We start from the raw sequence: 44380 nt of genomic DNA, 5'->3' as shown, positions 1-44380 counted from the left end.
TCCGGCGCTTGCAGGCCGAACACGCCTATCACCTCATCGTTGATCATCAACGGCAGGCTGGCGAGCGAGTGGATCCCCCGCTGCAGGTGAGCGCCCTTATCCAGGATCCGCACGTCGCTTGCGACATCGTTGACCAGGATCGCCTTACGTTCGCGCACCGCCATCGCGGAGGGGCCGTACCCGCCCGGCGCGTCGTCCTGAAGCATCATGCAGGATTTCGCATCGGCGAGAATATCATCGGTACCTGCCGAGGCGGCCGGCACGAGCTTCATCGAAGTGGGGTCGGTGAGGCCAATCCACGCCATGCGGAAACCACCGGCCTCGACGGCGATGCGGCAGGCTTCCTCGAACAACTCGTCGCGGGTGCGCACGCGCACGATCAGGCCGTTGATCCGGCTCAGCATCGCGTTCACCCGGTTCAGGCGCTGGATGCTGAGCTCGGCGCGCTTGCGCACGGTGATGTCGGTGGAGACCCCGGCGAGACGCACGATGGTGCCGGCGGTATCGCGCACCGGGAAGCCGCGGGATTCGATCCAGCGGACCGAGCCGTCGGGGCGCACGATGCGGTATTCGATCTCTATCTTGCCCTCCATCAGCTCACTGCGCATTTTCTTCAGCGTCGCCGCACGGTCATCGGGGTGGATCGCATCGCGCCACGAGTCCGGGTCGACGTACAGGCTCTCGCAGCTGCGGCCCCAGATCTCCGCGTAGGCCGGGCTCACATACAACATCCCGCCCACCTTGTCGCGCAGGAAGAAGACGTCGCGGATGCTCTCGGCCATCTCGCGCAAGCGCGTCTCGCTCACGCGCAGGTCCTCTTCGGCCTGCCTTCTCTCCGAGATATCGATGTGCATGACGATAGCACCGTTCCCGCCGTCCTCAGTGAGCGGGGTCGCGCTCATCAGGAACCAGCGCTTCTCGGTCGGTGAGTGGCAGGGATACTCGAGCGAGAAGCGCTTTGTCTTGCCCGCGAGCACCGCGCGGATGCCGGCGGCGGCCTGGCTCGCCTCGGCGGAGCCTTCTCCTTGCGCCTGGTCGCAGACCCGGAGGTAGTCGACGCCGACGCCATAACCCGGGCACTGTGCAGCATTGGCATCGCCGAAATGCCGCCACGCTTCGTTCACGGAGACGATGACACCCTGGGCGTCGAGCAGGACAATATGTGCGGGAAGGGCGTTGAGCACGGCAGCCTGCTTCGTGGCCTCGATATGGCGCAGCCGCTCCTGGGCGCTCAGTAGCAGGAAGGGCCTGCCCTCGGCGTCGCTCACCGAGTCCACTTCGCCCGCGGTGAGCAACTCCAGGCGCTGCCCGGTCTCGTGCAGTGTGGCGATCAGCGCGGAAATCTCCTCTTGCGCGCCCTCTGTGGGAGACGGCTTCATTCCGGCACGCCCTGCAGTCCCAAAGCCTGCATCAGTGGCAACCTCTGGCTGAGGGAGCCCACCACCTGCACGGGGGCGGGGAGAGGTGCGAGCTTGATCAGTGTCGGCGTCATGAAGATGCCATCGGCAAGCGCGCGCTGTGGCTCGCGGAACACGTCCACCACCTCGATCGTATGACGACCTGCCAGGTGCTCCCGGCACACCGCGCCAAGGTTGGACACCGCCTGGGCCGAGTTCCAGGCATCGCCGGCCACATAGAGCCGGAAGCTGAACTTCTCGCACCCAGTCATCACTGGCCATCCTTGTCTTTGTCTTCCGCGACATCGGCGCCGCGCAGCACTTCCATGCGCGTGCGTTTGCGCGAGGTTTCGCCCCGGCGCGTGGCGGTGGCGCGCATGAGCAGCGCCTTCTCGGTCTTCTTCGCCTTGAGCTCCACGCCCAGCGCCCGCAGCCGCACCTCGAGTTCCGCCTCCTCGGCGTCAAGCCTCACGCGCTTGACCTTTCTGGCGACCTCGGCCGTCTCGGCGGCTGCACGCTCTGCGCCTTCCTTCTGCCAGCGCAAGGTGCCCATGAGTACCTCACCGCCTGCGCTGTAGGTGTCGGCAAGGGTCACGCCCTTGTTGCTGAGGATCAGTTCGCGCACCTGGTTCGAGTGCGCCGTGCCGCGCGACTTGATGATCGAAAGGGCACGGTTGCGCTCCCCCGACTGCACCAGGTAGCTCAAGTGGATCCAGGTATCGGCAAGCGTGGAGATCTGGCGGAACGTGCTGTCTTCTGATGGAACGGTCCGCTCATCGACCAGGCAGCTGCACAACAGCGTGATGCCCTCGACCTTCGACCAGTTGATGAGCCGCTCCGAGATTCTGTGTGCGCTCAGGTGGGTGCCGGACTGTGACGACCAGGTTGACACCGGGTCAATCACCAGACAGCGGGCCTTGTGCTCCTTCGCCAGGGACATGATGTGCGCCAGGTAGAGCTCCGCACTTCCGGATATGGCGCGCGCGGAGACCATGCGCAGGTGCCCGTTCTTGACGTAACGCGCCAGACGAATCCCCACTGACGCGAGGTCGCGGATGACCTCGTTGGGGTCGGAACTGAAGCTCACGAACAGGGTGCGTTCGCCGCGCTGGCATGCGGCTTGCGCGAAGAGGCCAACCAGCGTGGTCTTGGCCGTACCGGGAGAGCCCGTAATCAGCGCACACACACCGCGGTAGTAGCCGCCGCCGAGCATGGTATCGAGCCGCTCAAGGCCGCTCGAAACGCGCTCTTTGCTCACCGTGAGCGAGCCGCGCTCCAGCGGGTGTGCCACCGAGACCTCGAACCCGTCTTTGCCGATGAGGAACGGCAACTCGTTCTCGTCGAAGTTGGTACCGCGATACTTCTGAACCCTCAGGTTGCGCTGTGACACGCCCAGCACCACCTTGTGGTTGAGGATGACCGCGCAGTCCACCATGAACTGCATGAAGCCGAAGGACTCCTGGCCCATAAGGAAAACATCGTCACCAAAGGCCTTGGCGGTGATGACTGCGGTCAGCTCGTGCGCCAGCAGCCAGCCATGCAGGCGATAGGTTTCCGCGCGTCTGGCGGCGGGGTCGGGGAGCAGCGCGAGCACGATGTCGAGGGCGTCAAAGACGATGCGCCGCGCGCCAGTCGACTCGATCATCGCCTGCAACGCGGCCAGCATGCCGTTGAGATCAAAGCTACCCGACTGCACCAGATCGGGCACGGGCTGCGCGTCGACGAACGAGAGCCTTTCGCGCTGCAGCTCAGGGAGGTTCCAGCCGAAGCTATGGGCGTTCGCGAGGATGCGCGTCGAGCGCTCTTCGAAGGCGACAAAGATGCCCGGTTCCTCGAGGCTGCGCGCGCCGTGCACCAGGAATTCCAGTGCAAAGACGGTCTTGCCCGAGCCGGGCCCGCCCAGGAGCAGCGTGGTGCGCCCGCGAGGCAGCCCGCCCCCGGTGATTTGGTCGAAGCCGGAGATGCCGGTCGGCGCCTTTTCGGGCGCCCCGGGAACGGCGTTGTCGGTATTTGATGGGTGGGAGGCGTTCAAGTGGCTGTATCCTCCCCAGGTGCATCCATCCCCGGATGATCCCCGCTATGCACTGCATCGTATGTGCGGTAGGCCACCGAGTGCGAAATTCTGCCCCTGCCAGTCGAAAAACCCCATCAATCTCCGGCTGGACAAACGCACATCGGGGCGGTTACGGTGCCCGGCATGCGAAAGCAGAATCAGATCACGCTCCATATTCACTACCAAGCCCCCTGAAAACCCGCGCAAAATGATGAAACTGCTGGCCATTGAAACCGCCACCGAGGCCTGTTCCGCCGCCCTGCTCCTGGACCGGGATGTCTGGGTCCGCTTCGAGGTGGAACCCCGCGCCCATGCCCGCCTGATCCTGCCCATGATGGAAGGACTGCTGGCGGAGGCCGGATTATCCCTGGGGCAGCTCGATGCCCTGGCCTTCGGGCGGGGGCCGGGAGCCTTCACCGGCGTCAGGATCGCCACCGGGGTAATCCAGGGGGCCGCCTTTGCCGCCGATCTGCCGGTGGTGCCCGTCTCCACCCTGGCGGCCCTGGCTCAGCAGGGCCTGGATGAAGGGGCGAATCAGGTCCTGGCCGCCCTGGATGCCCGCATGGGGGAAGTCTACTGGGGTGCCTTCCGGGGGGATGAGGATGGCCTGGCCATCCCTGCAGGAGAAGAGCAGGTCTGCGCCCCGAGCGATGCCCCCTTGCCGGAATGGCAGGGCTGGCTCGGGGTGGGGCATGGCTGGTCGGCCCATGGGGACGTGCTGACCAACCGCTTCCGGGACTGCCTGAGCGGGGCGCCGCTGGCGGACTGCCTGCCCAGCGCCGCCGAGGTTGCCCGGCTCGCCGCCCGGGATTTTACCCAAGGCATGGCCGTCCCGGCGGAAGCGGTGCTGCCGGTGTACCTGCGCAACCGGGTGGCGGAAAAACCCGGGCGCCGGACCCTCTGACGGCACGGCGCCTGTCCCGGACTCCCCCCTCATCCCCGGCCCTCCTCCCTCAGGGGGAGAAGGGAGTATCCGTGGCCAAACCCGGGGCCTTCCAGGTTAACCCTCTCCACCGCCGGCACCGGTGTCGGCAAAGACCTCCACCAGGGTGGTGGCGAAGGCCCCGGCGGGCAGGGTGAAACCCAGCTGCAGGGTCTGTTCGTCCTCCCAGGTCCAGGTCAGGGCCTGGGGGCGGATGCGCAGGGCGCGCCGTTCCTGGGTCAGGCCCGCCGCTTCCAGCCCCTGGGCCAATACCGGCATCGTCGCCGCGATACCGGACTCCAGTGCCGCCACCGCACCCGTCGTCGGCAATTCGCCCCGCCCCCACAGGGGACCGGTCACATGCAGGGCCTGCTCTGCAACCCGGTCGGGCACCGTCGGGTCATCCTCCTGGTAAATGAAGAAACTGCCCCGGCCATCCAGTTGCAGAGCATCGCCGGGCAGCGCCTGGTCCCAGGTTTCGTCTTCGAGCCGGGCCGCCAGCACCTGGTTGAAGATTTCCGAGCGGGCCGCGGACAGGTAGATCCCCCGCAGTTTCTGGTCGCGCACCTGCAGACTGCCCTGGAACAGGGCCTGCGCCTTGGCGATATTACCGCCGTCACGGCCAAAGCGCTGGGCACCGAAAAAGTTGGGCACCCCCCGGCGTTGCATCACCGTCAGCCGCTCTTGTGCGATGTCTCGATCCCCCTCACACTGACGCAACACCAGCACGAACCGGTTGCCCTGTAGGTGGCCGGTCTGGAGCTTGCGGCGATGCCGCCGCGACTCCAGGATCTCCACTTCCGGCGGCAGGTGTTCGGACCAGGCGGGGGCTTCCCGTCCCGGTAGATGGACGCTGAACCACTGGGTGGTCACCGCATGACGGTCCTTGCGGCCCGCATAGCCCACGGCACGGCGCGGCACATCGGCGATGCGCCCCAGCAAACCGGCGACGGTATCGGTATTCATGCCCCGCTTGCGGATGCTCAGCCAGACATGCTCGCCCTCCCCCTCCGGTAGGGTTGCGGGGATCTCTTCCACCAGGAAATCTTCGGGGCGGCGGCGCAGGACGGCCGTCAGGGGACGGGGAAGGCTATGGAAGGCGGTCATCAGGGAACTCGATCGGGTTGTAAAAGTTCAGGCGTGCGGACAGGACGGCTCACCCAGGCCCTGCAGAAAACCCCGGGCCTCCGCAAGGTCCTTGACCCGTCCCACCGGCGGCAGGCTTTTCAGGAAGATCCGGCCATAGGACTTGGTCTGCAGACGGGGATCACACAGCACCAGCAGGCCCTTGTCCTCCGGATCACGGATCAGGCGTCCCACCCCCTGCTTGAGGGCGATCACCGCCTGGGGGATCTGCAGCACGGTAAAGGGACTGCCGCCATCCCGGCGGACGGCTTCCAGGCGGGCCTCCAGTACCGGGTCACCCGGCGAGGCGAAGGGCAGACGGTCGATGATCACGCAGCTCAGGGCGCGGCCCCGCACATCCACCCCCTCCCAGAAACTCTGGGCCCCCAGCAGGACTGCATTACCCGCTTCACGAAAGCGGGCCACCAGCTCCTGCCGGGGCGCCGTTCCCTGCACCAGCACGGGCCGGTCCAGATGTCGGGACAGCCAGGCGGCGGCCGCCTGCAGGGCTTTGTGGCTGGTAAAGAGCATGAAAGTGCCGCCCGGGTTGGCCTCGATCACCGGCAAGGCGGCCCGCGCCACCGCCTCCGTGTAACGGGGATCATTGGGTTCGGGCAGGCCCGCGGGGATATAGAGCCGGGCATTGCCGGCATAGTCGAACGGACTGTCCAGCTGCAGGCCACGGGGTGCTTCCAGACCCAGGCGCCGGTTGAAGTGATCAAAGCGGCCATCCACGGACAGGGTCGCCGAGGTGAAGACCCAGGCACTGTCGCAGGCGCCGCGATGCTGGCGGAACAGCCCCGCCACATCCAACGGCGTCAGGTGCAGACTGAAGGTCCGGGTCCAGGTTTCGTACCACTGGACCGCCTCCGCCTGGGGGCCGTCGAACAGGGCCAGGCGCTGCATCTGGTCCAGGGCCCGCCGGGCGCAACCCTCCAGGCCCTTACCCCGTTCCGCCGCCACCTCCAGGGCCTCGGTCAGGGACTGCAGGGCCGCGCGCAGACCCTGCAAGGCCTCGTCCATACCCGCCCTGGCCGCCAGGGCCGGCCAGGGCGCACGACGCATGCCCTCCCCCATGGCCAGCCGGAAATCCTTCACCGCCCTGCCCAGTCCATCCGCCCGCGCCCGTAGCTGGGGCATGTCCGGGGCCTCGTTCACCTGCTCCGAGACGGTATCCCGGGCCAGTTCCAGTAACTGCCGGGCACTGAGGCTGACACCGAAGAAACTGCCGGCCACCTCCGGCAGCTGATGGGCCTCATCCAGGATGAAGGCCTCCGCCGACGGCAGCAACTCACCAAATCCCTCGTCCTTGAGTGCCAGATCCGCGAACAAAAGATGATGGTTGATCACCACCAGATCGGCCTCCTGGGCGCGGCGACGGGCCCGCAGCACAAAACACCCGGAGTATTCAGGGCACTCCGCCCCCAGGCAGTTGTCCGCCGTGGAGGTCACCCGGGGCCAGATTTCCGCATCCTCGGCCAGTTGAGACAGCTCCGCGGTATCCCCGGTGCGGGTCCCCGCCGCCCAGCGCTCCACCAGCCTCAGGGGGGCGTGCAGCCGGGCCTCCAGCAGCGGCCCTTCGGCCGCGGCCAGGCGCAGGCGATGGGGGCACAGGTAGTTGGAGCGCCCCTTGAGCAGGGCACAGCGGACCGACACCCCCAAGGACCGGCAGATCAGGGGCAGGTCCTTGTGAAACAGTTGGTCCTGGAGATTGCGGGTGCCGGTGGAGACGATGACCTTGCGGCCGCTGAGCAGGGCGGGCACCAGGTAGGCAAAGGTCTTGCCCACGCCGGTGCCCGCCTCCACCACCAGGGTTTCACCATCCGCCAGGGCCTGCTCCACGGCAGCGGCCATCTGCTGCTGGGGCAGACGGGCGCGGAACCCCTCAATGGCATCCGCCAGGGGACCGGTGTCCCCCAGCACCGCCGCCGCCGATATCTGTTCGGTCATCCGGTGCGTCCCGGCTGCAGCGCCCGGGCACGCTCCAAGGCATTCTGTGCACCCCGCTCATCTCCCCGCAAACGCCGGGCCTGGGCAATGATGCGCCAGTTGTCGGACTGCAGCGCCCGGTCGCTCCCGGCCAGGCTGTTGGACTTGGCGGCCAGGCTCTCCGCCTCATCGGCCTGCCCCTGATGCAACCGCACCATGGCCAGTTGATGCCAGAGCCCGGCATCAGCCGGGGCAATGCGCAGGGCACGCTCCAGGGCGGCGGCGGCCCGATCCGGCTGCCCGGCGGCCATGTGACGATCCGCATCCCCGGCCAGGGCCACCACGGCGGGGGCCTGGGGAGGGCGGGCCGGGGGCGCCGGGTCGGCCCGGTCACCGGCACCGGCGGGCACGGCCGGACGCTGCGCCCGGGTATCGCCGGCAATCACCGGGGCCTGGGGGGCACGCACTTCAGGCTGAGGGGCAGGCGCCGGGATCGGGATCGGGGCCTGCGGCACCGGCGCGGGTACCGGCACGGGTGTTGGGGGCGGCGGACGCAGGTCGGGTACAGCAGCGCAGCCGGACAGGAGCAGCAGCACCAAGGCGGTCGAATACCGCACCAATCGATCACAGGGTCTCACAAACGACTCCTCCAGATATAGCGGCTAGCCGGTGGCCACCCGCCGCACCGCAAAGATGTTCGGCAGGGCTCCGATCTTGTCCATCACCGTACTGAGCTGCCCCGTATCGGTAATCTCCAGGGTCAGATCCATGGTGACGGAGCGTTCCGCCGGGTCGGTGCGGGTGGAGGCGGCCAGGACATTGATCCGCTCATTGGCCAGGACCTGGGTGATGTCCCGCAACAACCCCTGGCGGTCAAAGGCCTCGACGTGGACCACCACCGGATAGGCCTGACGCTCCTCCCCCCAGGTCACCTCCACCAGGCGATAGCGCTTCTCGGTAGGCATGCGCAGGATATTGATGCAGTCCCGCCGGTGGATGGTCACCCCCTTACCCCGAGTGATGTAACCGACGATGAGGTCCCCCGGTACCGGCCGGCAGCAACGCGCCACCTGGGTGAGCAGATTGCCCACACCACGGATCTGAATGCCCTTTTCGCCAGTGCCGCCCTTCTCCGCAGGACGGCGGCTGCGCCGTCCCATGAGGGTCTCTTCAGCAGTCAGGGCCATGGGCACCTGCATGGCGCTGGCCAACTGGGCCGGAGTGATCTCACCCGCACCGACGGCCACCAGCAGTTCATCCCGACTGGGCTGATGGAAGCGCTTGAGCAGTTCATCCATATCCGGCTCGCTCACGCCCTGACGCTGGGCCTCCCGCTCCAGGATCTGACGCCCCTCATGGAGGTTCTTGTCATGATCCTGGAGCTTGAACCAGCTGCGGGCCTTGGACCGGGCTCGGGAGGTGCGCAGATAGCCCATATTGGGATTCATCCAGTCCCGGCTGGGGCCGCCCTGACGGGTGGTGAGGACCTCGACCCGCTCACCGGAGCGCAGCTCATGGGTCAGGGGCACGATGCGGCCGTTGACCTTGGCGCCCCGGCAACGATGCCCCACTTCGGTATGAATGGCGTAGGCAAAATCCAGCGGGGTGGCCCCCTTGGGCAGGTCCACCACATCCCCCCGAGGGGTCAGCACGAAGACCCGATCCTGGAACAGCTCGGAACGGAAATCCTCCAACAACTCCCGGTCATCCTCCTGGTGATCCAGCAAGCGTCTGAGGGAGGCGATGGCACGCATCAGGGCCTGATCCTCACGCCCCCCTTCCTTGTAGCGCCAATGGGCGGCCACCCCCAGTTCGGCGAACGCATCCATATCGCGGGTGCGGATCTGCACCTCCACCACCTTGCCGTTGGGGCCGATGACCGCCGTATGCAGGGACTGATAGCCGTTGTCCTTGGGGTTGGCAATGTAATCGTCGAACTCCTTGGGAATGTGAGGCCAGCAGCTGTGCACCACCCCCAGTACCGCGTAGCAGGTGGAAACCCGGTCCACGATCACCCGCACCGCGCGCAGGTCATACAGGTCCTGAAATTCCAGCTGCTTGCGATCCATCTTCTTCCAGATGCTGTAGATGTGCTTGGGCCGACCCCGCACTTCCCCGGCCACATACTCTTCCACCAAGGCCTGGCGCAGGCGTTCGGTGAAGTCCTGGATGTACTGCTCCCGCTCCAGCCGACTCTCTTCCAGCAGCTTGGCCACCATGCGGTAGTGATCCGGGTCCTGGATGCGGAACGCCAGGTCTTCCATCTCCCACTTGAGCTGGGCCACGCCCAGACGGTTGGCCAGGGGGGTGAAGATCTCCTGGGTCTCCCGGGCATAGGCCCGGGCCAGTTCATCCGGCTCCTGGGACATCAGCCGCAGATGCTGCAGGCGATAGGCCAGCTTGATGAGCACGGCCCGGACATCGTCCACCATGGCCAGCAACATGCGGCGCAGCCGCTCGGCCTGCTCCGGCGCCCCGTCCAGCTGACCCGGGGCACTGCGGAATGTGGTGAGCAGATGTACGTTCTTCACCAGCCGGGTGACGTGCTCACCGAAGTGGCGGGACAGGTCCTCGTCGGAGAGACTGCCGTCGAAATGGGCATCCAGCAACAGCGTGGCGATCAGGGTGTCCTTGTCCACCCCCAGCACCCGCAGGTTCTCGGCCACGTCCAGGCAATGGGGCTGGCGGGTCTGACGCTCGTGATCCGCCAGGGCATAGGTGAGGGCCATGGACAGACGGACATCGGTCCCTCCCCCGGGAGGCGTAAAACGCGCCGCCAGGGCTTCGCGGGACTCATGGACCAGGGACGACTTGTCGTATCGGGTATGACGCATGGGGGCAGAGTATATCCATCTGTAGCTGCCGGGGCGATGTCCAACCCCGGCAGGTGATTTCCATGATGATCAGGTGAGCTGCCGCAGGGTGAGCAGGGGTGGCTGCCGCAGCACGGAGCGGGCACCCAGCCAGCCGGCCAGTCCCACCCCCAGGGCGCCACCGCCGATGCCCAGCACCCAGAGCCAGGGGTTGAAGACATAGGACAGGTCGAACACCTGCCGGGCCAGCACCCAGCCGATGCCGCTCGCCCCCGCGCCGGCCAAAAGGCCCGCCAGGGCCCCCATGACGGTGAACTCCGCCAGCAGGCCCACCAGCACCTGGCGCCGCCCGGCGCCCAGGGTGCGCAGGATGGCACTTTCCCGCCGGCGCAGATCGCGGGTGGCATGAATGGCCGCATAGAGCACGGTCACCCCCGCCGCCAGGGTGAACAGGAACACATACTCCACTGCCAGGCTGGCCCGGTCGATGATGTCACGCACCTGCTGCATCAGGGCCCGCACGTCGAGGATGGTGATGCTGGGGAACTGCCTCACCATCTCCGTCAGGAGATCGGACTGCCCTTCCGCCAGGTGGAAGCTGGTCACGTAGGTCATGGGATGATCTTCCAGTAGACCCGGCGGTGACAACACGAAGAAGTTCACATTGAAGGAATCCCACTCCACGCTGCGCAGGCTGGTGACGCGACCGATCAGCGGCTCACCGGAGATGTTGAATTCCAGCACATCGCCCAGTGCCACTCCCAGGGTCTCCGCTAATCCCTCCTCCAGGGAAAACTCCCGCCCGGCGGAATCGCCGGACCACCACTGCCCGGCCACCACCCGGTTATCCGGCTGCAGATCACGGGCAAAGGAGAGATTGAACTCCCGTGAGGCCAGCCGCTCCGCCCGGGGATTTTCGAACGTCTCCGGGCGCACCGGCACATCGTTCATCGCCGTCAGACGGCCACGGATCATGGGGTAGTACGTGGGCGCCGGCAACCCCTTATCCTCGAACAGTGCCTGCAGGGGGACCACCTGGTCCGGCTGGACGTTGATCATGAAGTGATTGGGGGCCTCAGGCGGCAGGCTACCCTCCCAACTGGAGAGCAGATCCACCCGCACCAGCGCCAACAGCAACAGGGCCATGATCCCCAGCCCGAAGGCCGCCAGCTGGACCGCGCTCAAGGCCCCGCGCCGGGACAGATTGGCCAGGCCGAACCGCAGTGCCACCCCGCCCCGGGTACGCAGGGGCTTGAGTCCCAGCACCAGCGCCCAGGCCGCGCCCCACAACATCACCACCGTCAGGCCGGCCCCCCCAAGGACCCAGGCCGCCAGCCGCACATCCCCCGCCTGCCACAGCAACAACCCGCCCAGGGCGGTCAGGGCCAGCACCAGCGCCAGCCACATGGCCGGGGGCGGCGCCCCCAGGTCACGGCGCAACACCCGCAGCGGCGGCACCTGGCCGATTCGCAGCAGGGCCGGCAAGCCAAAGCCCAGGGCCGTCACCACGCCGACCGCCAGGCCGGTAAAGGCCGGCCACAGGGACGGCAGGGGCAAGGTGCCCGGGAACCACTGGGCCAGCAGGGCCGCCAGCGCCCACTGGGCCAGGAAGCCAAGCACCAACCCCACGACACTGGCGGCCAGGGCCAGCCAGAGGATGCGCAGGATGAAGACCTGCAGCACGAAGGCCCGGGAGGCCCCCAGGCAACGCATGATCGCACTCACATCGGACTGGCGATCACTGTAGTGACGGGCCGCCACCGCCACGGCGCCCCCCGCCAGCAGCACGGCCACCAGGGCCGCCAGCCCGAGGAACTGTTCACCCCGGGCGATGGCGCCTCGCAGTTCGGGGCGGGCATCCCCGACCCCTTCCAGCCGCTCCCGCTCCGTCAGGTGCGATTGCGCCCAGTCACGAAACGCCGCCACCTGGGATTCACCGCCGGCGACCAGCAACCGGTGACTCACCCGGCTGCCCGGCACCACCAGTCCCGTGGCGTCCAGATCATCCAGATGGATCAGCACCCGGGGTCCGAGCTGAAACAGATCACCGCCCCGGTCCGGCTCATAGGTGATGACGCGGGAAAGGGTCATCTCCAGATCCCCCACCTGCAGCCGGTCACCCACCGACAGGCCCAGCAGCTGCAGCAGGCGGGGTTCGGCCCAGGCCTCACCACGACCGGGGACCTCACGAGTCTCCTGCTCATCGCCGAACAGGACCCCGCTGATCCTCACCGAACCACGCAAGGGCCAACCGCCGCTGACGGCCTTGATCTCGGTAAGCTGGGAGGCATCCCCGGCCATGACCACGCTGGGGAAACTCACATGGCGGGCCGTCTCCAGCCCCAGGCGGAGAGCCTCCGCCGTGACGGCCGCCGCCGGCGGCGCCGACGAGGTGATGCTCAGATCGCCCCCCAGCAACTGGGTGGCCTGTTGGGACATGCCCCGCTGCACCCGGTCGGTGAAAAAACTGACCGAGGTGACGGCCGCCACCGCGATGACCAAGGCCACGGCCAGGATGCGCAACTCACCGGCGCGCCATTCCCGCCCCAGAGACAGCCAGGAATACCGCAATACCTGATTCATGTCGCCTCCAGCACGCCGTCACTGAGTCGGTAGCGACGCTCGCACCGGGCCGCCAGATCCATGTCGTGGGTCACCAGTACCAGGGCCGTGCCGTAGGCTTCCTTGAGGTTGAACAACAGGCGGATGATCTGCTCCCCGGTCTGCTGGTCCAGGTTGCCGGTGGGTTCATCGGCAAACAGTACCCGGGGGTGGGCGGCAAAGGCCCGGGCGATGGCCACCCGCTGCTGCTCACCACCGGAGAGCTGACCGGGATAATGAGCCACTCGCCGGGACAGTCCCACCTGCTCCAGGGCCTCAAGGGCGCCCGCCCGTGCATCCCCGGCCCGCCCGGACAGTTCCAGGGTCAGCATCACGTTCTCCAGGGCGGTCAGGGCCGGCAGCAGCTGAAAGGACTGAAACACGAATCCCACTTGCCCGGCCCGGAGCATGGCCCGCTGATCTTCGGTGAGTCCGCCCAGGAAACGACCCAGCAACTGAACCTCCCCATCCGTGGGCAGGTCCAATCCGGCCAACAGACCCAGCAGGGTGGACTTGCCCGACCCCGAGGCACCGACGATGGCCACCGCCTCGGCATTTGCCACGGTCAGGTCCACCCCCTTTAGAATGGCAAGTTCACCACCCGGACCCTCTACGGATTTGACGAGACTGCTCGCCGACACCACGGCGGCGGAGGATTGAGACAACACCATGCGATCACGACTCCTTTTGCTGCTGTGCTTGTTGTGCCTGCCCGCCCTGGCGGCGGCCGAACGCCCTGCCCTGCTCATCATGGGCGACAGCCTGAGTGCTGCCTGGGGCATCCCGGTGGAACAAGGCTGGGTGGCCCTGCTGGAACACCGACTGGAGGAAAACGGCCATGCCTGGACTGTGGTCAACGCCAGCATCAGCGGCGAAACCAGCCGTGGCGGCCTGACCCGGCTGCCCCGAGCCCTGGAACGGCACCAGCCCGAGCTGGTCATCATCAGCCTCGGAGGTAACGACGGGCTGCGGGGCACCGCCCTGGGCGAGATCCGGGAAAACCTGTCCCGCATGATCCGGCTCAGTCAGGACAGCGGTGCACGGGTGCTGCTGGTGGGCATTCAGGTACCGCCCAACTTGGGCAGACATTTTACCGAGAGGTTCCACCGGATCTACCATGAGCTGGCCCAGGAATATGACGTGCCGCTGGTGCCCTTCCTGCTGGAGGGGGTGGCCTTGGAACCGGATCTGATGCAGGCGGACGGCATCCATCCCACCGCCGAGGCCCAGCCGATCATGCTGGATACGGTATGGACGGTGCTGGAGGAGGTGCTGGCACAAGGTGATCCGTAGCCTGTCTGATCCGCCTTCCCCCTCATCCCCGACCCTTCCCCCCAAGGGAGAGGGGATGGCGGGTCAGCGCGGCAGCAGTCGGGCCGGCAGTTCCGACACCGACCGCAGGGTCAGATCAGGGGGTGAACCGCCGCTCTCCCAGGCCAGAGCATGGGGATTGACCCAGGCGGTACGCATCCCCACCCGGGCCGCCCCGCGCACATCCCGCTCGGCGTCATCCCCCACATGCAGGGCCTGGGACGCCTCGACCCCGGCCTCGTCCAAGGCGGCGGTGAAGATCCGCGCCGACGGCTTGGCGACCCCGGCGGTGGCGGAGGTGATCACGAAATCGAACCGGTCACCGATACCGATGTGGTGCACACAGGCATTGCCGTTGGTGATGGCGCCGATGCGAAAATGCCCCCGCAAACGGTCCAGCGTCTCCAGCACATCGTCATAGAGAGACACCTGGTTGCGCGCCTCCCAAAATACCCGAAACGCCGGTTCCACCAACTCATCGCCATAACCCGACTGGGCCGCCAGGATGCGCAGCCAGTGCTTGCGCAGACGGGTCATGTCGTAGTGCAGGTGACGGCGCTCGGCAAACCAGGCCTGGCGATGACGAACCATGGCCTCCAGGCCATGGCGCTGGGCAATGCGCGGATAGTGGGCCGTGAGCCAGTCATGAAAGATCCGTTCCGCGTTCTGGATCACGGGGGCACAGTCCCACAAGGTGTCATCCAGATCGAAGGTGATGCAGCGTATGTTCATCCCGCAAGCATACCCAGTTGCACGGTCGGAATACAGCCTGTGCTAGATCCTGAATCGCTCCACCGCACTTCTCAGCTCAGCCGCCAGGCGGGCCAGATCACGGGCGGCGTGAGCGGTTTCCCGGGCTCCCGAAGAGACGTCATGACCGCCCTCGCTGATGCGCACCACATTCTGGTTGATGTCCTCGGCCACGGCGCTCTGTTCTTCGGCGGCGCTGGCGATCTGGGCGCTCATGTCGGTGATGGTGCCCACCGCCGCGACGATGGCGCGCAGGGACTTGTCGGCCTCGCCGGCCCCCGCCGAGGTGTCCTCCGCCCGCTTGCGGCCTGACTGCATCACCTGCACGGCGGCCCTGGCACCGTCCTGCAGCGTCTTGATCATGGACTCGATTTCCCGGGTGGAGGTCTGGGTCCGGCTTGCCAGAGTCCGCACCTCGTCCGCCACCACGGCAAAGCCACGCCCCTGCTCACCGGCCCGGGCCGCCTCAATGGCCGCATTCAGGGCCAGCAGGTTGGTCTGCTCGGCAATGCCCTGGATCACATCCAGTACGGCACCGATCTTCTCACTGTCCGCCTCCAGCTTCTGGATCACGTCGGCGGCCCGGCTGATCTCTCCCGCCAGTTCCTGAATGGCCTTGATGGCCTGCGCCGATGTCGCCTGGGACTCACGGGACTCGTCGTTGGCCCGACCGGCGGCAGACGATGCCTCGGACGCGCTGCGAGCCACCTCAAGCACGGTGGCGGTCATCTCGTTCATGGCGGTGGCCACCAGCTCCGTCTGGGACTGCTGCTCACCCACCCGCCGCAGGGTCTGTTCTGTCACGGTGGAGAGCTGCTCCGAAGCTGCCGCCAACTGGGCCGTGGCGCCGTTCACCTGACCGAGAATGGTGCGGAAACCGTCTGCCATGCTGTTGAAGGCACGGGCAACGCGGGTCAATTCGTCATTCCCGCTGGCCGGTACCGTCGCGTGCAGGTCACCCTGGGCCATCCGGCCGCTGGCCGTCACCAGCTGCTCCAGGGCGGCAGTGATCCGCCGCATCAGCAATAACCCGATTGTCATGGTGGCCGCCAGGCCCAGCAGCAGGATCAGGATCATCCCATTTTGAATACGCCCGTGAAGCACCAGGGAGTCCTCATAAACCTGCCGGCCCACCTCAAGCTGGAGGTCCATCAATCTCCCGAGGCTGTCCGTAGCCTGCTGATAGGTCCGGGCCAGGTCTCCCAAGAGGATGCGCTCTGCTTCCTCCCAGTTCCATGCCCTCAGGGCGTTCACCAGGGGATCAATGCCACGGCGCTGCAAATCGGTGTGATGGGCTTCGAAGCTCGCCGCCATCTGGGCTTCCCGGGGCGTGAGATAGGTCTGCATGTAATCAGCCCAGATCCGATCCATGCGGCGCCGGTTTTCCTGCACCTCCTCAATGGCCGCATCGATCACCTGCTGGCGGGGGTCGCTCAGTGCCATCCGCAGACTCATGCGGGAACTCACCAGCATCTCGTTGATATTGCCCAATTGACCCATGGGTACCAGCCTGTCGTCGTAGACGGTCTTAAGCTGCCGCTCGACCTGAGACATGCCCATCAGACCGAGGAATCCAATGGCAGTCATCAAGACGAGGCTGGCCACGATCATGAAGATCAGGCGCTGGCGGATGGTCAGATTGATTCCCATGGCATGCTCCTTGGATGTGGCTGCCGATATCCGACAGGAAACGGAGCCCCTGCCGCATGAACGAATTTATTTCCCGATAGCGGCCGAAACAGGGATTCCTTAAAGATCGGCCAGCATTCTCACAAAGCAGGCGTTACATACTTAGAAGGAATTGATAGACTTGCACGCTTGATAATTCAGTAACAACGGAGGTACGACACCATGAAGATCGCTGCAAAGGCACTGATTGCCGGACTGGCCCTGACCGTCGCTGCAGGCACCGCATGGGCCGTGGAAGCGGATGATGCCATTGAGTATCGAAAGGCCGTCTTCCAGGTCTTCAAGTGGAACATGGGTCCCATGGGCGCCATGGCTCAGGGAGACAGACCGTTTGACCGGGAGGTCCTGGTCAAGCACGCGGAGCAGATGGCCCGCACCGCGAACCTGCCCTGGCAGGGCTATGTGGACGGTTCCGACTTGGGTGACACCGCCGCCAAGCCCGAAGTCTGGACCAACCGCGCCCGGTTCGATGAACTGGCCGGCAACTTCGAGGCCCAGGCCGCCCGCCTGCTTGAGGTGGCCAGCAGTGATGCCAGCGAGCGTGAGGTCCGCATGGAGATCGGTCGCCTGGGTCAGGCCTGTAAGGCCTGCCACGACGATTTCCGCGTCTCGCGCTAAATCCCCCTATCCCCCCCGGGGCCGGCCTGCCGGCCCCGGGGGGGATGGATCCGATGGGCCATCACATCACGGGATGTAGGTGATCCCCAACCACACCAGAGCGGCACAAACAGCCAGTAGCAGCACCGCCAGCCACAGGCTGGCAAACCGCACATCCTCAGCCCCATACCAGGCCACCCGCTTACGGCCGGTGATCATGGGCAGGATCAGATTATCCCGCTTCACCACCCAGTACAGCAGTACCGCCGTGACATGGATACCCACCATGATCAGGATCAGATCGAAGTTGAGCTTATGCAGCCCGGTGAGCCAGTCGCTGGTGGATGATGACACCATGCGGGAAAAGGGTCCTCGGTTGAAGATCTGATCATTGGCAAACAGGCCGGTAACGGACTGGAACATCAGCAATCCCAGCATGATCATCACCGCCCAGCCCCCCATGGGGTTATGGCCGGGATGGCGATGACCGTCGCCGCTGAACAATCCCTTGAAATACTCGAACACCGTCACCGGGCCGGCGAGAAAATCCGAAAAACGGGCGGAGCGGGTACCCATCACCCCCCAGATGATCCGAAACAGCAGCAAGGCGATCAGCGCATAGCCCAGCCACATATGCCAGTTCAGGGTCATCACATCCCGGCTGGTGTACCACAACCCAAAGAGCAGGATCACCAGAGACCAGTGGAAGAGGCGGGTGGGCAGATCCCAGATACGAATGATCTTCCCGTAAGGTTTTTCATAACTATTATTCATCAAAAGTTAACTCCTTGGAACGAATGCCTTATGGCTCCATCTTAGCCGAAAATATCCCCGCTCCCATCAATACCCCGTCATCTCCACATACCCTCGCCCGGCAGCCTCCCCCGCCTCCAGCACATCCACCGCCCCTTCCCAGTAACGGACTGAAAGATCCATCACCTGATCCGGACGCACCGCCCGGATCTCCAGCACCCGCCCCTGCGCCGGCAGATGCAGGCGCCAGGCCACCGGATATCGATGCCCCGTCGATCCGGTCCAGCGCTCCAGCACCTCCAGGCGCGCCTGCTCGAAGGTGATCAGGGAATGATCACCCTCCGGTGTCACCCACAGCCCTTTGCTGAAGGGATCCTCGCTGCCGTCCTCCCGCCGGAAGCGGTAGTACATGACATCATGCCCATCCGCCAACTGCAGGGAGAACCAGTCCCAGCCCACCTGCCCCTCCTCCAGGGCGCTGGTACTCCACTCCCGGTCCAGCCAGGACAGACCGGATACGGCATGTTCACGCCCCTGGACCCGGATCGAGCCTTCGGTCTGCAGGCGGGTGAAGGAATAGTAGTGGGAGGCATTGCCGGGCGCCGCAGACTTTTGGCTCAGTCCCCGGTCTCCCTGCAGCACATGGGGCTTTTGCGGCATCAGTCGAAGCTCCAGTTCGATGTCGCCGGAGGTGGCCGTCAGCCGCCAGGGAAAGTCATTGCCTTCATCGGATGCCAGCACCCAGTCATCCAGCCAGACCCGGAACGGATTCACCTGTGCCCCGGCCAGGCCCATGGCGCCCCGGGAAAAGCGCTCGAAGGCCCGATGACCGATCCCCGCCACGTCCGTGACCGCCAGATGGGCCATCCAGACCTGATTGGTGGCCCAGGCCGACGCCGATTCCGGGACCGTGGGCACCAGGCTCAGCCGGAAGAAAGTGATCTGGTAGCCGAACCGGCGCCCCGCCTCATCGTCCAGGTTGCCGGTGATGTACCACCACTCGTTGCGAAACTCGGGATGAGGGCCGTGATCGTCGGGGAAGACGAAGGGCCGAGGCGTTACGGCCCGCGCATACCCCTCATCGATGTCCCCCCCCAGCAGGACCATGGCATCCAGGGGTTCATCGTCCAGCGGCCCGGACTCGGGCGCGCAGGCCGTCAGCCACGCGAGTGCCAAGGCCAGTACGGCAGGACATATCTTCCGGATCCACATGGGCTATGCCTCCCGCAGATGTTCGGCCGGGCGCACCCGGGCCATGCGATACCCCGGATATGCGCCGGCCAGCAGGGATGCCGTCAGGGCCAGCAGCAGCCCTTCCCCCGGCACCGCCGGCGGCAGGGTCCGGATCATGCTCCAACCGAAGGAACGCTGATTGATCACCTGGATCAGGACATCGGACATGAGGATCCCCAGGGGGATCGCCGCCAGACCGGCGGCAAGCCCCAGCAGCAGGCTTTGCAGGGTCACCATGCCCCCCAACTGCCAGGGGGTCATGCCGGTGGCCCGCAGTACCGCATGCTCCCGTGCCCGTTCCAGCTGCAGGGCCATGAGGGCACTGAGGATGCCGATGAAAGCCACCCCCACGGTAAGCAGCCGCAGCACATGGGTAACGGCGAAGGTACGATCGAAGATGGCCATGGACTGGGCATGGATCTCACCAGCAGCGGTGATCAGCACCGGTTCATCCAGCGTGACCGCCAGCGCCCGAAGCTGGGACAGCCCGCTTTCCAGGCTCACCCCGGGGGCCAGGCTCAGCCGCAGCGCCGCCACGCCGGGGTCATCCCAGTAACGGTCATAGAGCGTCCGATGCAGGGTGACCATGCCCTGAGCCGCGCTGTAGTCCTGCACCACCCCCACCACCTCGAAGGTCCGCTCGCCCCGGTCCGTGGGCAGGGCCAGGCTGTCGCCGACACCGATGCCCTTGCGCCAGGCCAGCGGTTCCGAGATCAGGATCACCTCCTCGGCCGCCAGGCGCTGCCAGATCCGGGCCGGTGAGGCCCCTTCAAGATAGACATAACCGTCAGGGGTCTGCACCGAAGGGTCGATAGCCATCAGTTCCAGCGGTCCCCGGGGGGTGTACAGAGGGACCCGCCGGGCGGTACTCAGTTCCGCCACCGACGGCAACGACGCCACCCGGGCCGGCAGATCGTCCGGCAACACCGGATTCACCCCCAAGCCGGAGCGGCCCGGGGCACTGACGTAGAGATCACTTTGCAACGTCTGCCCCAGCCACAGACCCACACTGCTGCGGAAACTGTCCACCATGATCCCCACCCCCACGGTCGCCGACACCGCGATGGCCAGGGCCGTGGCCGCCAGACCAGACCGGCTGATACCGGCGCCAATGCCTCGGGCCGCCAGCCGCCCGGGCACCCCAAAGCCAAGGCCCAGCGGGCCGGACAGCAACCGGGCCATGAGCCATACCAGGGGCGGGATCAGACAGGCATAGCCCAGGATCAGCAGGAACAGGGCGAAAAACCCCGGCAGCAGACCCTGGCCGGGCCAGTCCACCAGCATGAAACCTGCCAGCATGAGCAGCCCGCCTGCCGGCACCAGCCAGGGCAGAACCCGACGCACCCGGTGTTCCAGCCCGGAGCGGCGCAGGGCCTCCCGGGGACTCACGCACGCCGCTTCCCAGGCAGGCCCCAAGGCGGCAATCAGGGTCACGCCCAGGCCCAGCAGCAGCCCCTTGAGGATCACCGCCGGCCCCAGGGCCAGTTGAGTCACCGTGACCACGAAATACAGGTCCGTGACCGTGCGGGTGACCAGTTGGACCAGCCCCTGTCCGATCACGACCCCGGCCGCCAGGCCCAGCAGGCTGCCCACCAGGCCCAGCAAGGCCGCCTCGGCGATGATCAGTCCGAACACACTCGCCCGGGTCATGCCTTGCATGCGCAGGTTGCCCAGCAGATGACGCCGCCGGAGCACGGCAAAGGTCAGGGTGTTGTAGATCAGGAAGGCGCCCACCAACAGGGCCAGCAGGCTCATGGCCAGCAGATTGACATGAAAGGCCCGGGACAACTCGGCGGTGGCCCGGGTGCGAGCCTCGGCCGCCTCCAGCCGGACACCCGGCGGCAGCATCTCCCGCAGCCGCGCCATCTGCCTCTCATCCGTCAGGATCAGGTCGATGCGGTCCAGACGGCCGTGGCGCCGGAACAGGTCCTGGGCGGTGGCGATATCCGCCAGCACGTATCCTCCCAGCCCCGGCTCGTCGGTCGACACGATGCCCACCAGAGTCACCGCATGGGGCGTCGTACCCACCGTGAGGAAGAAGGTCTCATCCTCCGCCAGACCCAGCCGCGCCGCCGTCGGCGCCGCCAGCATTACCGTGCCCGGTTCGGTGATCAGGCGGTTGATACGTCCGTCCCGGCCACCGACGGCATGGTCCCGGAACGGACGCTCGGCAAAGGGCTCCAGCCCCAGCAGGGTGAAGGTCTCGCCCTGGATCCGTACATGGCCCTCCACCACCGGGGCGCTGTCACGGAACCCTTCCCGGCGTAGCCGGGTATAAAGTCCTTCGTCCAAGCCACCGGGACCACCGATGAGCTGGTGGGTGGTTCGTCCCGTGATCGTCTCCATGGACAGCTCGAAGGCCCGGGAGGCACTGCTGTTGGCGATCTCCACCGCCACCACGATAGCCACCCCCAGGGCCACGCCCAGGACGGCAAAGACCAGATTCCAGGGATGGCGGCGGTGATCCCGGACCAGGGCCCGGGCCGGCAGCCCCGTCATGCCTCACCCCGTGCCTGCAGGCGACCGTCCACCAGTTCCCAGACATGATCGGCCATGACCGCCACCTCCGGACTGTGAGTCACCAGCACCAGCGTCCGCCCTTGATGCCGAACCAGACGCTGCAACAAGGCCATCACCTGGGCCCCGGTCTCCGCATCCAGATTGCCGGTGGGCTCGTCCGCCAGCAACAAGGGCGGTTCATGGGCCAGGGCCCGGGCCACGGCCACCCGTTGCTGTTCACCACCGGAAAGCCGATCGGGGAAGGCATCGGCCCGGTCCGCCAACCCCACCGCCGCCAGCCGGGCCGCGACACGCCGGCGGCGTTCCCTCGCCGGCACGCCGTTGAGTTCCAGGGGCAGGGCCACGTTTTCGGCCACCGTCAGGGTGGGGATCAGGTTGAAGAACTGGTAGATGAACCCCACCCCGCGGCGCCGATAGAGGGTACGGCTGCGCTCATCCAGGGTATCCAGCCGCCGCCCTTCCACCAGGATTCTGCCGGCATCCGGGGCCTCGATACCGCAGATCAGGTTCAGCAACGTGGACTTGCCCGAGCCGGAACGCCCCACCAGGGCCACGATCTCGCCGGGATTGATCCGGGCGGTCACCCGGTCCAGGACCACCCGTTCCGTCCCCCCTTCCCGGAATCGCTTGCTCACTGCCTCCAGCTGCACCAGCGCCGGAGGATGGGCGGGGATCTGCGGATCCGTGTTCTGTATCTGCCGGTTGTCCATGGGCACCCTGTTCACCGAATCGTCATGTGAAAACTTTAACATCAGCGGCCGAAACGGCCCCAACAGGCCGATCCTGACACCTTAGGGGAGCGCAGCGGACAGTGAAGATCCTGATGATCAGTGATGTGTTCTTCCCCCGCATCAACGGCGTCTCCACCTCCATTGCCACCTTCCGGCGCCAGCTGCGCCGGGAAGGCCATGACGTCACCCTGATTGCACCGGCTTATCCTACCGGGCATGAAGGGGAATCCCATATCCTGCGCATCCCCTCCCGCTACGTGATCCTGGACCCGGAAGACCGGATGATGAAACCGCGCCGGATTCTGGCCCAAGCCGATGAACTGGCCGGTGAGGGATTTGACCTCATCCACGTGCACACCCCCTTCGTGGCCCATTATGCGGGCCTGCAACTGGGGCGGCGCCTGGGTATCCCGGTGGTGGAGTCCTACCATACCTATTTCGAGGAATACCTGTTCCATTACCTCTCCTTCCTGCCTCGGACCTGGATGCGGTCCGTGGCACGGCGTCTGTCACGACGCCAGTGCAATCAAGTGGATGCGGTCGTCGTCCCCTCCCGGGCCATGGCCGAGGTCCTGGCGGGTTATGGGGTGCGAACGCCCATGTCCATCATCCCCACCGGGATTCACCAGGAGGCCTTCGTCGGCGGGGACGGCATGGCGTTTCGACAACGTATGGGAATCGACCAAGATACCCCCTTGCTGGTTCATGTGGGTCGGATTGCCTTCGAGAAGAACATCGATGCCCTGCTGCACATGATGGTGACCGTGCGCCGGGCCATCCCCGGCGCCATGCTGGTGATCGCCGGCGATGGCCCGGCCATGGGCCATGTCCGCCGCCTCACCCGGCAACTGGGGCTGGAGCAGACCATTCGTTTTGCCGGCTACCTGGACCGGCGCACCACCTTGTTGGACTGCTACCGGGCGGGCAATGGCTTCGTCTTCGCCTCTCGTACCGAGACCCAGGGCCTGGTCCTGCTGGAGGCCATGGCCTTGGGGGTCCCGGTGGTCTCCACCGCCGTCATGGGGACGCGGGATATCCTGTCATCCGGTCAGGGGGCCCTGGTGGCCGAGGATGATCGGGATCTGTCCCGGCAGGCGATCCGGCTACTGTCCGATCCGTGCCTGCAACAGACCCTGTCGCTGCAGGCACGGCAGAGCGCCCTGGCCTGGAGCGCACGGGAGATGGCAGCACGCATGCTGACGCTCTACGAGGAAGTGCGTGACACCGCCCAGGTAACTGTGCTGCCCTGAAACATTCCGCACTGCCGGACGGATTGCTATAATCAGTCGCCCTGCACCCAGAGGCGGCCGATGCCGATGGCGCCGTCCTCGGTTCCCTTAACACGCATCGCTTGAGCGGCCCTCCTCGTGCCATCCGTTGCCGCGGATGGAGTGCGTCCTTTGCGAATGTTCCGTCTCGGCCCATACCGGCCTGGGAGGCTGCCGATGGAGTTGGAATTCGAACAGTACCTGCTTGCGATCCGTGAACTCCTGGAGCAGGAAGACCAGAGCGATCTGCGCCGGACCTTGGACGTCATGCGCATTCAGGACATCGCCCATGTGCTGATGGCCCTGGAGGATGACGCCGTGGAGCGGGTCTTCAATGCCCTTGCCCGTGGCCGCAAGGTGGACGTCTTTTCCTATTTGGACCCCCATCACCAGCATGCCCTGCTGGACCGCGTCGCCCAGGCCGATGCCCGCCACATCCTGTCGGAGATGCTGCCCGACGACCTCACCGCCCTGCTGGAGGACCTGCCCCGGGACGAGGTGCGCCGACTGCTGCGCCTGCTGCCCTTTCGCGCCATCCGTCGTGCCCTCACCCTGCTGGACTACCCGGACAACAGTGTCGGTCGCCTGATGACACCGGAATTCGTGGCCGTGGCGGCGGACTGGTCCATCCAGGACAGCCTGGACTTCATCCGGGTACAGAAGGCGCGGGGCGAGATGGCGAACGTGATCTTCGTCACCGACGAGGACCGTCGCCTGCTGACCAGCATCCCTCTGGGCCGCTTCGTCATGGGTCGGGCCGATGAGCCGGTCTCCAGCCTGGGCACGGAGCCCATGATCACCATCCCGGTCACCGCAGATCGCGCCGAGGCGGTCCGCCTGATCCAGCACTATGACCTGGAAGTACTGCCGGTCACCGATGACGAGGGTGTGCTGCTGGGCATCGTCACGGTGGACGACGTCATGGACGTGGTGGAAGAGGAGACCACCGAGGACTTCCACAAGCTGGGTTCGGTGGGCGCCCTCAACCTGAGCCTGCGGGATGCCGGACCCGCCCTGCTCTACCGCAAGCGTATCGGCTGGCTGCTGGTGCTGGTGTTCCTGAACATGTTCGGCGGCATCGCCATCGCCAGCTTCGAGGACACCATCGCGGCAGTAGTGGTGCTGGTATTCTTCCTGCCCCTGATCATCGCCTCCGGCGGCAACGCCGGGGCCCAGGCCTCCACCCTGATGGTCCGCGCCATGGCCACGGGGGATGTGAAATCCTCGGACTGGTTCCGGCTCTGGGGCAAGGAACTGCTGGTGGCCACGTCCCTGGGTCTGACCATGGGTATCGCCGTGTCGGCGGTAGGACTGTGGCGCGGCGGACCCGAGATCGCCTTGCTGGTGGCCATCGCCATGGCCATCGTGGTGGTGGTGGGCAGCATGGTGGGGATGATATTGCCCTTCATCCTCAGCTTGGCGCGCCTGGACCCGGCTACCGCCAGTGCCCCGCTGGTCACCTCGGTGGCGGACGTGGCGGGGATCCTGATCTATTTCAGCCTGGCGGTGGCCATCCTGAATCTGCCCGCCGGCGGAGGCCTATGACATGAGCGAGACTGCCACCCCGGAGCGTCCCGGCCTGGCCGATCTGCCGGCCCTGCTGGCCGAGCAGGACTGGGAAGCCGTCCAGGCGGTGCTGGCGGATCCGGCTGAGCCGGACATCGCCCACGCCCTGCCGGAACTGCCCCGGAGCGACCGGGTGCGCCTGATGCGGTTGATGCCGCCGGAGCGAGCCTCCGCGGTCTACGCCTATCTGGACACCGGCCTGCAGACCGAGTTGCTGGAAGACCTGAGCGACGAGGAGAAGACCCGCCTCATCGGCGAACTCTCCTATGACGATGCCGCCGCCATCCTGGACGAACTACCGGACGCGCACACGGACTCCCTGATGGAGATGCTGCCGGAGGCGGACCAGCAGGTGCTCAAGGCCCTGCTGGCCTTCCCGGAGCACAGCGCCGGCCGCCTCATGACCCCGGAGTTCGTGGCCCTCTCCCCCGACTGGACCGTACGCCAGGCCCTGGATCACGTGCGTGAACAGGCCCATGTTGGCGAAACCCTCAACACCCTTTTCATCACCGGCGAAGGGGGTCGTCTGCTGGGCTGGATCAGCCTTCAGGACCTGCTGCTCTCCCGCCCCCGCACCCAGGTGGCGCAACACTATCACCGGGACTTGATCAGCATCCACACCCAGGAAGACCGAGAAGAGGCGGCCCGCCTCATCGGTCGCTATGACCTGCAGGCCCTGCCCGTGGTGGACGCGGACGGCACCCTGGCCGGCATCATCACCGTGGATGACGTCATGGACGTGGTACAGAAGGAAGACACCGAGGACTTCCACAAGATGGGCTCGGTGGGGGTCTTGAACCTGAGCGTGAAGGACGCCACCGCGAGCATGCTCTACCGCAAGCGCATCGGCTGGCTGGTGATCCTGGTGGCAGTGAACATCGTGAGCGGTGCCGCCATCGCCTTTTTCGAGACGGCCATCGAGAAGGTGGTGGCCCTGGTGTTCTTCCTGCCCATGGTCATCGCCTCCGGCGGTAACGCAGGGGCCCAGGCCTCCACCCTGATGGTGCGCGCCCTGGCCACCGGCGATGTGCAGGCCCGGGACTGGTTCCGACTCTGGGGCAAGGAGCTGTTGGTGGCCCTGAGCCTGGGCATCACCCTGGGACTGGCGGTCTGGCTCATCGGCCTGTGGCTGGGGGGCACCGAGGTGGCCATTGCCATCGCCATCTCCATGGTGCTGGTGGTCATCACCGGCAGCATGTTCGGCATGGTGCTGCCCTTCATCCTGGCCCGTTTCAAGCTGGACCCGGCTACCGCCAGCGCCCCGCTGGTCACCTCGGTGGTGGACGTGGCCGGCATCGTGATGTATTTCGCCGTGGCGACCCTGGTGCTGCAGATGGCCGGGATGTAGCCCTCAGAAAACGTGTTCCACCACCATCTGGACGGAACACAGGCCCCGGTATTCGTTGCTGTCCAGCCGATAGGCCAGATGCACCCGATCCCGCCCTTCCGGCCACTGGGCCGGATCGGCGTTGAAGGCGATGCCGGTAACGACTTCCCCGCCCTCGGGATGGCGCAGACGCAGGCGCACATGCCTGCCTTTCAGCCAACGCCGTTCCAGCACCTCGAACTCGCCGTCAAACAGGGGTTCCGGGAATCCCTGTCCCCAAGGGCCGCCGGCGCGCAGGGCCTCGGCGGTCTCCAGCGTGAGCTCATGGGGTGCCAGCGGGCCGTCACTGCAGATCACCCCCTCCAGATCCGCCGGGTCGACGAACCGACGCACGGTCTCGTCAAACACCTGCCGAAAGGCCTCGAAACGGTCCGCCGACAGGCTCAGACCCGCCGCCATGGCATGCCCGCCGAACTTGCTCACCAGGCCCGGATGGGTCGAGGCAATGGCATCCAGGGTATCCCGGATATGCAGCCCGGGGATGGAACGGGCCGACCCCTTGAGCTGCCCGTTACCGGCATCGGCAAAGGCGATCACCGGCCGGTGTACCCGGTCCTTGATGCGGGAGGCGACGATGCCGATCACCCCCTGATGCCACTCCGGCTCATACAGGCACAAGCCATGGCCGCCCGCCCCCGTCAGGCCCCGCTCATCCATCAGCCGGGTCAGGCTGTCCAGGGCCTGGTCCTGCATCTGCGCCTCCACCTCCCGCCGATCCCGGTTCAGGTCGTCCAGGGTCTGTGCCAGGGTCAGAGCCCGATCCGGGTCATCGGCGAGCAGACATTCGATGCCGATGGCCATGTCATCCATGCGCCCGGCGGCGTTCAGGCGCGGCCCCACGGCAAACCCCAGGTCCGCGGCCACCACCCGCTCCGGATGACGACCCGCCACCTGCAGCAGGGCCCGGATACCCGGTGCCGCCTGACCTGCCCGCATCCGCCGTAGCCCCTGCTCCACCAGGATGCGGTTGTTGCGATCCAGGGGCACCACGTCCGCCACCGTACCCAGTGCCACCAGGTCCAGCAGACTGCCCAGATTAGGCTCTGGAATCCCCCGGAGCCCGAACCAGCCCCGGTCGCGCAGGCGGGCCCGCAGGGCCGCCATGACATAGAAGATCACACCTACCCCGGCCAGCGCCTTGCTGGGAAAGGGGTCATCGGCCAGATTCGGATTGACGATGGCCTCGGCATCGGGCAACCGGGCACCGGGCAAGTGATGATCGGTCACCAGTACCTGCATGCCTCGGCCCCGCGCGGCCGCCACCCCGTCCAGGCTGGAGATGCCGTTATCCACGGTGATGATCAGGTCCGGCGCCCGATCGGCAGCCACCGCCACGATCTCCGGCGTCAGCCCGTAGCCATACTCGAACCGGTTGGGGACCAGGTAATCCACCGCCGCCGCACCCATGGCCCGCAGGGCCCGCAAGGCCAGGGCGGTGCTGGTGGCGCCGTCGGCATCGAAATCACCCACCACCAGTATCCGTCGGTCCCGGGTCAGGGCCTGTTCCAGCAAGGCCGTGGCCCGATCGATCCCGCCCAGGGCACCGACCGGGACCATACGGGACAGGGAGCAATCCAGTTCCGCCGGGTCCAGGACACCCCGGTTGGCATAGAGCCGGGCCAGAAGATCAGCACCTTCGGCCGGCGCCCGCCCCCGCTGCAGCCTGCGCGCGGCCTTCATCGGGCACTCTCCGCACCAAGGCCCACCACGCATTCCCCGAACGGACGGGAACGCCGCCACCACCGGCGGCGGGACCCGCCATCCAGCCGTACCCCCCGGCCATCCTCGCCCTGGATCATCAGGTGCCGAAGCCGGCCCCGCGCCAGGGCTTGGCGCAGGGGCTCGAACCAGTTCTGCTCCAATACCGTCATTGCGTTCATCCAGGCCTCGATATCATCCCCGGCGGCGGCCGGGAAGAGATCTTCCAGCACCACCAGTACATGGCCTTGCGGCGGCCCGGATGCCAGCCACGCCGTGGCCGACTCCGGCACGGGATGCAGGGGCGTGCCCGTCCAGCGACAGAGCCCTTCCAGCAACGCGCCGTGGCCATGGGCGGTCGCCAGCGCAGCGGGCGGCGGCGGACAGGGCCAGCGCCCGCCCCCCCAGAGCCACAGGCTGTTGACCGTCACCTCTCCCCGGGCCTCCCTCGCCGCATTCACCGGCGCGCCGAACAAAAGCATCTGCAACTCCGTCAGGTCCCGTTGCCAGGCCCGGGCAGCGGCACTCTCCCTGGGCAGCAGACCACCCACCCGTTGCCCCAGGGCGCGGGACAGGGGCACGGTGGACAGGCCCGGATCCTGCTCCAGGCACAAATGCCAGTACCCCGGGGCGGCACTGTGCAGCCGCCAGGACCGCTCCTGAAAATGGTCGTTGATCAGGGTGACCAGGGCGTCGCTCTCGGCGGCAGTCAGCGATGGGCCGACAACCCGGGAGAGGACCAGATCATCCGTGCCCACCGTCAAATGCACTGGGTCGGCACAGAACCAGTACCCTGCCGGCACGTTCGCAACAGCCGCCAGCCGTGTCAGGGCGGCCACGGGGGCATCGGTATCGGCACCGTAATGCCGGCACAACAGGGTTTCCAGATCGTCGGCGCGGACGGGAGTGGGGCCGCCCCGCGACCACAACCACTCCAGGGCGGGATAACGCCCCAAATTGCCGTAATCGGCCTGCCAGCCGGCGGTGCGCGTCAACAGGCCCGGCAGGACCAGGTGCAGAACCTGCTCCGTGGGCGATGTAACGAATCGCTGCATCATGGGGTGCTTTCCGGGCAACCCGAGGCCCTGTCCGTCGCCATGGACATGACCAGGTACCGATCCAGCAGGGCCATGAAGTCAGGGATATCCAGAGGCTTGGTCAGATATTCATCAAAGCCGGCCTCCTTTCCCCGGATCACATCTCGCTGGGTGGCATTGGCAGTCAGGGCAAAGACCGGTATGGCGGCCGTCCCCGCATCCTCTCGCAGGGACTTCAATACCCGATAGCCATTCATGCCCGGCATGTTGATGTCCAGAATGATCAGATCCGGCCGATGACTGCGCGCCAGGGCCAGCCCCAGGTCCGCCCCCGGTGCCTGCAATACCTGAATCCCCGGACGCTTGGCCAGGACCTGCGCCACCAAGCGCAGGTTGGAAGGATTGTCATCCACGTGCAGGATACAGTGACCCGAGGCGATTCCCCCGCTCGGAGCAATACCCCCGAACGGCCTGTGAGACGGGACCGGGACCGGTGCATCCTGCACCGCCGGCAACTCGAACCAGAACACGCTCCCGCCCCCTTGCCGTGGCTCCACACCGATGCACCCCCCCATCAGCTCCATCAGACGCAGGGCGATGGTCAGCCCGATACCCGTCCCTTCCGTCGCGGCCTGATCATCCACACCCAGGCGATTGAAGGGCTGGAACAGCTCATCCATGCGCGCAGGGTCAATACCCAGCCCAGTATCGGCCACACTCACCCGGATCGTCTCCCCACCGCCACCCATCCGAGTTTCAAGCCACACATCACCGTCCGGCCGGTTGTACTTGATGGCATTGGACATGAGATTGATCAGCACCTGTTTGAGCCGGGTGCGATCCCCAAGCACGGCATGGTCTTGTCGGCTGTTCACATGCAGGCGAATCCGTCGCTCATCCGCCAAGGGGCGCAGCAGCGTAATGCACTCGGTCAGCACCGAGGACATGGCCACCGGCTCCAGGGACAGTTCGATCTTGCCGGCCTCCAAGCGGGACAGGTCCAGGATCTCGTTGATCAGCTCCAGCAGATGCCGGCCGCCGCGCAGAATCTCGTGCACACTGTCCAGCTGCTCCTCCCCCAACGCCGGATCCGCCTCCAGCAGCTGGGAAAATCCCAGGACCGCATTCATGGGGGTCCTGAGCTCATGGCTCATGCGGGAGAGGAATTCGGACTTGGCCCGGTTCGCCTGTTCCGCCCGCTCCTTGGCCTCATGCCACTGCTGTACCGCCAGGTGACGTTCTTCCTCCGCACCCAGGGCGGCGGCCAGCAGGGTGAGCAGGCGCCGCTCTTCATCGCTCGGTCGGCAACGACGCGTAAAGACCACACACAGGGAGCCCGCCACCTCACCCCGGCAGTACACCTTGTGGCCGAAATACGCCTTGAGACCATAGCGCTGAATCGCCGGATCCGTCTCGAAATACGGGGACTGCTCCAGATCCTCAATGACGAGACACTCCAGGGCGGTATCCTTGATCAGACCATGACAGACATGGCCTTCGGGATCATCCTCCAGGGGCAGGCCCGGCGGGCGGTTCCAGTGCCCCAGACTGCATAACCGCCCCTGCTGCAGGCGGTTGTAGAAGGCCGCGTCGCTGCCGAACAGCTCTCCGCACAGCCGGGTGATATCCTGGGCATTATCGTCGAAATTCGGCCCCATGCTGGAGAGACATTCGGTCAGACGCACCAAGCGTCGTTCAGCCTGCTTACGGTCGGTGATGTCCCTGAGGATACCCAGCGCGTGCCAGCCCGTGTCCAGATGCAATGAAGACAGAGACAGCTCCACCGGGATCACGTGTCCATCCTTGCAGCGGGCCTGCAATTCCAGGGTCCGGCCGATGGCGTTGCCGCAGCCGCTGCCTTCAAAATTCAAGAGCTTGCGCATGATCATGCCCGGCGTACCTCCGGGCATGATCATGTCATGCAGGTCACGACCGATCGCCTCCTCCCGGGAGAACCCCAACAGGGCTTCCGCCGCCGGATTCCAGAAGGCCACCCGACCGCCCGGCGCCATCAGGATGATCGCATCCCGGGCCGACTCGGTGATGGAACGCATCAGTGTTCGGTTCTTTTCCAGGGCCTGGCCGCGTTCTACCACCAGCCGTTCCACATCCCGCTGACGGAACCACAGCAGAGCCACCAGGATGACGATCCCCAGACCGAGCAGCACCGCTGTCAGCGGCCAGATGTCCGTCTGCCGGGTCTGCAGCCACCAGCCTACCGACAGCACACTGGCGAGCACATAAAACCCGCCCACCATCAGCAGAACGTCATGGCGGCGGCCGGGCTGCTTTTTTTGTTGTCCGGCATCATCCACGATGGAACCTCATCTGCGGTTTTCCGCCGGGCGGCCGGGCCTGACCACCTGATCGGGATTGGCCAGGCGGGCGATCAGCACCGCCAATAGGATAGCCGGCAGGCCGATGCCGGCCGATGAGATGAAGAACCAGACCCAGCCCACCTGCTCCACCAGCAGCCCGGTAAAGCCCGCCAGGAACTGGCCCGGCAGGGTCATGATGGAGCTGAACAGGGCATACTGAGTGGCCGTATAGGCACTGTTGGTCAGGCTCGACAGATAGGCAATGAACACAGAAATGGCCAGTCCCCCGCTGATGTTGTCCGCCATGATGGCAAATGTCAGACCATACAGCTCCGGACCCAGGGTGGCCAACCAGGAAAAGGTCAGATTGGTCAGGGGCGCCAGACAGGCGGTCGCAATGAGCATGCGGGTGATGCCGAAGCGCATCACCAAAAGCCCCCCCAGCACGGCCCCGGTCAGGGTCATGGCCAGGCCGAAGGCCGCGGCCACGTTAGCGATCTCGGTCTTGGAAAAGCCCAGGTCCAGATAGAAGGGGTTGGCCATCACCCCCATGAAGATGTCGCTGATGCGAAACGTGGCCACGAACAGCAACACCAGCAGGGCCACCTTACCGTAGCGGTGCCAAAAATCCGCAAAGGGACAAATCACCGCGCCGATGAACCAGGCCGTGAAACGACGACGCCAACCACGATGGGCGGTGCGATCCAGATAATCCACCACCCGCTGCTCCAGGCGCCGGGTGCTGCTGTTGGTGGTCACCTCCGGCTCGCGGATGATCAGCGTGGTGATCACGCCCACCGCCATCAGCGCGGCCATCACCCCGTAGGACAGACTCCAGTTCCCCACGGCAGCCAGATGCAGCGCCCCCGCTCCGGCGGCCAGCAGGGCCACTCGGTAACCGAAGATGTAGGATGCCGCCATGGCGCCCTGCCGGTCCCGGCTCACCGCCTCGATGCGATAGGCGTCGACGGCGATGTCCTGGGTCGCCGAACCAAAAGCGGTCAGCACCGCCCAGACGGCCACCAGCCACAGATGCTCGCGGGGATCGGTCAGTGCAATACCCAACAGCCCCAGGGCGATCACCCCCTGGGCCAGGATCATCCAGGCACGCCGCCGTCCCAGCCAAGGGGTCAGGAAGGGTAAGGGCATCCGGTCCACCACCGGCGCCCAGAAAATCTTGATGCTGTGGGCCATGCCCACCCAGCTCAAAAAGCCGATGGCGGCCAGTTCCACCCCCAGATCCCGCAACCAGGCGGTGAACGTCCCCCCCACCAGCAGCAGCGGCAAGCCGGCGGCAAAACCCAGAAACAGCATGCCGAGGACCCGGGGATGCCGATAGACGGCCAGGGCGGCGCGCCAGTCCCGGCGGTGTTCTGGAACGACCTCGGTACTCATGATGCGCGGCACCCTCGGTAAGGTTCGCGGGAACAGGACGAATGGCGGGCACAAAAAACCCGGCCTTGAGCCGGGTTTTTCGGGATTTGGTCGGGGCGAGAGGATTTGAACCTCCGACCACCTGCACCCCATGCAGGTGCGCTACCAGGCTGCGCTACGCCCCGAGAAAGTGCAGCATTGTAGGGTATGTTTTTCCATTTGTGAAGTGTTTTTGCGACCAAATTCTTACTATTTTTTCACGACGGCTTCTGCCGCAGGATGTGCAGGATCTCCTCCAGTTCCAGCCGCATCTGCCGGATGATCTGCTGACTCTGGGAGGTGTCGTCGCGGGCCTCCTGCCCCGACAGTTTCTGCCTGGCACCGCCGATGGTATAACCCTGCTCATAGAGCAGGCTGCGGATCTGGCGAATCAGGATGACATCCTGTCGCTGGTAATAACGGCGGTTACCGCGCCGCTTGACGGGCTTCAGGGAGGGGAACTCCTGTTCCCAGTAGCGCAATACATGGGGCTTCACCCCACACAGCTCGCTGACCTCCCCGATGGTGAAATAACGTTTCCCGGGAATGGCCGGGAGTTCGCTATTGTTGCCCGCTTCCAGCATAGGACTCGACCCTCGCCTTCAGTTTCTGACCAGGACGGAACGTCACCACGCGACGGGCGGAAATGGGAATCTCCTCACCGGTCTTGGGATTACGGCCGGGCCGCTGGTTTTTGTCCCTGAGCGTGAAGTTGCCGAACCCCGACAACTTTACCTGCTCCCCCACCTCCAGTGCGGTGCGAACTTCCTCGAAGAAGAGCTCCACAAGCTCCTTGGCCTCACGCTTGTTAAGCCCGAGTTCTTCATGCAGCCGCTCCGCCATCTCCGCCTTTGTCAATGCCATCGATCAAGCTCTGAGGGTCGCCCCAACCTCTTCTTGTAATTTGGTCACGATGTCGTGGATCATCTCGTCCACTTTTTCGTCGGTAAGAGTGCTGGATAAATCCTGTAAAATCAAGCCCAAAGCAAGACTTTTTCTACCCTCCGGCACCCCCCGCCCCGTATAGACGTCAAACAGGTTCACCCCTCTGAGCGCTTCGTGGCCGGCGCTTTCGATCACTTCCACCACCCGGGCGGCCGGCAGGGCGGTGTCCACCAGCAGGGCCAGGTCGCGACGAATGGCCGGGAACCGGCTCTGCTCCCGGAATCCGGGCAGACGCCCCCGGCAGACCTTTTCCAGTGAAAGCTCGAACAGGAACACCGGTGTTTCCAGATCCAGCCCGGCTTCCAACGCCGGATTCAGGGCGCCGACCCAACCCAGGGATTCCCCGTCCAGGCACAGCTCGGCGCACTGCCCGGGATGCAGCGCCGGATGACGGCCGGCCCGCCAGCTCACCCGCCGGTCCAGCCCCGCCAGGGCCAGCAGGGATTCCACATCCCCCTTGATGTCGAAGAAATCCACCGGGCGCTCGGCCTGACCCCACTGCGCCGGAAACAGGGCGCCGCAGATCAGGCCGGAGATAACCTTTTCCTGCTTCAGTCCATTGTCTTGGGGCGCGAACCTCAGTCCTACTTCGAACAGGCGCACCCGCGCCTGCTGGCGGTGCAGGTTGTGCAGGGCCGCCTTCACCAACCCCGGCCAAAGGGTGGTGCGCATCACCGCCAACTCCGAAGAGAGAGGATTGGCCAGCCTGAGCGGCCGGGTGTCCGGGGAGAACCCGGCCTCCAGGGCCTCATCCACGAAGCTGAAGGTGATGGCCTCCAGATACCCCAGATCACACAGGCGGGAGCGCAGGCGGCGAGGATCCACCCGCGCCTCGTCCAGCCAGGTGATGCCGGGGCGGACCAGGGGCAGCTCGGAAGGCAGATCGTCATAGCCATGAACCCGGGCGATCTCCTCCACCAGGTCTTCCTCGATGGCCAGATCGAAGCGGAACGAGGGCACCGCGACCTGCCAGGCCTCCCCCATTCCGCTCACCTCGCAGCCCAGGGCAACGAGGATCTCCCGCATCCGCGCGGGCGGCAGCGCCAGGCCCAGCAGACGACTCACCCGGGCAGGCCGCAGGGTAATGGGTGCGCACACCGGCACCTGAGATGCCTCCTCGGCCACGTTGGCCGGCCCCGGGGTACCGCCGGCGATCTCGCACAGCAGCTGCGTGGCCCGCTCCAGGGCACGCAGGGGCAGCGCCGGATCCACGCCCCGCTCGAAACGGTGGGACGACTCGGTGTGCAGGCCATGATGGCGGGCACGCCCGGCCACGGCCATGGGCACGAAGTGGGCCGACTCCAGGAATACATCCCGGGTGTCATCGGTCACGCCGCTGGCCTCGCCGCCCATGATGCCCGCCAGAGCCAGCAGCTTACCTTCGTCGGCGATCACCAGATCATCGGCGCCCAGCTTGAGTTCCTGGCCATCCAGCAATACCAGGGTCTCACCGTCCCGGGCCCGGCGCACCACGATGGCGCCATCGAGCACGGACAGATCGAAGGCATGCATGGGCTGACCCAACTCCAGCATGACGTAGTTGGTCACATCCACCAGGGGACCCAGGCTGCGGATCCCGGCCCGGCGCAGACGCTCCTGCATCCACAGCGGCGTGGGCGCGGCGGGATTCACGCCCCGGATCACCCGACCGGCATAGCGCGGACAGTCCGCGGGCGCCTCCAGGCGCACCGGGAAGACATCCTCACAGGCCGCCGACACTGCCGGCACTTCCAGTACCTGAAGGGGCCGGCCCGTCAGGGTCGCCACCTCCCGGGCCACCCCGGCCATGCTCAGGCAGTCGGCCCGGTTCGGTGTCAGGTCCACTTCCAGGACCTGGTCATCCAGCCCCAGCAGCACACGAACGTCCGTGCCCGCCGCCGGTTCGTCCGGCAGGGACATGAGACCTTCATGGGCCTCGGACAGACCCAGCTCCCGGGCGGAACAGAGCATGCCGAAGGACGGTACCCCCCGCAGTTTGGCCTTCTTGATCTTGAAATCGCCAGGCAGGACCGCGCCGACCCGGGCAAAGGGAGCGCGCATGCCCACCTGCACATTAGGCGCGCCGCAGACCACCTGCACCGGCTCGCCGCTGCCGTCATCCACCTGACAAACCCGCAGCTTGTCTGCGTCCGGATGGGGTTCCACGGCGATCACATGGGCCACCACCACGCCGGTAAAATCCGGCGCCACCGTCGTGACGGCGTCCAGCTCCAAGCCCGCCATGGTCAGGCGATGGCCCAGGGCGTCCACCGCCAGGCCGTGATCCACCCACTGACCCAGCCATTGATTACTGATTTTCATAGATACTCAACCTTGGATTCGGAATGGGTTAGGGAAACACTGAACAAATTCCCCTCCGTCACTCCCGCCCCTCCGTCACTCCCGCTTACGCGGGAGTGACGGAGTGTCCAGTCCATGACTGGATTCCCGCTTGCGCGGGAATGACTGATTCAGAATTTTCTCAGACGAACTGGCGCAGGAAACGGATGTCATTGTCGAAGAACAGCCGCAGGTCGTTGACCCCGTAGCGCAGCATGGCCATGCGCTCCACTCCCAGCCCGAAGGCAAAACCGGAATAACGTTCGCTGTCGATGCCCACATGCCCCAGCACATTGGGATGCACCATGCCGCAGCCCATTACCTCCAACCAGCCGGTCTGCTTGCAGACCCGGCAGCCGTGGCCGCCGCATTGCACGCACTGGATGTCCACCTCGGCGGAGGGTTCGGTGAAGGGGAAATAGGAAGGCCGAAACCGGGTCTTCAGATCGTTCTGCTCGAAGAAGGCCCGCAGAAAGGCGTCCAGCACGCCGCGCAGATGGGCAAAGGTCACCTGCTCATCCACCACCAGCCCCTCCACCTGGTGAAACATGGGGCTGTGGGTGAGATCCGAGTCGCAGCGATAGACACGTCCGGGGGCGATGATGCGCAGGGGCGGTGCCTGGTTTTCCATCACTCGGACCTGCACCGGCGAGGTATGGGTACGCAGCAGGGTGGTGGCATCGAAATAGAAGGTGTCATGCATCGCCCGGGCCGGGTGATGGGACGGAATGTTCAGGGCCTCGAAGTTGTGGTAGTCGTCCTCCACCTCCGGACCTTCCACCACCGCAAAACCCAACTGCTCCAGCAGGGCCTGGATGCGCTCTATGGTCAGGGTGACGGGATGCAGGCCACCGGATTCCTGGCGCCGCCCAGGCAGGGTGACATCCAGGGTCTCCGCCGCCAGGCGAGTCTCCCGAGCCGCCAGTTCCAAGGCCTCGCGGCGCGCCTCCAGGGCCTCGGCCACCACCTGTTTGGCCTGGTTGATGGCCTGACCGGCCTCCCGGCGCTGCTCCGGCGGCAGTGCCCCGAGGGACTTCAACTGTTCGGTGATGACGCCCTTCTTGCCCAGGTACTGCACCCGCAACTCGTCCAGATGGCGCAGGTCGGCGGACGCGCGGATCGCCGTGAGCGCCGCGTCGGTGAGATTGGAAAGGGATTCCACTTGGAGCTTCCGTCGTTGCGTTGAAAACAAAAAGGGGAAAGGCCAGGCCTTTCCCCTCTTGACGTTCCCGCCCCCGCCGCACGGGGGCGGGCCTGCGTCCGCAGTGCTTACGCCAGGGCGGCCTTGGCCTGCTCGGCGATACGGCCAAAGGCGGGCAGATCATGCACCGCCAGATCAGCCAGCACCTTACGGTCGATCTCGACGCCGGCCTTGTTCAGTCCGTCGATCAGACGGCTGTAGGACAGGCCAAACTCGCGGGCCGCCGCGTTGATACGCACAATCCACAGGGCGCGGAACTGACGCTTGCGCTGCCGGCGGTCGCGATAGGCGTACTGACCGGCCTTGGTGACGGCCTGCACGGCAACGCGATAGACGTTCTTGCGGGCACCATAGTAACCTTTTGCCTTGTCCAGCACCTTTTTGTGCTTGGCGTGGGCGGTTACACCTCTTTTGACTCGGGGCATGCTCTAAAACTCCTGGGTGACTCGGCTCAGCTATTGGGCAACATCTGACGCACGGCGGCCACATCCGAGGCATGGATGTGGGACGCGGCGCGCAGGTGACGCTTACGCTTGGTGCTCTTCTTCGTCAGGATATGACGACGATGGGACTGGGCACGCTTGAAGGCGCCCGAGCCGGTCTTGGTGAAGCGCTTGGCGGCGCCCCGATTGGTCTTCATCTTCGGCATCTTTGAACTCCAGATGATGCCGCCTCGCTGGCGACATGTTGGTCAAGACGCACAGGTGTACCGGGACCCATGCATCCGTTTTCTTATCGACTGCCTTTACTTTTTACTGCCGACTGCTTACTTCTTCTTCGGACTGATCACCATGATCATCTGGCGACCTTCCATCTTGGGACGCTGTTCTACCGTCGCCAGCTCACCCAGATCGGCTTCGATCCGGTCGAGCTGCCTTGCACCCAGCTCCTGGTGCGCCATCTCACGACCGCGGAAGCGGATGGTGACCTTGCACTTGTCACCATTCTCCAGAAAGCGGTTTAGATTGCGAAGCTTGACCTGGTAGTCACCTTCGTCCGTTCCCGGACGGAATTTGACTTCCTTGATCTGAACCTGTTTCTGATTTTTCTTGGCAGCCTGCGTCTTCTTGCTGTGCTCGAACTTGAACTTGCCATAGTCCATGACCCGACAGACCGGAGGATCGGCCGTGGGCACGATTTCCACCAGATCCAGTTCGGCTTCCTCGGCGATTCGCATCGCCTCGCGCGTCAGCATGACCCCCATGTTCTCGCCGTCTTCACCGATCAGACGCACTTGGGGCACATTGATCTGCTCGTTTAATCGGTTCTCTTTACCAGCGCTGATATGTCAATCCTCCAAAATGGAATGGCCGCGGCTCGCGGTTTCGAGGGAAAGACGCTGAATCAGGGAATCGATCTCCATCGTTCCCAGGTCCCGCCCATCGCGCGTACGCACGGCGACTGTACCCGTATCCCTTTCCCGGTCCCCCAGGACCAGCAGATACGGCACTCGTTGAAGCGTATGCTCGCGGATTTTAAAGCCGATCTTCTCGTTTCTCAAGTCCATGTCGGCGCGGAAGCCCTGTTCGCGCAAAATATCGGCCACCTGACGGGCATAATCGTTCTGCCGATCGGTGATGGTGAGCACCTGCACCTGTACCGGCGCCAGCCACAGGGGGAAGTGACCGGCATAGTGCTCGATGAGCACGCCGAAGAAGCGTTCCACCGACCCCAGCAGGGCGCGATGGATCATGATGGGCCGCTTGCGGGTGTTGTCGTCCGCCACGTACTCCATGTCGAAGCGTTCCGGCAGGTTGAAGTCCAGCTGCACCGTGGAGCACTGCCACTGACGACCGATGGCGTCACGGATCTTGATATCGATCTTGGGGCCGTAGAAGGCACCGCCGCCCTCGTCCACCTCATAGGCCAGCCCCTTCTTCTCCAGGGCCGCCCGCAGCGCGGCGGTGGCATGCTCCCAGATGTGATCCGAGCCCACGGCCTTGTCCGGGCGGGTGGACAGGTTGATATCGAAGTTCTCGAAACCAAAAGCCTGCAGCACCGCCAGGGTGAGATCCAGGATCCGCAGGATCTCCGCCTCGATCTGATCCTCCCGGCAGAAGATGTGGGCATCGTCCTGGGTAAAGCCGCGCACCCGCATCAGGCCGTGCAGGGCACCGGACATCTCGCGGCGGTAGACCGTCCCCATCTCCGCCCAGCGCAGGGGCAGGTCACGGTAGGAACGCAGGCGATCCTTGTACACCAGGACATGGAACGGACAGTTCATGGGCTTGAGCTGGAAGGCCTGATGCTCGTCCTGCATGGGCTCGTACATGGACTCGGCATAGAAGTCCGCATGACCGGAGGTCTTCCACAGCTCCAGGTTGGCGATATGGGGGGTATACAGGAACTCGTACCCCGCCCGCTCATGCATCTCGGACCAGAACTGTTCGATGGCGCGGCGGATGCGGGCGCCGTTAGGGTGCCAAAATACCAGGCCGCCGCCGGCATCCTCCTGAATGGAGAACAGATTCAGCTCCTGGCCGATGCGACGATGATCGCGGCGCTCCGCCTCCGCCAGGCGGTGGAGATACTCTTCCAGCTGCTGCTTGTTGGGCCAGGCGGTACCGTAGATGCGCTGGAGCATCTCGTTCTTGGAGTCCCCGCGCCAATAGGCACCGGCCACTTTGGTAAGCTTGAAGGCCTTGAGCCTGCCGGTGCCGGGTACGTGGGGGCCGCGGCACAGGTCGGTAAACTCGCCCTGGCTGTAGAGGGAGATATCCTCGTTGGTGGGGATGTCGGCGATGAGGCGGGCCTTGTATTCCTCTCCTTGCTCGCGGAAGAATGCCACGGCCTCGTCACGGGGCATGACCCGGCGCGCCACCGGCAGATCGGCCTTGACCAACTCCTTCATTTTCGCCTCGATCTTTTCCAGGTCTTCCGGATGGAAGGGGCGTTCATAGGCGAAGTCGTAGTAGAACCCATCCTCGATCACGGGACCGATGGTCACCTGAGCGCCGGGATACAGGGTCTTCACCGCCTGGGCCATGAGGTGGGCGGTGGAGTGGCGGATCATGTCCAACCCTTCCGGATCGCGGTCGGTGATGATGGCCAGACGGGCATCATCTTCGATCAGGTAAGCGGCATCCACCAGGCGGTCGTCGATCTTGCCGGCCAGGGTGGCCTTGGCGAGGCCGGGACCGATATCGGCGGCCACCTGAGCCACGGTGACGGGCGCATCAAAGCTGCGACGGCTGTTGTCGGGGAGGGTAATGACGGGCATGTCGATGTCTCCTGCGCCGGCCTGTACGAGGGGTCGTGCGCTATTCGTGATGAAGGGGATGGCCCCACGGGAAAGGGCTGCCGACCTTTGACCCCATGGCGGGGCAAGGCCGGCAGCCCGGGTACTGCCGATGCGTGAACCTGACAATGGCGCTCAGGCTAGCGAAAATGGCGAAAAAGCACAAGTGGTTATAATCCTCAGACCAAATGATGAACGAGCCCCTGTTCAACCTGACCGCCTGGGTCGTCGCATCCCAGGAAACCCTGCTGGCGTGGACGGCGCTTCATCCCGTGGCGATGGCCGCCGGCTACGTGGTGGCCGTGACCTTCGGCAAGGTCACCCCGTTTCCCGGGGGGTTCCTGCTCATGCTCACGGGCGGCTTCCTGTTCGGGGCGCCGCTGGGTGCCGTGCTCAGTGCCACCGGTTCGGCCTTCAGTGCGGTGATGGTGGGTGCCGTGGGGCGCCGGCTGTTCCGCGGTCCCATCCATCGCCGCTGGGGACACCGACTGCAGAAAATGGAGGCGAAGGTGAACGCAAATGCCTTCAGCGTGATCCTGGCGGCGCGCCTGTTCCCCCTGGTACCGGCCTGGCTGATCAACATGCTGCCGGTGGCGTTTCCGATCCCCTTCCGCCATGTACTGGTGGCCACTTTTCTGGGGCTGCTGCCCATCTCCTTCGTCGTGGCGAGTCTGGGGGCGGAGTTGTCCAGCCTGACCCAGGCGCAGAGCCTGGGCATGACGGACATCCTCTCCCCGGGCCTGCTGCTGCCTCTGGGCATCCTGGCCCTGCTGGTGCTGACGCCCGCCCTGCTCTCCCTGCGCTCAGCAGGGCAAAGGGGCCGCTAACCTGCCGCCCCTCCGGAGCACCTGCACTTCACCACGACCAGCGTTCTGGGTTGGCCACGGCCTGCCCCTCGCTCAGCGCCTTCCAGCCCTTCACGCAACGGATAACCAGCCACACAAACCAGAATAGCAGCACCAGGTAGCCAACGACGACGAACGTCAGCAGTATGCCCACGATCACGTACAACAGCCCAATCCAGAAAGTACGGATCTGGAAATCATAATGGCTCCGCAGCCAGCCGCTGCCGTCGCCCCGATAGACATAGGCCACGATCACACCAATCAGCCCCGTCAGGCCGACGATGGGCGAGACCAAGTACAGGGCATAGATGATCTTCGGCATCATGGCCTGATCCTTGCCCGGCTCGCCCCCAACCGTATTTCCTGAAATCTCCGACATGCCTGATTCTCCCGTGAGGTTAAGACATCACTGCCGGGTCCGCCCTCGCGGCCGGCAGGAGCGCACAGGATAGCACTCGGCGGCTCAGTCAATCAGATCCATCCGCAGCTTGCCCCCGGCCTCCCATGCCTGGAGGCGCCGGACGGCCTCGTCCACGGTCACCCCCTCTCGGGCCGCCAGGATCTCCGCCAGCGCGGTGCGCACCCCCTGCCCCAGGGTCCGGGCATTGCCGCAGACATAGATCACCGCATCACGCTCCAGCACCCAGGTCATCAGCTCATCGGCGGCCGCATGCAGCTGATCCTGCACATAACCGCCTCCTTCCGGATCCCGGGAAAAAACCGCATCCAGCCGGTCCAGATCCCCGGCCCGATGCCAAGCCGCCAGCTGCTCCCCATGGAAGAAATCCCCGGCCCGCTTGCGATTGCCGAAGATCAGCCAGGTCGGCCCCGGTCGCTTTCGGAAGGCCTGCTCGGCAATGAAGCCGACGAACGGGGCAATCCCGCAGCCGGCAGCCAGCATGATCATGGGACGCGCAGGGTCCTCGGGCGGATTGAAGTCGGGATGGGCGCGAAGCCGGCCCTCCAGCACATCCCCCTCCTTGAGTTGCCGACACAACAGGCCCGAGGCCTTGCCCAGCCGCTCCGCCCCATCCGCCTCCCGGTGGCTCACCAGGGCCACTGTCAGCAGGATCGAGCGAGGATCCTCGTCCGGCGTGCTACCGATGGAATAAGGCCGCGCCGGCTCACCGGCAGCCGGTCGCACCAGCAGCAGATCCCCCGGCCGGAACGTCAGCGGCGCATCACTTTCAAACCGCAGGCTCCAGACCTCATGGGTATCCGGATCAGTGGGATCATTAAGTTGACGCCGCTCCCTCAGGGTCAGCCGGACCGGTTGGTCCCCCTGCGGCGCAGCCACGTCCCCCAGGCCGATGCCCAACTGAGCGGCCACCTGATCCAGCCAGCGGCGCCAGTCCGCCGCCGGATCCCCATCCACCGTCATCATCGGCAGGACTTCCACGCCACCGGCGGCCAGCAGGGCCGCGCGTAGCTGCTCGCCACCGCGACAGAAGTGGGTATAACTGCGATCCCCCAGGGCCAGGACGGAGAACCGGCAACCGGCCAGATCCGCGCCACCCAAGACCTTGAGGAACGATCGTGCCTGTTCGGGCACCTGTCCCTCCCCCGCGGTGGAGACAATCAGAAACACCTGGCGAAATCCCTTCAGCTCCGCCACGGACAGCCCCGCCACCGAGGCGTGCAGTACCCGGCTACCGCCGGCCTGCAGGGCCTGGCGGGTCAGGTCTGCCAGCTTCGCGGCCGTACCGGTCTGACTGGCGTGGGCCACCAGGATATCCGCGTGGGCGTCCCCGCTGCGTCGGCGGCTCTGGCGCCGGCGACGTTCCCAGGACCACAGCCCCGTACCCATCAGCCCCATCAGGATCACGGAGGCCAGCAGATTGAGCATGCCGGACCAGGCACCGGACCAGGTGCCTTCATGGAGTTCCTTCACCAACCCCGGAAAGTGGTCCTGTCGAATCACCCCATGACGGCTCACCACATGAACCGCTTCACCAACCGGATCGACACCCCGGACCGCGGCGGCAGAGCGCTTGACCCGGGTCACCTCCCGTACCCCGGACAGATCGCCGCTGGCCATGGCCTGCTCGATGGCGGACGCCATCCCCACGGGCCGGTCATCCGGGTGCAGCGGGGGCAGCCGTGGCGTGCCGATGTGCAGGGACATAAGGATCCCGGTCACGGCGATCATCAGCACCAGCGGCAGGGCCACCCAACCACCCAGGGTGTGCCAACCCATGAGGGTCCGGCGCAACCGGGGCCAGGCCAGGAAGGGGCCGGCGATGATCACCAGCACCATCAGGTAGGTGGCAATCTCCACCACGATGGCGGCATCCAGCAACAGATCCTTGTGCAGGTGCTTGACAGTATTAAAGAAATCGCTCCTTTCGCCGCGATGCTCAAGCGACTCACCGGTGTCCAGATCAAAGGTCATGAATTGGGAACGGCCCTGCTCGCGGAACTCCAGCAACACCACACGGCCTTCTTCCACCACCACGGAGCGTGCCCGCTGCCCGGGATCGACCTGGTTGAGCAGTTGCACCAGCGCGACGGCGTCCGCCGGGGCCTCGGCCGCAGACCCCGACCGGAGGTCATCAAGGATGGGATCGAAGGAGAGGATCGCGCCAGTGATGATGATAAGGGCAAACAGGGGCAGCAGGATCAGGGTGAGCCAGCGATGCAGCCAACTCAGCGTCCGCTTGAGGTAAGGGGGCATGGGTATGTCCGTACTCCAGGTTGATGGTGAATATCTTCAACACCATA

36 protein-coding genes and 1 tRNA gene are annotated in these 44380 nt (G+C 65.5%); 7 read left to right on the top strand and 30 right to left on the bottom strand.

The window, feature by feature from the left end; translation table 11 throughout:
- The 3 genes from LQ952_RS05505 to kaiC all read right to left on the bottom strand — a co-directional run.
- On the bottom strand, positions 1-1379 hold a 1379-nt coding region (locus tag LQ952_RS05505; RefSeq protein WP_238621654.1), incomplete at its 3' end, for a PAS domain S-box protein.
- Complete coding sequence (locus LQ952_RS05500; RefSeq protein WP_238621653.1) at positions 1376-1669, bottom strand: circadian clock KaiB family protein; 294 nt, start codon at positions 1667-1669, stop codon at positions 1376-1378. The genes LQ952_RS05505 and LQ952_RS05500, both read right to left, overlap by 4 nt.
- Positions 1669-3429, bottom strand: coding sequence for a circadian clock protein KaiC (kaiC, locus tag LQ952_RS05495; protein WP_238621652.1), 1761 nt, complete (start codon positions 3427-3429; stop codon positions 1669-1671). The genes LQ952_RS05500 and kaiC overlap by 1 nt, the downstream gene beginning before the upstream one ends.
- A 232-nt stretch (positions 3430-3661) precedes the next feature.
- Here kaiC and tsaB point away from each other — a divergent pair, with 232 nt between their 5' ends.
- Complete coding sequence (gene tsaB / locus LQ952_RS05490) at positions 3662-4354, top strand: tRNA (adenosine(37)-N6)-threonylcarbamoyltransferase complex dimerization subunit type 1 TsaB (protein ID WP_238621658.1); 693 nt, start codon at positions 3662-3664, stop codon at positions 4352-4354.
- Positions 4355-4450: 96 nt separating this feature from the next.
- Here tsaB and truD read toward each other — a convergent pair whose 3' ends face one another.
- The 6 genes from truD to LQ952_RS05460 all read right to left on the bottom strand — a co-directional run bounded on the left by truD (position 4451) and on the right by LQ952_RS05460 (position 13505).
- Positions 4451-5479, bottom strand: coding sequence for a tRNA pseudouridine(13) synthase TruD (gene truD, locus LQ952_RS05485; protein WP_238621651.1), 1029 nt, complete (start codon positions 5477-5479; stop codon positions 4451-4453).
- Between the two features lie 27 nt (positions 5480-5506).
- Complete coding sequence (yoaA, locus tag LQ952_RS05480) at positions 5507-7447, bottom strand: DNA repair helicase YoaA (RefSeq protein ID WP_238621650.1); 1941 nt, start codon at positions 7445-7447, stop codon at positions 5507-5509.
- Entirely contained in the window at positions 7444-8043 is a 600-nt protein-coding gene (locus LQ952_RS15970) for a tetratricopeptide repeat protein (protein WP_238621649.1), read from the bottom strand. The genes yoaA and LQ952_RS15970 overlap by 4 nt, the downstream gene beginning before the upstream one ends.
- Positions 8044-8088: 45 nt before the next feature.
- Positions 8089-10260, bottom strand: coding sequence for a GTP diphosphokinase (gene relA, locus LQ952_RS05470; RefSeq protein ID WP_238621648.1), 2172 nt, complete (start codon positions 10258-10260; stop codon positions 8089-8091).
- Between the two features lie 69 nt (positions 10261-10329).
- Positions 10330-12822, bottom strand: coding sequence for an ABC transporter permease (locus LQ952_RS05465; protein WP_238621647.1), 2493 nt, complete (start codon positions 12820-12822; stop codon positions 10330-10332).
- The gene (locus tag LQ952_RS05460) at positions 12819-13505 is read right to left on the bottom strand and encodes an ABC transporter ATP-binding protein (protein ID WP_238621657.1); all 687 of its coding nucleotides are present in this window, start codon (positions 13503-13505) and stop codon (positions 12819-12821) included. The genes LQ952_RS05465 and LQ952_RS05460 overlap by 4 nt, the downstream gene beginning before the upstream one ends.
- A 4-nt stretch (positions 13506-13509) precedes the next feature.
- Here LQ952_RS05460 and LQ952_RS05455 point away from each other — a divergent pair, with 4 nt between their 5' ends.
- Complete coding sequence (locus LQ952_RS05455; protein WP_238621646.1) at positions 13510-14133, top strand: arylesterase; 624 nt, start codon at positions 13510-13512, stop codon at positions 14131-14133.
- A 63-nt stretch (positions 14134-14196) separates the two neighbouring features.
- On the opposite strand, the gene LQ952_RS05450 is transcribed toward LQ952_RS05455, so the two are convergent.
- Both LQ952_RS05450 and LQ952_RS05445 read right to left on the bottom strand, forming a co-directional pair.
- Positions 14197-14883: an HAD family hydrolase gene (locus LQ952_RS05450; RefSeq protein ID WP_238621645.1), complete on the bottom strand. Its 687-nt coding sequence runs from the start codon at positions 14881-14883 to the stop codon at positions 14197-14199.
- A 42-nt stretch (positions 14884-14925) separates the two neighbouring features.
- Positions 14926-16551: a methyl-accepting chemotaxis protein gene (locus LQ952_RS05445; protein WP_238621644.1), complete on the bottom strand. Its 1626-nt coding sequence runs from the start codon at positions 16549-16551 to the stop codon at positions 14926-14928.
- Between the two features lie 201 nt (positions 16552-16752).
- Between LQ952_RS05445 and LQ952_RS05440 the strand changes: the two genes are divergently transcribed.
- The gene (locus LQ952_RS05440) at positions 16753-17208 is read left to right on the top strand and encodes a c-type cytochrome (protein WP_238621643.1); all 456 of its coding nucleotides are present in this window, start codon (positions 16753-16755) and stop codon (positions 17206-17208) included.
- Positions 17209-17274: 66 nt separating this feature from the next.
- Here the strand turns inward: LQ952_RS05440 and LQ952_RS05435 are convergent, their stop codons facing one another.
- From LQ952_RS05435 to LQ952_RS05420, 4 genes are all read right to left on the bottom strand, one after another.
- Positions 17275-17961 (bottom strand): cytochrome b/b6 domain-containing protein, encoded by a 687-nt coding sequence (locus LQ952_RS05435; protein WP_238621642.1) that lies wholly within the window; start codon positions 17959-17961, stop codon positions 17275-17277.
- 66 nt (positions 17962-18027) lie between these two features.
- The gene (locus LQ952_RS05430; RefSeq protein ID WP_238621641.1) at positions 18028-19152 is read right to left on the bottom strand and encodes a lipocalin-like domain-containing protein; all 1125 of its coding nucleotides are present in this window, start codon (positions 19150-19152) and stop codon (positions 18028-18030) included.
- A gap of 3 nt (positions 19153-19155) precedes the next feature.
- Entirely contained in the window at positions 19156-21672 is a 2517-nt protein-coding gene (locus tag LQ952_RS05425; protein ID WP_238621640.1) for an FtsX-like permease family protein, read from the bottom strand.
- Positions 21669-22403, bottom strand: coding sequence for an ABC transporter ATP-binding protein (locus LQ952_RS05420; protein ID WP_238621656.1), 735 nt, complete (start codon positions 22401-22403; stop codon positions 21669-21671). The genes LQ952_RS05425 and LQ952_RS05420 overlap by 4 nt, the downstream gene beginning before the upstream one ends.
- A gap of 101 nt (positions 22404-22504) precedes the next feature.
- Here LQ952_RS05420 and LQ952_RS05415 point away from each other — a divergent pair, with 101 nt between their 5' ends.
- From LQ952_RS05415 to mgtE (LQ952_RS05405), 3 genes are all read left to right on the top strand, one after another.
- Entirely contained in the window at positions 22505-23674 is a 1170-nt protein-coding gene (locus tag LQ952_RS05415) for a glycosyltransferase (RefSeq protein ID WP_238621639.1), read from the top strand.
- Between the two features lie 195 nt (positions 23675-23869).
- Entirely contained in the window at positions 23870-25237 is a 1368-nt protein-coding gene (mgtE, locus tag LQ952_RS05410) for a magnesium transporter (protein ID WP_238621638.1), read from the top strand.
- Position 25238: 1 nt separating this feature from the next.
- On the top strand, positions 25239-26606 hold the full coding sequence (gene mgtE / locus LQ952_RS05405; protein ID WP_238621637.1) for a magnesium transporter: 1368 nt from the start codon (positions 25239-25241) through the stop codon (positions 26604-26606).
- 3 nt (positions 26607-26609) lie between these two features.
- Here the strand turns inward: mgtE (LQ952_RS05405) and recJ are convergent, their stop codons facing one another.
- From recJ to thrS, 13 genes are all read right to left on the bottom strand, one after another.
- Complete coding sequence (gene recJ, locus LQ952_RS05400; RefSeq protein ID WP_238621636.1) at positions 26610-28325, bottom strand: single-stranded-DNA-specific exonuclease RecJ; 1716 nt, start codon at positions 28323-28325, stop codon at positions 26610-26612.
- Positions 28322-29401, bottom strand: a complete 1080-nt coding sequence (locus tag LQ952_RS05395) for a hypothetical protein (protein ID WP_238621635.1) — start codon at positions 29399-29401, stop codon at positions 28322-28324. Before LQ952_RS05395 ends, recJ begins: the two co-directional genes overlap by 4 nt.
- Positions 29398-31695: an ATP-binding protein gene (locus tag LQ952_RS05390; protein ID WP_238621634.1), complete on the bottom strand. Its 2298-nt coding sequence runs from the start codon at positions 31693-31695 to the stop codon at positions 29398-29400. Before LQ952_RS05390 ends, LQ952_RS05395 begins: the two co-directional genes overlap by 4 nt.
- Before the next feature lie 9 nt (positions 31696-31704).
- Entirely contained in the window at positions 31705-33093 is a 1389-nt protein-coding gene (locus tag LQ952_RS05385) for an AmpG family muropeptide MFS transporter (protein WP_238621633.1), read from the bottom strand.
- Between the two features lie 87 nt (positions 33094-33180).
- A tRNA-Pro gene (locus LQ952_RS05380) sits at positions 33181-33257 on the bottom strand.
- Between the two features lie 72 nt (positions 33258-33329).
- On the bottom strand, positions 33330-33695 hold the full coding sequence (locus LQ952_RS05375; RefSeq protein ID WP_238621632.1) for a MerR family transcriptional regulator: 366 nt from the start codon (positions 33693-33695) through the stop codon (positions 33330-33332).
- On the bottom strand, positions 33673-33975 hold the full coding sequence (gene ihfA, locus LQ952_RS05370; RefSeq protein ID WP_238621631.1) for an integration host factor subunit alpha: 303 nt from the start codon (positions 33973-33975) through the stop codon (positions 33673-33675). Before ihfA ends, LQ952_RS05375 begins: the two co-directional genes overlap by 23 nt.
- Before the next feature lie 3 nt (positions 33976-33978).
- Positions 33979-36357, bottom strand: coding sequence for a phenylalanine--tRNA ligase subunit beta (pheT, locus tag LQ952_RS05365; protein WP_238621630.1), 2379 nt, complete (start codon positions 36355-36357; stop codon positions 33979-33981).
- Between the two features lie 160 nt (positions 36358-36517).
- A complete protein-coding gene (pheS, locus tag LQ952_RS05360; protein ID WP_238621629.1) occupies positions 36518-37537 on the bottom strand; it encodes a phenylalanine--tRNA ligase subunit alpha in 1020 nt (339 codons plus the stop codon).
- Positions 37538-37644: 107 nt separating this feature from the next.
- Positions 37645-38001, bottom strand: coding sequence for a 50S ribosomal protein L20 (rplT, locus tag LQ952_RS05355; RefSeq protein WP_200174030.1), 357 nt, complete (start codon positions 37999-38001; stop codon positions 37645-37647).
- A gap of 26 nt (positions 38002-38027) precedes the next feature.
- Positions 38028-38225, bottom strand: a complete 198-nt coding sequence (gene rpmI, locus LQ952_RS05350) for a 50S ribosomal protein L35 (protein WP_238621628.1) — start codon at positions 38223-38225, stop codon at positions 38028-38030.
- Between the two features lie 117 nt (positions 38226-38342).
- The gene (infC, locus tag LQ952_RS05345) at positions 38343-38861 is read right to left on the bottom strand and encodes a translation initiation factor IF-3 (protein WP_238621655.1); all 519 of its coding nucleotides are present in this window, start codon (positions 38859-38861) and stop codon (positions 38343-38345) included.
- Between the two features lie 3 nt (positions 38862-38864).
- Positions 38865-40796 carry a threonine--tRNA ligase gene (gene thrS, locus LQ952_RS05340; RefSeq protein WP_238621627.1) on the bottom strand — a complete coding sequence of 644 codons (1932 nt, stop codon included), beginning with the start codon at positions 40794-40796 and terminating at the stop codon, positions 38865-38867.
- 206 nt (positions 40797-41002) lie between these two features.
- Here thrS and LQ952_RS05335 point away from each other — a divergent pair, with 206 nt between their 5' ends.
- On the top strand, positions 41003-41641 hold the full coding sequence (locus LQ952_RS05335) for a TVP38/TMEM64 family protein (RefSeq protein WP_238621626.1): 639 nt from the start codon (positions 41003-41005) through the stop codon (positions 41639-41641).
- A 28-nt stretch (positions 41642-41669) separates the two neighbouring features.
- Here the strand turns inward: LQ952_RS05335 and LQ952_RS05330 are convergent, their stop codons facing one another.
- Entirely contained in the window at positions 41670-42038 is a 369-nt protein-coding gene (locus LQ952_RS05330; RefSeq protein ID WP_238621625.1) for a DUF4870 family protein, read from the bottom strand.
- 84 nt (positions 42039-42122) lie between these two features.
- Positions 42123-44333: a PepSY domain-containing protein gene (locus LQ952_RS05325; RefSeq protein WP_238621624.1), complete on the bottom strand. Its 2211-nt coding sequence runs from the start codon at positions 44331-44333 to the stop codon at positions 42123-42125.
- Positions 44334-44380: the final 47 nt, after the last annotated feature.

Origin of the sequence: Ectothiorhodospira lacustris, assembly GCF_022227785.1 — a bacterium.
Classification (GTDB): Bacteria; Pseudomonadota; Gammaproteobacteria; order Ectothiorhodospirales; family Ectothiorhodospiraceae; genus Ectothiorhodospira; species Ectothiorhodospira lacustris.
Note: the sequence above shows the minus strand (reverse complement) of the source record. Positions and strands in the feature narration are given on the sequence as shown.

Excerpts from the sequence above, each read along its gene's own strand:
- tsaB (WP_238621658.1), top strand. The coding sequence starts at position 3,662 with ATGAAACTGCTGGCCATTGAAACCGCCACCGAGGCCTGTTCCGCCGCC.
- LQ952_RS05425 (WP_238621640.1), bottom strand. The coding sequence starts at position 21,672 with ATGACGGGGCTGCCGGCCCGGGCCCTGGTCCGGGATCACCGCCGCCAT.
- pheT (WP_238621630.1), bottom strand. The coding sequence starts at position 36,357 with ATGAAAATCAGTAATCAATGGCTGGGTCAGTGGGTGGATCACGGCCTG.
- LQ952_RS05455 (WP_238621646.1), top strand. The coding sequence starts at position 13,510 with ATGCGATCACGACTCCTTTTGCTGCTGTGCTTGTTGTGCCTGCCCGCC.
- LQ952_RS05395 (WP_238621635.1), bottom strand. The coding sequence starts at position 29,401 with ATGATGCAGCGATTCGTTACATCGCCCACGGAGCAGGTTCTGCACCTG.
- LQ952_RS05335 (WP_238621626.1), top strand. The coding sequence starts at position 41,003 with ATGATGAACGAGCCCCTGTTCAACCTGACCGCCTGGGTCGTCGCATCC.
- mgtE (WP_238621637.1), top strand. The coding sequence starts at position 25,239 with ATGAGCGAGACTGCCACCCCGGAGCGTCCCGGCCTGGCCGATCTGCCG.
- LQ952_RS05330 (WP_238621625.1), bottom strand. The coding sequence starts at position 42,038 with ATGTCGGAGATTTCAGGAAATACGGTTGGGGGCGAGCCGGGCAAGGAT.
- LQ952_RS05500 (WP_238621653.1), bottom strand. The coding sequence starts at position 1,669 with ATGACTGGGTGCGAGAAGTTCAGCTTCCGGCTCTATGTGGCCGGCGAT.
- truD (WP_238621651.1), bottom strand. The coding sequence starts at position 5,479 with ATGACCGCCTTCCATAGCCTTCCCCGTCCCCTGACGGCCGTCCTGCGC.
- LQ952_RS05440 (WP_238621643.1), top strand. The coding sequence starts at position 16,753 with ATGAAGATCGCTGCAAAGGCACTGATTGCCGGACTGGCCCTGACCGTC.
- recJ (WP_238621636.1), bottom strand. The coding sequence starts at position 28,325 with ATGAAGGCCGCGCGCAGGCTGCAGCGGGGGCGGGCGCCGGCCGAAGGT.
- LQ952_RS05450 (WP_238621645.1), bottom strand. The coding sequence starts at position 14,883 with ATGAACATACGCTGCATCACCTTCGATCTGGATGACACCTTGTGGGAC.
- LQ952_RS05445 (WP_238621644.1), bottom strand. The coding sequence starts at position 16,551 with ATGGGAATCAATCTGACCATCCGCCAGCGCCTGATCTTCATGATCGTG.
- LQ952_RS05385 (WP_238621633.1), bottom strand. The coding sequence starts at position 33,093 with ATGAGTACCGAGGTCGTTCCAGAACACCGCCGGGACTGGCGCGCCGCC.
- thrS (WP_238621627.1), bottom strand. The coding sequence starts at position 40,796 with ATGCCCGTCATTACCCTCCCCGACAACAGCCGTCGCAGCTTTGATGCG.
- relA (WP_238621648.1), bottom strand. The coding sequence starts at position 10,260 with ATGCGTCATACCCGATACGACAAGTCGTCCCTGGTCCATGAGTCCCGC.
- LQ952_RS05420 (WP_238621656.1), bottom strand. The coding sequence starts at position 22,403 with ATGGACAACCGGCAGATACAGAACACGGATCCGCAGATCCCCGCCCAT.
- LQ952_RS05375 (WP_238621632.1), bottom strand. The coding sequence starts at position 33,695 with ATGCTGGAAGCGGGCAACAATAGCGAACTCCCGGCCATTCCCGGGAAA.
- ihfA (WP_238621631.1), bottom strand. The coding sequence starts at position 33,975 with ATGGCATTGACAAAGGCGGAGATGGCGGAGCGGCTGCATGAAGAACTC.
- rplT (WP_200174030.1), bottom strand. The coding sequence starts at position 38,001 with ATGCCCCGAGTCAAAAGAGGTGTAACCGCCCACGCCAAGCACAAAAAG.
- mgtE (WP_238621638.1), top strand. The coding sequence starts at position 23,870 with ATGGAGTTGGAATTCGAACAGTACCTGCTTGCGATCCGTGAACTCCTG.
- LQ952_RS05465 (WP_238621647.1), bottom strand. The coding sequence starts at position 12,822 with ATGAATCAGGTATTGCGGTATTCCTGGCTGTCTCTGGGGCGGGAATGG.
- LQ952_RS05430 (WP_238621641.1), bottom strand. The coding sequence starts at position 19,152 with ATGTGGATCCGGAAGATATGTCCTGCCGTACTGGCCTTGGCACTCGCG.
- LQ952_RS05325 (WP_238621624.1), bottom strand. The coding sequence starts at position 44,333 with ATGCCCCCTTACCTCAAGCGGACGCTGAGTTGGCTGCATCGCTGGCTC.
- yoaA (WP_238621650.1), bottom strand. The coding sequence starts at position 7,447 with ATGACCGAACAGATATCGGCGGCGGCGGTGCTGGGGGACACCGGTCCC.
- rpmI (WP_238621628.1), bottom strand. The coding sequence starts at position 38,225 with ATGCCGAAGATGAAGACCAATCGGGGCGCCGCCAAGCGCTTCACCAAG.
- LQ952_RS05435 (WP_238621642.1), bottom strand. The coding sequence starts at position 17,961 with ATGAATAATAGTTATGAAAAACCTTACGGGAAGATCATTCGTATCTGG.